This window comes from Streptomyces sp. NPDC020681 (assembly GCF_044334895.1).
Classification (GTDB): Bacteria; Actinomycetota; Actinomycetes; order Streptomycetales; family Streptomycetaceae; genus Streptomyces.
The window spans coordinates 1-55,161 of record NZ_JBIRTX010000019.1 but is presented as its reverse complement, the minus strand read 5'-3'; the positions used below and the strand labels follow the sequence as shown (position 1 = coordinate 55,161).

Genomic DNA, 55,161 nt, shown 5'->3' with positions numbered 1-55,161 from the left:
GGCCCCACCGCCGAGGTCGCGGCCCCGCACGCTGTGCCCACCTGGCCGGTGAACATCACCGTCCGCGCGTCGGCGTAGCGGCCCTGCCGCCGCGGGAACTCGGCCCTCCAGTAGCCCTGCACGCTGTTGACCACCCCGACGATCCGGCAGTCCTCCCTGGTGTTGGCGTCCGAACCGCGCCTGCACGCCGCTTCGACCTGCGCCTGGGGCGAGACGGTCGCGACCGGGTCCGAGTCGCCCGACGACAGCCCGAGCTGATCGGGCCCGACTCCGAAGAGCAGTCCGAGGATCAGCGCGATGAGTCCGGCGATGCCGCCGCCGACGGTGGCCCGGCCGCCGGGGATGCGGCTGCCGCGCACATCCGGGACCTCGGAAGTGTCCAGATCGGCGTCGTCGTCGAACTGCATGGCCACCACCTTCGGCTTCCACTCCGGCTCACGCGGCAGCGGCAGCCCGCGGCCCTGCGCCGAGTATTGATCACCACAGCCTGTATCGCCCCTTTTCTTCCGATATGGAGGCAGTGCTCTGCGTCCGCACTGTCCCGGGGATGGCTCGGGCGCCCGCCGCCGACGTCATCAGGCCACTCGGTCCGGCGGTGCCGGTACCCGCCGCCGGCTCCTGCTGCGCCTGCCATCCCGCCCAGTCGGCCCGTACGGCGGACACCCCGCCGGCCGCACGGTCCGGCGGCAGGCGATCGGTAATCCGCGCGCCGAGGCCGCGAAAGCTGACGCAAAACCACTTGCACGGCCCCGGTAGACTGGCCCGTATGGCCATTCTCCTTGCGCATTAGACGGCGTCGAAGCTCCCACGCCCGTCCCTTCCGCCGTCCACACCGCCCTGGAGTCTGTCCGTGATCACCGCTTCCGGCATCGAGCTGCGCGCCGGCGCGCGCGTACTCATCGAGTCCGCTTCCTTCCGTATCGCCAAAGGCGACCGCATCGGCCTCGTCGGCCGTAACGGCGCAGGCAAGACCACCCTCACCAAGTGCCTCGCCGGCGAAGGCGTCCCCGCCGGCGGCACCATCGCCCGCTCCGGTGAGGTCGGCTATCTGCCGCAGGACCCGCGCACCGGAGACCTCGACGTCCTCGCGACCGACCGCATCCTGTCCGCCCGCGGCCTCGATGTCCTGATCAGCAAGATGCGCCTGAACGAAGAGCGCATCGCGAACGGCCAGGGCGCGACCCGCGACAAGGCGATGCGGCAGTACGAGCGCCAGGAGACCGAGTTCCTCACCAAGGGCGGCTACTCCGCCGAGGCCGAGGCCGCCACCATCGCCGCCGCGCTCGGCCTGCCCGATCGCGTGCTCGGCCAGCCGCTGCATACGCTCTCCGGCGGTCAGCGCCGCCGCGTCGAGCTCGCGCGCATCCTCTTCTCGGACGCCGACACCCTGCTCCTCGACGAGCCGACGAACCACCTGGACGCCGACTCCGTCGTCTGGCTGCGCGACTACCTGAAGACCTACCGCGGCGGCTTCATCGTCATCTCCCACGATGTCGACCTGGTCGAGACGGTCGTCAACAAGGTCTTCTACCTGGACGCCAACCGCGCCCAGATCGACGTCTACAACATGGGCTGGAAGCTCTACCAGCAGCAGCGCGAGGCCGACGAGAAGCGCCGCAAGCGCGAGCGCCAGAACGCCGAGAAGAAGGCCGCGGCCCTCAACTCGCAGGCCGACAAGATGCGCGCCAAGGCCACCAAGACCGTCGCCGCGCAGAACATGGCCAAGCGCGCCGAGCGGCTGCTCGCCGGTCTCGACGAGGTACGGGTCTCCGACAAGGTCGCTAAGCTGCGCTTCCCGGAGCCCGCGCCGTGCGGCAAGACCCCGCTCACCGCGGAGTCCCTGTCCAAGTCGTACGGCTCGCTCGAAATTTTCACGGATGTGGACCTCGCGATCGACAAGGGCTCGCGTGTCGTCATCCTCGGCCTGAACGGCGCGGGCAAGACGACGCTGCTGCGGCTGCTCGCAGGCGTGGAGCAGCCCGACACCGGAGAGGTCACTCCGGGCCACGGCCTCAAGCTCGGCTACTACGCCCAGGAGCACGAGACCCTCGACCCGGACCGCACGGTCCTGGAGAACATGCGCTCGTCCGCGCCTGACCTCGATCTCGTCGAGGTGCGCAAGACGCTCGGCTCCTTCCTCTTCTCCGGTGACGACGTCGACAAGCCGGCCGGAGTCCTCTCCGGCGGTGAGAAGACCCGTCTGGCGCTGGCCACCCTGGTCGTCTCGTCCGCGAACGTGCTGCTCCTCGACGAGCCCACCAACAACCTCGACCCGGCCAGCCGTGCGGAGATTCTCGGAGCGCTGCGCACCTACAAGGGCGCGGTCATCCTCGTCACGCACGACGAAGGAGCGGTCGAGGCGCTGGAGCCGGAGCGGATCATCCTGCTGCCCGACGGCGTCGAGGACCTGTGGGGCGCGGACTATGCGGACCTGGTGGCGCTCGCCTGACCGGTGTCCGATCCGCCTCTTCAGGCCCGGTCCGGCCCTGATCCACTCCGTATGGATCATTCGGCTCACCGGTGATCCATCATCTGCGTGAGTACCTCTCGTACCGCGGCGTGGCGCCGAGCGGAGTCGCTCCGTCCGTGCACACGCCGAGGCCGGGTCCGCGGCGCCTCGGTGACCTGGGCGTTCTTTCGGGAGATTGTTCCGGCGTGCGAATCCGGGCGTACGGAATCAAAGATTCCGGTCATGGCGGCCGGCCGGCGCAGGGCAAAGCTTGTCGTACGGACCTTGCCGAATGGGTGGCCATCAAGCCCCCGAGGGGTGATCATGAGAGTCCAGAGCGCACTTCCCATGAGGAGGCACGGGTGGCCGAGACTCTGAAGAAGGGCAGCCGGGTTACCGGCGCCGCGCGCGACAAGCTCGCGGCAGACCTGAAGAAGAAGTACGACTCCGGTGCGAGTATCCGGGCGTTGGCCGAAGAGACCGGCCGCTCCTACGGATTCGTCCACCGGATGCTCAGCGAGTCCGGAGTAACGCTGCGGGGACGCGGCGGAGCTACGCGAGGAAAGAAGGCCGCTTCGGCCTGACAGCCGAGGCTCCTTCGGTTCCAAGGGCTCCTTCGGTCCACCGGTTTCTGCGGTGGCCACCCGGGCGGTCGCACGGCCGACCGGGTGGTTACTGTGCAGTCGCTTAGCTAGTCTGCACTGACTGCACCTGAAACCGGAGGCGCCTTATGACTTCGCTCGACTCTGTCTCTGTGCTCGACAAGGACGGCGTACGGCTCACCGTCGAGAACGACGTTGCCACGGTGACCTTGACCAACCCGGACAAGCGCAACGCCCAGACCCCCGCTCTGTGGCGGGCGTTGGCGCAGGCGGGTCGGTCGCTGCCGGGCAATGTGCGGGTCGTCGTGCTGCGCGGCGAGGGCAAGTCCTTCTCCGCGGGACTCGACCGGCAGGCGTTCACGCCCGAGGGCTTCGACGGCGAGCCGTCCTTCCTTGATCTGGCACGGGGTTCCGACGCGGAGCTCGACGCCGTCATCGCGGAGTACCAGGAAGGTTTCACCTGGTGGCGCCGGAGCGACATCGTCACGATCGCGGCGGTCCAGGGTCATGCGATCGGCGCGGGCTTCCAGCTTGCGCTCGCCTGTGACCTGCGGGTCGTCGCACAGGACGTGCAGTTCGCCATGCGCGAGACCAGCCTCGGACTCGTCCCGGACCTCACCGGCACGCATCCGCTGGTGTCGCTCGTCGGCTACGCCCGCGCGCTGGAGATCTGCGCGACGGGCCGCTTTGTGCATGCCGAGGAGGCCGAGCGCACGGGCCTCGCGAACCTGGTCGTGCCGGGCGACGAGCTCGACGGCGCGGTACGGGACCTGACGTCGGCGCTGCTCGCGGCCCCACGGGACGCGGTGATCGAGACAAAGGCGCTGCTGCAGGGTGTGGGCGGCCGCACGCTCGAGGACCAGCGCACGGCCGAGCGCGCCGCCCAGGCCCGCCGCCTGCGCGCGCTCGCAGGCATCGGCGACTGACCCGCGCGGATCCGCGCGGGCCGCAGTGCTGGGCCCGCGCGGTTACTCCGCGACCGCTGTGATCAGCACCGACACCGGGCGGCCGTCCGCGAGCGCCTTGCTCACCGCCTCGCGGACCGCAAGGGCCACGTCCAGCGGGCGGTGGCCCGCTGCCGTCGCCACCTCCACCCGGACGTGGTCCGCGGCCGAATGCACCGGCGTGCCCAGCGTGGCCGTCAGGCACGCAACGCCCCGCGCCACGGCCGCGGCCGTGCCCGCAGGGTCCGTCGCCGGAACGGCCCGTACCTCGGGCGGACCAGTGGCCGTCGCGGATTCCGGGGCGTCGTCGAGCAGCGCCGTCACCCGTAGATCCACCTCGGTGACCGCCAGGTCCAGCACGTCCACGGCCGCCGTGAAAAGCGCCTCCCGCAGCGCCGACGCCAGCGCCGGCAGCGGCTGAAGCGCCGCCGCCGCGAACTCCGCGTCGACCCGCAGCGGCCCCGGGAACAGCGCACTCGGTGGCGGTGGAACCGCGGGGGCGTCCGCCGTCTCCGGATCCACCAGGCCCAGCCTCAGCCGGCCCAGCTCCACGCCCGGCACCTCGGCCGACGCGTGCCGCAGCACCGCGTCGGCCGCCTGTTCGGCCAGCCAGGCCCCGTCCGCCGCTCCGCCCAGCGGAAGCAGCCTGCCGAGGCCGAGCCGTCGCCGTACCGCATCAGCAGTGGTCATTGCTCCAGCCTGCCGCATCCCCGGCGCGAGACGGGGCAAGCGCACTTAATGTGGTCAGCGGAGTCCACCACCGCCCGGAAAGGACGCAAGGCGATGACCGACACCGCACCGCGCAGGCGGCCCGACAACCCCGGCAATGAGCCGTCCGGGTCGGGCGAGGAACTCAGGAAGACTTCAGTGACCAGGCGTGGCGGCGGAGATCCCGGGTCCCGCGGCCGTACCACCATCGCCGACGGAGTAGTCGAGAAGATCGCCGGGCTCGCCGCGCGCGATGTGCTCGGCGTCCACGCAATGGGCAGCGGACTGTCCCGTACCTTCGGCGCGGTCCGCGACCGGGTGCCGGGCAGCGCCAAGTCCAATGTGACCCGAGGCGTGAAGGCCGAGGTCGGCGAGGTGCAGACCGCCCTCGACCTGGAGATCGTCGTCGACTACGGCGTCTCGATCGCCGATGTCGCCCGCGCCGTCCGGGAGAACGTCATCTCCGCGGTGGAACGGATGACGGGTCTCGAGGTCGTCGAGGTCAATATCGCGGTCAGCGATGTGAAACTGCCCGAAGAGGAAGACGAAGAGCCCGAGCCGCGTCTCCAGTAGGCGTTTCAGTAGAGGAGCTCACGATGAGCATGGCTGTGGTCGGCCTGATCGCCGGCATGGCGCTCGGCTTCGCCGGATACTTCGGCGGCTTCGGCGCGTTTCTGCTGGTCGCGGCGTTGGGAGCGGTCGGCTTTGTGGCCGGCCGGTTCCTCGACGGCGACCTCGAACCGGGTGACTTCTTCCGCAGTCGCGACCGCGGCGACCGGCGGCGGTGACACGGCGTGACTGCTGGGGGTCCCTCCATTGAAGGCAGGGGGCGCGTGGCAGCGCGCGAGCGCGGGTCCACGACGATCGCCGACCGGGTCGTCGCGAAGATCGCCGCGCAGGCGGCACGCGAGGCGATTCACGTCGTTCCCGCGGGCGGCACCGCGCCCCAGGCCTCCGTCACGGTCCACCACGAGGTCGCCCACGTCCACGTCAGCCTCGAACTCGACTATCCGTCCGACATCGGCGAGCAGTGCGGCGCCGTGCGTCACCGGGTCGTCGAGCGGGTAAAGGCGTTGGCGGGGATGGACGTGCCCGAAGTGGCGGTGCTCGTCGAGCGGCTGCACTCCGCGCACTCCCGCAGAGCGGCGCAGGGGAGGATCAGATGAGTGAGCCCGTACCGCCGCCGGCGTCGCCGGTGCTCGATCTGGACCAGTCCGCCTCGGCGGCTGCGTACCAGCCGGTTCCGGGTGTCGACGAGGGCGAGGGCGGCAAGGCCGGCCGCTTCTGGTCGGTGCGCCGCGTGCCCGCCGGGCTGCTCGCGCTGGTGGTGCTCGGCGGCGCGGGAATCCTGCTGTACGACGTCGCGGCGGTACGGGCCGACCGCCCGGCCATGCAGTGGCGCCGGGACACCGCCGAACACCTCGCGAAATGGCGGCTCGACGAGCTGTGGGTGCTGACCGCCGCGGCGGCCGCGATGCTGCTCGGCGTCTGTCTGATCGTCATCGCCGTTACACCGGGGCTGCGCGCGCTGCTGCCGATGCGCCGTGACGTGTCGTCCGTACGAGCCGGTCTCGACCGGGAGGCCGCGGCGCTGGTGCTGCGGGACCGGGCGATGGAGGTCTCCGGGGTGCAGTCGGTGCGGGTGCGGATGGGACGCAAGAACGTGTCGGTACGGGCCAGATCGCACTTCCGTGAGCTCGACGACGTACGCGCGGACCTGGACACGGCGCTGGGTGTCGGCATCCGCGAACTCGGCCTGGCGCGGCCGCCGGCGCTGTCCGTCCATGTCGACCGGCCGCCGGCCAAGAAGGCGTGAAAGGGGTGAAGGGGATGGGCGGAAAGCTCCGGGTGATCAATCGCGTGCTGGTCGGCCTCGCCGGTCTGGCGCTGTTCTGCGTGGGCGGGGCGGTGCTCGCGGCGGGTACGGGTCTTTCCGTGCCGTCCTGGTGGCCCTGGTACGGGCCGGGCGATGTGCTGCTGAGCGACGCCGACCGGTACCGCTGGCGCGACGAGGGCTGGTGGTGGCCGGTGGTCATCGCGGTCCTCGCGGTACTGGTGCTGCTGGCCCTGTGGCTGTTCGTCGCCCAACTCCGCCGCGCCCGGCTCGCGGAGGTGCTCGTCGACAGCGGCGACGGCGAGGGCGCGCTGCTGCGCGGCCGGGCGCTGGAGGGCGTCCTGGAGGGCGAGGCGGAGTCCCTGGAGGGAGTCTCCCGCGCCCACATCACTCTGACGGGCCGCCGCAGTACGCCGCAGGCACGGGTGGCGCTGCTCCTGGAGCCCCATGCGTCGCCGGCGGAGTCCCTGACCCGCCTCACGACGGAGGCGGTGGCCCACGCCCGCGACTCGGCGGGCCTGGAGGTGCTCCCGGCGGAAGTCCACCTGCGCGCGGCCTCGCACGGCGCCCGCCGTGTGACGTAGACGGCCCGGCGGCCCGGCCCCGGTCTAGAAGCCGTGCCTCGCGCCGCCGTCCACCGGGAGCATGATGCCCGTCAAGTACGACGCCGCCGGCGACAGCAGGAACGCCGCCGCGCGGCCGAACTCCTCCGGGGCGCCGTAGCGGCGCAGCGGGATGCGGGACTCGTTGGCCGCGCGAGCCGCGTCCGCGTCGCCGGAGAGCGCGTCCAGTTCGCGGACCCGGTCCGTGTCGATGCGGGCCGGCAGCAGGCCCACCACCCGGATGCCCTGCGGGCCCAGCTCGTCCGAGAGCGACTTGGCGAAACCGGCGAGACCCGGGCGCAGCCCGTTGGAGATCGTCAGGCCCGGGATCGGCTCATGGACCGAGCCGGACAGCACAAAGCCGATCACGCCTCCTTCGCCCAGCGCCGCCGCCGACGTACGGGCCAGCCGGACCGCGCCCAGAAACACCGACTCGAACGCCGCCTGCCACTGCTCGTCCGTGTTGTCCGCGGCGAAGCCCGGCGCCGGTCCGCCCACGCTGATCAGTACGCCGTCGAAGCGGCCGAACTGCGTCCGCGCCGCCGCGACCAGGCGCTCCGCCCCCGACGGGTCGGCGTTGTCCACCGCGATCCCGTAGGCGTTCGGCCCGAGTTCGGCGGTGGCGTCCGCGACGGCCTTCTCGTCGCGCCCGCTGATGACGACCTTCGCGCCGTCGGCCACCAGCGCACGCGCGGACGCGTTGCCCAGCCCTCGCGAGGCACCCGTGACGACATAGACGCGGTCCTTCAGTCCAAGATCCATGGACCTATCCTGCATTCTCCGCACGGCTCAGCGCGAGGGCCGTGGTGACCAGAGCGATATGGCTGAACGCCTGCGGATAGTTCCCGAGCTGCCGCCCGTTCACCGGGTCGTACTCCTCCGCGAGCAGTCCGACGTCGTTGCGCAGCGCGATCAGCTGCTCGAACAGCTCCTTCGCCTCCTTCGCCCGCCCCGTCATCAGCAGTGCGTCCGCCAGCCAGAACGAGCAGGCCAGGAACGCCCCTTCGTCCCCGGGCAGCCCGTCGACGTTCGCCGCTGCCGTGCTGTAGCGCCGTACGAGCCCGCCGCCCGCACCGAGCTCGTCCCGTACCGCGTCCACCGTCCCGATCACCCGTGGATCGTCCGGCGGCAGAAAGCCGACCCGGGGGATCAGCAGCGTCGCCGCGTCCAGTTCGGCAGAGCCGTAGTACTGAGTGAAGGTGTTCCGCGCCGGGTCGTAGCCCTTGTCGCACACCTCCCGGTGCACCTCGTCCCGCATCGCCCGCCACCGCGAGCTGTCGCCGCGCAGTTCCGGATGCGTCTCCAGCGTGCGCACGGCACGGTCGGCCGCCACCCATGCCATCACCTTGGAGTGCACGAAGTGGCGGCGCGGGCCCCGCACTTCCCACAGCCCCTCGTCCGGCTCGCGCCACTTGGACTCGAGGAAGCCGAGCAGGCTGAGCTGGAGGTTCCAGGCGTGTATCTCCGCGGGCAGGCCCTTCTGCCGCGCCAGATAGAGGGCGTCGAGCACCTCTCCGTACACATCGAGCTGGAGCTGCTGCACGGCGGCGTTTCCGATACGCACCGGTGCGGAGCCCGCATAGCCCTTCAGCCACGGCAGTTCCGTCTCGGGCAGTCTGCGCTCTCCGGCCAGCCCGTACATGATCTGCAGATCGGCCGGGTCGCCGGCCACCGCCCGCAGCAGCCAGTCGCGCCACGCCCAGGCCTCTTCCTGGTACCCGCCGTCCAGCAGCGCGCCCAGGGTGAGCGTCGCGTCGCGCAGCCAGCAGAAGCGGTAGTCCCAGTTCCGTACGCCTCCGAGCTCCTCCGGCAGCGAGGTCGTGGGCGCGGCGACGATCCCGCCCGTCGGGTGGTAGGTCAGCGCCTTGAGCGTGATGAGCGAGCGGACGACCGGCTCGCGGTACCGGCCCTGGGTCTCGCATCGGGCGGACCATTCGAACCAGTCCTGGAGGCTGGTCTCCAAGGCCTCGTACGGATCGACGAGCTCGGGCCGCGGCTTGTTCGAGGGATGCCAGGTGAGGGCGAACGCCACTTTCTCGCCCGGCCCGACGGTGAACGACGAGACGGTGCTGAGCTGCTGACCCCATGTCTTGACCGGCGGGTCGCTGCGCAGCCACACCGAGTCCGGGCCCGCTATGGCCACCCGCTGGTCGTCCACGCGCCGCACCCACGGCACCACCGAGCCGTAGTCGAAGCGCAGCCGCAGCGTGGCGGTCATCTCGACCGTGCCGCTGACGCCCTCCACGATGCGCATGACATCGGGGGTCGTGTCGCGCTGCGGCATGAAGTCGATGACCTTCACCGTGCCGGTGCGCGTCTCCCACACCGACTCCAGGACGAGTGAGTCGCCGATGTAGCCGCGGCGGGCGCAGGTGCTCGCGCCCTTCGGCGCGAGCCGCCAGTGGCCGTTGTCCTTGTCGCCGAGGATCGCGGCAAAACACGCACCCGAGTCGAAGCGCGGCAGGCACAGCCAGTCGATGGAGCCGTCGTTGCCGACCAGCGCGGCGGTCTGCAGATCGCCGATGAGTGCGTAGTCCTCGATGCGTGGGGTCACGCTTTGCCGTGTTCCCGCGGGAGCCGGAGGCTAAGCAGCCGCACGGCAGGCGGCGGCTAAGCAGTCGCGGGCGCGGGCTCCGGCGTCCGCTGTGCCGCCGCGGCCTGGCGGTCGCGCTTCTCCCGGCGTACGAGAATCACCCAGCCGACCGGCACGCCGGCGGCGAACATCCACCACTGGACCGCGTACGCCATGTGCGTGCCGATGGAGTCGTGGTCGGGTTCCGGGATCTGTTCCGGGCTGCTGCCGGCCGGGGCCGGAGCGGTCTGCTCCAGATAGCCGCCGAGTACCGTCCGCCCCAGCGCCTTCGACTGCTGAGCGCTGCTGATCAGCATGATCTGGCGCGGCGGCAGACCGGCCAGGTCCTTGATGCCGCTGTCCTTGGTCGTCTCGTCGGCCTTGAGGCGGCCGGTGACGGTGATCTTTCCCTTGGGCGCCGGCGGCACGGACGGGAAGGCCTTCTGGTCGGCGGCGGTGGGGATCCAGCCGCGGTTGACCAGGATGGCGCGGCCGTCGGCCAGGATCAGCGGGGTCAGCACATGGAAGCCGACCCGGTCATCGGCGTTGGTGCGGCGGCGTACGACGACTTCGTGTGCGGTGTCGAACGTGCCGGTGGCGGTGACCCGGCGCCAGTACTCGGCGCGCGGGACGACATGCCCGGGGGAGGTGAGCTCGGTCACCGGGACCGGCTCGGCCCGCAGGTTCTCGGCGATCAGCGCGTTCTGCTCGACCCTGCGCTCGTGCCGGTGCAGCTGCCAGAAGCCCAGCTCGATCATCGTCGGGATGAGCACGAGCGCGATGAGGGCGAGGATCACCCACTGCCGGGACAACAGGAAGCGGTACACGGATTCGACCGTACCTGCTGCGGCAGAAGGCCCGGACGGTGGGTCCTGTCCGGGCCTGTCCTCGGTGGCTTGCCGGTCTCATACCTTGTCGACGATGCCCGCCCTCCCCTCCGCGCGGGCGCAGTGTCCGCCGCAGTACCAGTGGCCCTCGACTTCGACGCCCTGGCCGATGATCTGGACCCGGCAGTGTTCACAGATGGGCGCCATGCGGTGAATGGCGCAGGAGAAGCAGTCGAAGACATGCACCGCGCCCTGCGCGTGCACCTCGAAGGACATGCCGTAGTCGTTTCCGCAAACCTCGCAACGTGCCATGCGCCACAGGGTGCGGCGCGCGGTCGTCGAAGAGTGGGCGGCACGCCATGCCGTCACCCGTCTGCCGGGGCCACGTCCCGCAGCAGCTGGGTGAAGGCCGCCTCGTCGACGACCGGTGTGCCGTACGCCTTCGCCTTGACGGTCTTCGACGTCGCGGAGTCCGGGTCGTTGGTCACCAGCAGACTGGTCAGCCGGGAGACGCTGGTGGCGACATGCAGGCCCGCCTCGATCGCCCGGTCCTCCAGCAGCTCCCGCTCGATCGAGGTGTCGCCGGAGAACGCCACCCGCATCCCTTGAGTCAGCGGCTGTCCCGTCCTGTACCGCCCGGGGTTGGGGTAGGGGCAGGCGGGCCGTCTGCGCGAGGGCCGCCAGCTGTTGCGCCCGTACGGGGATCCGTACCCGCCGCCGTAGGAAGACCCGTGCCCGGACTGGCCGTACGACGCCTGGTAGCCGATCCGTGGTGTCGCGGGGGAGTCGGACCACTCGGTCAGCGGACGGCACTCGAGCAGCGGCAGCCGCACTCCGTCGCGGGCCGCGGTGTGCAGCGAGGGCCGGAACGCCTCGGCCAGCACGCGCGCGTCGTCCAGCGCGTGGTGCGCCCGCTGCTGCACGACGCCGAAGTGCGCGGCGAGCGACGCCAGCTTGTGGTTGGGCAGCGGCAGCCTCAGCTCCTTGGCGAGCGCGATGGTGCACAGCCGCTGCCGCACGGGCGCGGTGCGCTCCGCCCGCGCGTACTCCCTGGCGATCATCGACCAGTCGAAGATGGCGTTGTGCGCGACGAGGACCCGGCCGTCGAGCCGGTCGGAGAGCTCACCTGCGACATCTCCGAACAGCGGTGCGCCTTCGAGCACATCGCTCGTCAGACCGTGGATCCACACCGGACCCGGATCCCGCTCGGGATTGACCAGGGTGTACCAGTGGTCCTCGACATTGCCCCGGGCGTCGAGGCGGTACACGGCAGCGGAGACTATCCGGTCGTCGCGGGCGAGTCCGGTGGTCTCTACGTCGACGACCGCGTACCCCTGGGGATACGCGGCCGGCCACGCCGTAGCTGCGGTTGTACGGTCGTCGAGCATGGTCACAGAGAATACGGGCCCGCACTGACAACTCCCGGTCCGGCCGCACCGAGGCGGTGACTTGGGCGCTCCTTCACGCCCTCAGCAGTGCGCTCACCAACGCCCGTACGGACGCGGCGAACAGCTTCTCCGGATCCGCCGGCCGGGCCAGCGCCCGGGCCAGCGCCGGGTCGTGTTCCGCCGTCACCGTGTCCCACAGCTCGCTCTCGCCCGGCGACTGGACCGGCGAGCGCTCGCGGTTGCGTTCGACGAGTACGAAGCCGACGACCTGGAACTGGACGGCGCGCATCGCCTCGGCGGCGCGCGCCCCGCGCAGCCCGGCGGCGTGCACCTCATGGACGAGCGCCTGCTGGGCGGGCAGGAACATCCGTTCCGTGAGCCCCCGTTCATGGACCATCGCGATCAGATGCGGGCGCTCGCGCAGCTCGCGGCGGAGCTTCCGGGCGACCGAGACGATGCGCGCCTCCGGGGTGCGGCCCACTGCCCGGATCGCGCCCATCTCCTCGACCGTCCGCGCGACCAGCGCGTCCAGCAGCGACTCGCGGTTGCCGACGTGCCAGTAGATCGAGGTGACCGCGGTGCCGAGCTCGGCGGCGAGCTTGCGCATCGTCAGTGCCACCGGGCCGTGCTGCCGTACGAGCGCGGCGGCCGCGTCGAGCACCTCGTCGCGAGTGAGGGCGTTGCGCGTCATGGTCCCCCCAATTCCGGTACGTGCACGGCTCTTTACCCTTCATCGCCACCGGTGTAACTGTGTTACAGGCTTCCCGATGAAGGGCGGTACGACATGGCACGCGTACGGTACGGCGCGCGCACCGAGGCGGAGATCGCCGCGGCCCGCGCAGCCGGCTCCAAGCTCCCGGACATCTGGTCGACGGGCGTCGTCGCAGTGTGGGAGAGCGACCCCGACGCGGTGGCGGCCGTGCTGCCGCCGCCGCTCAAGCCCACCGAACGGCCGCTGGTACGGGCGAACATCAGCAAGGTCGAACTGCCCGGCTATCCGCTCGGCGCGGGCTCGGTCGCGGTCGCCGCGCTGCACGACGGGCGCGAGGGCTGGTACCCGCTCGTGATGCCGATGACCCATGAGCGTGCGCTGATCGGCGGCCGCGAGGTGTTCGGCGAGCCGAAGAAGCTCGGCGAGGTGACCGTCGAGCGGGACGGACTGGTCGTACGGGCCGCGCTCGCCCGGCACGGCATCGCGTTCGTCGAGGTGCGCGGCGCGGTCGACGGCCCGCTGCCGCTGCCCGAACCGGCCGAGAAGCTCGACTTCTACTTCAAGTTCCTGCCCGCAGTGGACGGCCAGGGCTTCGACGCTGACCCGGTCCTCGTGCACTGCGTGCGCAACGAGAGGTTCCGCAGGCTGGAAAAGCTGGCCGGCGACGTGGTGCTGCGCGAGTCGGTCTACGACCCGGTCGCCGACCTTCCCGTACGCCGCGTCGTCGAGCTCACCATCGGCGAGAAGACCACCGACCAGAAGGGCCGGGTCGCGGAGCGGGTGAGCGCGCAGGCGCTGCTTCCGTACATCCACCAGCGCTACGACGACCCGCAGCAGATCCTCGACGGACCGCCGGAAGGAAGCGTCTGATGGAGCTGCGCGAAGGACAGGTGGCCGTCGTCACCGGGGCCGCGAGCGGCATCGGGCTCGCGATGGCCCGGCGCTTCGCGGCACAGGGGCTGAAGGTCGTCCTCGCCGACGTGGAGGAGGGCGCGCTGCACAAGGCGGCGGACGAACTGGTCGCGGAGGGCGCCACGTTGCTCGCCCGCACCGTCGACGTGTCGGACCGCGACAGTGTTCTCGCACTCGCGGACGCGGCGTACGACGCGTTCGGCGCCGTCCATGTGCTGTGCAACAACGCGGGCGTCGGCTCCGGCGCCGAGGGCCGGATGTGGGAGCACGAGCCGAACGACTGGGCCTGGGCCTTCGCCGTCAACGTCTGGGGCGTCTTCCACGGCATCCAGGCCTTCGTACCGCGCATGATCGCGAGCGGCGAGCCGGGCCATGTCGTCAACACCTCCTCCGGCGACGGCGGGATCGCGCCACTGCCCACGGCGTCCGTGTACGCCGTCACCAAGGCGGCGGTCGTGACGATGACCGAGTCGCTGTACGCGCATCTGAAGGCGGAGAACGCGCCGGTCGGCGCCTCCGTGCTGTTTCCCGGGCCGCACATGCTGCGCACCGGACTGTGGGAGTCGCACCGCAACAGGCCCGAGCGGTACGCCAAGGAGCGGCCGCGCCGCACTCCGTACCGCAGCCTCGGGCAGTGGGAGACGGCGATGCGGGAGGCCGGACGCGAGGTGGAGTTCACGCCGGTCGAGGAGGTGGCCGCGTTCGTCGTGGACGGGATACGCGCCGGCCGCTTCTGGCTGCTGCCCGCGAGCGACCACAGCGACCGCCAGATCCTGGCGCGTTCGCGGTCCATGCTGGACCGCTCCGCGCCGGACTACCTGGAGAACTTCATCCTCGACTGACCGCCGAGCCGAGCCGAGTCGAGCCGGACCGAGTCGAGCCGCAGCCATCCCGACCCGAGGGGGCATGCCATGACCGACGCGAACGACCCGTACCTGATCATCTCCTCCGACTGCCACGCCGGACTGCCGACCGAGCGGTACCGGCCCTATCTCGACCCGCGCTTCCACCGCGACTTCGACGAATTCCTCGCCGGCCGTGACCGCCGCCGCGCGGAGATGACGCGGCTCGGCGTACGCAACGAGGCCTTCGCGACCAAGTGGTTCAGCGACAACGAGGAAGGTCTGAAGGGCGGTTGGGACGCCGCCCAGCGGCTGAAGGAACTCGACGGCGACGGCGTGGCCGCCGAGGTCGTCTTCCCGGACGCGGACGCCGTCGACAGCCAGACGGCCGCGCCCTTCGGCGTCGGTCTCGGACTCTCCGGCGACCAGGACCCCGACCTCGGCATGGCGGGCGCGCAGGCCCACAACCGCTGGCTCGCCGAGTTCGTCGGACAGAACCCCGACCGGCACTGCGGCGTCGCGCTGCTGCCCGTCACCGGCGAGACGGACCGAGTCGTCGCGGAGATCCACCGGGCCAAGGAGTCCGGCCTCGGCGCGCTGATGATCCCCTCGATGTGGGTGGACAAGGAGCCGTACCACGACCGGCGTTACGACCCGGTGTGGGCGGCCGCGGCCGAGACCGGCATGCCCGTCGTCACCCACTCCGGCGCGGCGCCGCGCCATGAATACGGCGACCATCTGGGCATCTATGTCTCCGAGGTCACCTTCTGGCCGGCCCGGCCGCTGTGGTTCCTGCTCTGGTCCGGAGTCTTCGAGCGGCACCCCGGCCTGAAGTTCGGCGTGGCCGAGTCGGGCTGCTGGTGGCTGCCGAATCTGCTCTGGTTCATGGACCGGCTCTACCTCGGCGCGCACGGCGGCAAGAAGCTGTCGCCGTTCGCCGAGCTGAACCGCCCGCCGAGCGAGTATCTCGACCGCCAGGTATTCATCTGCGCCACCAACACCAAGCGGCGCGAGCTCGCGCAGCGGTACGAGATCGGCGTCGACAACATCCTGTGGGGCAGCGACTTCCCGCACCCCGAAGGCACCTGGCCGCGCACCAGGGAGTGGCTGAAGAACACCTTCCACGACATCCCGGTGGCGGAGACCCGCCGGATGCTGGGCCTCGCCGCCGCGGACGTCTTCGGCTTCGACACCGGCAAGCTCGCGCCGATTGCCCGCCGGATCGGGCCGACGCCGGACGAGCTGGGCCAGTCGGCGGACCAGCCGGCCGTGGAGGCGTCCTGGGCGAGGTCGCGCGAGGTCGGCAGGCACTGGCTGACCGACCACGACTTCCCGGTACTGGGGGCTTCGTCATGACGGACCGCTACACGGTGATCTCCGCCGACTGCCACGCCGGCGCCGACCTCCTGGACTACAGGCCGTACTTGGAGAAGCGGTACCACGACGACTTCGACGCCTGGGCCGCGACGTACGTCAATCCGTACGAGGACCTGCTGGCGGACACCGCCGACCGCAACTGGAACTCGGACCGCAGGATCAGCGAGCTGGAGGCCGACGGGATCGTCGCCGAGGTCGTCTTCCCGAACACCATCCCGCCGTTCTTCCCCTCGGCCTCGCTGATGGCCCCCGCGCCCTCGCGGGAGGAGTACGAACAGCGCTGGGCCGGGCTGCGCGCCCACAACCGCTGGCTCGCCGACTTCTGCTCGCTCGCGCCCGGGCGGCGGGCCGGTGTCGCGCAGATCCTGCTCAACGACGTCGACGAGGCCGTCCGGGAGATCCGCCGCGCCAGGGACGACGGCCTCACCGGCGGGATCCTGCTGCCCGGCACACCGCCCGGATCGGGCCTCGCCGAGCTGTACTCGGCGACGTACGACCCGCTCTGGGCGGTCTGCGACGAACTCGGCGTGCCGGTCAACCACCACGGCGGATCGGCGTCGCCGCCGCTCGGTGAGGAACCGGCCGCCAGAGCGGTGTTCATGGTGGAGACGACCTGGTTCTCGCACCGGGCCCTGTGGCATCTGATCTTCGGCGGGGCCTTCCGCCGCCATCCGGGCCTCAAGCTCGTGCTGACCGAGCAGGGCTCCGGCTGGATCCCGGGCGTGCTGGAGATGCTGGACTACTACCACGGGCGGCTCGTCGCGGCCGCGACCCGCGCGGCCACCGCCGAGTCCAAGTTCGGCGCCGGTCTTGCCGCTTCGATGGGCAAGGGGCCGAGCGAGGTGTGGCGCGACAACTGCTTCGTCGGCGCCAGCTTCATGCGCCCGCACGAGGTGCCGCTGCGCGACCGGATCGGCCTCGACAAGATCATGTGGGGCTGCGACTACCCGCACGACGAAGGCACCACTCCGTACTCCCGCGAAGGCCTCCGCATCGCCTACGCGGGTCTTGCGCGGGACGAGGTCGCGGCGATGGCCGGCGGCAACGCCGCCCGCGTCTACGGCTTCGACCTGGGTCTCCTCGATCCGATCGCGGCGAAGGCCGGCCCGGCTGTCGAGGAGATAGCCGAGCCGCTGACCGAGATCCCGCCGGACGCGACCAGTCCCGCGTTCGCGCGAGGCGGGTCGGTGCGAGTCTGGTGAGGCGGCCTCTGAGACCCTCCCGGGGTGAGTGAACCGACCCATGAAGAGGCCCACGGCGGGGCACTCGGCACACGCCTCAACTGGCTGCGGGCCGCGGTACTCGGCGCCAACGACGGCATCGTCTCCACGGCGGGCATCGTCGTCGGCGTGGCGGGCGTCACGAGCGACCGCGCGGCCCTGCTGACCGCCGGCCTCGCCGGACTGCTCGCCGGCTCCATGTCCATGGCGGCCGGCGAGTACGTCTCGGTCTCCACTCAGCGCGACTCGGAGAACGCCGCGCTGGCGCAGGAGCGACGCGAACTGCGCGAGCAGCCGGAGGCCGAACTCGACGAGCTGACCGACCTGCTGGCGGACCGCGGCATGTCACGCGAGGTGGCCCGCGAAGCCGCCGTCCAGCTCAGCGAACGCGACGCGCTGCGCGCCCACGCCCGCGTGGAGCTCGGCATCGACCCGGACGAGCTGGCCAACCCGTGGCACGCGGCGGGAGCGAGCTTTCTCGCCTTCACCGCCGGTGCGCTGCTGCCGCTCCTGGCGATCGTGCTGCCGCCGTCGGACTGGCGTCTTCCGGTCACCGTCCTCTCGGTGCTCACTGCCCTGTGCCTGACGGGCTGGGGGAGCGCCCGCCTCGGCGCTGCACCGGCCGGCCCGGCGATGCTGCGGAACGTCGCCGGGGGAGCGGTGGCGATGGCGGTGACCTACGGAGCGGGCTCGCTGCTCGGCGCGCTGGGCGTCTGAGGCTCCTGTCCGCGGGCGGTATTGGCAGAAGCCACCAAAGGCAGCTGACAAACTGTCTCGCATACTTGTGGGTAACAACGTCTAGCCGTGCCCGACCGCCGCCTCTACGGTGCTCGCATGCCGAACCTGCCCGATGTCGTGCTGTGGTCGATACCCGCCTTCGTTCTGCTCACCGTCCTCGAAATCGTGATGGTCCGACTCCATCCCGACGACGACGCGGCGGGATACGAGACGAAGGACGCCGCCACCAGTGTCGGCATGGGCCTGGGCAGTCTCGCCTTCGACTTCCTCTGGAAGATCCCGATCGTCGCGATCTACACAGCGGTGTACGAACTCACCCCGGCGCGGGTGCCCGTCCTGTGGTGGACCGTGCCGCTGATGCTGCTCGCCCAGGACTTCTTCTACTACTGGTCCCACCGCGGCCATCACGTCATCCGCATCCTGTGGGCCTGCCACGTGGTCCACCACTCCAGCCGGAAGTTCAACCTCACCACCGCGCTGCGGCAGCCCTGGACCTCGCTCACCGTGTGGCCGTTCTACCTCCCGCTGATCGCGTGCGGCGTGCATCCGGCGGCGCTCGCCTTCTGCTCGTCCGCAAACCTCGTGTACCAGTTCTGGGTGCACACGGAGCGCATCGACAAGCTGCCGAGGCCCTTCGAGTACGTCCTGAACACGCCCTCGCACCACCGGGTGCACCACGCCTCCCAGGGCGGCTATCTGGACCGGAACTTCGGCGGGATCCTGATCGTGTGGGACCGGATGTTCGGGTCGTTCGCGGCGGAGATCGAGCGGCCGGTCTTCGGCCTCACCAAGAACATCGAGACATACAACCCGCTGCGGGTCGCGACGCACGAGTACGCGGCGATCGTGCGGGACGTACGGGCGGCGACGAGCTGGCGGGAACGGGCGGGCCGGATCTTCCGCGGCCCGGGCTGGCAGCCCCGCCAGGCTGCGCCTCAGGTCCCGGAGGCGGCGGCCGCGGAACGTGTCGCGTGACCGCGCCGGAACGACCGGCCGCGGCCGGTCCGGAGACGGCTGCGGGTCCCGGCCCCGCGCCCGGCGAGGTTGCGCCGAACAGGCTCTCCCGGGCCCTCCTCGTCGCCTTCGCACTCGCCGTCGCCGTCGACCTCGGGTCCCTCCTCGCCGACGCCGACGCCGGACACACCGTCGCCAAGCCGCTCCTCATGCCGCTGCTCGCCGCGTACGTCCTGACCCGGCGCGGGCCGGGGCTCCTCGTCGGCGCGCTGCTGTTCGGGTGGGGCGGCGATGTCGCGCTGCTCTTCGACGCCGACATCGCCTTCCTGCTCGGCATGGGCTCGTTCGCCGCCGGGCACGTCTGCTACCTCGTGCTGTTCGGCAAAGGACGTACGCATCCCGTGCTGGGCATCGCGTACGGCATCGCCCTGGTCGGGGCCGTCGTCGCGCTCTGGCCGGATCTTCCCGCCGAACTGCGCATCCCGGTCGCCGGATACAGCCTGCTGCTCACCGCCATGGCCTACCGCTCGTCCCGGCTCGGGCCCCTGGTCGGTCTCGGCGGGGCGCTGTTCCTGGTCTCCGACATGCTGATCGCCACCGGTGTCGCCGATTGGCCGCAGCTGCCGCGCCCCGACTTCTGGATCATGCTGACCTACGTCGGCGCACAGGCCCTGCTCGCACAGGCGCACCGTGAGGGGCTTCGTACCACCGACTGACCAGCAAGGATCCTGCCTCATGCGCGCCACCGTCATCCACGCCCCGCACGACATCCGCGTGGAGGAGGTGCCGGATCCGAGGATCAAGGAACCCACCGGGGCCCCTCCCAGGCCGAAGGCTCTGGGGGAGCATCGGGCACGAGTTCCTCGGCGTCGCGTCCGACGGCGGCCAGGGCGAGGCCGTCCGCGTACCGTTCGCCGGCGGCACGCTCGTCACCCTGCCCGCCGACGCCGCGTCCGACGACCGGCTGCTGACCGCGCTGCTCGCGCTCTCCGATGTCATGGCACCGGGCACCACGCGGCGCTCGGCGCGGGCGTCACCAAGGGCGACCGCAACATCTCACTGCGTGGCGGCGTCGCTCCCGTCCGCGCGTACGTACCCGAGCTGCTGCCGGACATCCTGGACGGCACGATCGACCCGTCGCCCGTCTTCGATCTGACGGTCGGCATCGACGGCGTCCCGGACGGCTACCGGGCGATGGACCAGCGCACCGCGCTCAAGGTCCTCATCAAGCCCTGAAACACGTGCAGAGGGGCCGGACGCGACATCCGCGTCCGGCCCCTCGCGCACTCAACTACCGAGTGACCTACCTACTGAACTACCGGCGAACCGCGTCCAGGGCGTCCACGACGCCCGTTCCGTAGAAGCCGTTCTCCTGCTTGCCGCCCTCGCACACCGCGTCGACCGTGCCGTCGCCGTTGATGTCGTACGGGTTGGTGCAGGCGGCGTCGTCTGCCTGCTTGTACAGGATCGCCTTCACCCCGGCCGCCGAGGCGTACGGGTACGTCGACTTGATGAGCGCGACGACGCCGGCGACATGCGGCGAGGCCATCGACGTACCGGCCTTGTAGCCGTAGCCACCGCCCGGCAGCGTGGACAGGATCCGGCCGTCGACGGCCGGCGCGTCCGGCTTCTGGAAGGCGGTCGAGTCGCCGCCCGGGGCGGAGACGTCGATCACGCCGAGGCCGTAGTTGGAGTACGAGGACTTGAGGTTCTTCGCGCCCAGGGCGGAGACGGTGACAACACCGGGGATCTGGGTCGGAATGTCCAGGCACTCGCTCGGGTTGATGACCCGCTCGACCGGAGTGGTGTCGTTCGGGCTCGTCGTGTCCGTGATCTCGTCGGCGGCGAGGTCGAACCGGGAGTTGCCGGCCGCGGCGACGTTCACCACGCCCTTGCGCTCGGCGTACCCGATGGCGCGCTTGTGCGCCTCGACGAGGGCCTTCTGGTCGTCGTCGTTCTTGCAGTTGAACAGCCACGGGTCGGTGTAGTAGCTGTTGTTGGTCACGTCGACGCCGTGCTCCGCGGCCCAGACGAAGCCGCAGACGACCGCTTCGGTGTAGAAGAAGCCGGGCTGGGTCGAGACCTTGATGCCGGAGACCTTGACGCCCGGCGCGACACCCGTGATGCCGATGTCGTTCTTGGCCGCGGCTATGGTGCCCGCGACATGCGTGCCGTGGTCGCTCTCGTCGGCGGCCGGCCGCCAGGAGCCCGGCGTGGTGTCCGGCTTGCCGGTCACGCAGTTGGCCGACGCATTGACGTCGAAGTTGGGCGCCAGGTCGGGGTGGGTGTCATCGACACCCGTGTCGATGACCGCGACGGTGACCTTCTTGCTGCCCAGCGTCTTCTCATGGGCCTTGTCCGCCTTGATGGCGGGCAGGTCCCACTGCAGCGGCTCGAGCGGGTCCTGGCCGGCCTCCGCCTGCGCCGCAGCGGTCTTCGCCTCCGCGGCCGTAAGCGGGCGCTCGGACTCGATCGCCGTGTCGGTCGCGGCGGCCAGCGGCGCGGTGCGCGTCGCGCCGGCCGAAGTGACGCCCTTGACCGTGCGGATGGTCTTGGCGAACTCCGGGTTCTGCGAGTGAACGACGATGACGCCTATCTGGTCATACGCCATCACTATGGTGCCGCCGGCCTTGGCTATCGCCTTCTTGACCAGCTTGGCGGTGCTGTGACCGCTCTTGACGTTCACCACGTACGACAGCTTCGGACCGTCGGTCGACACCGCGGCGGACGGGAGGTCCGCCGGGGCGGCCGAGGCGGCTCCCGTGGGAAGGAAGCCGAGCGAGGCCGTGAGCGCCAGACCTGCGGGCAGCGCGAGTACGCGCCGTCGTCTGGATCCCAGATGAGCCATGGGTTCTCCACATCATCCGTGACAACCGCCCAGACACCGGGTGCGCATGGGCGGGTACATGACCAGCGAAGCTATCGCCGATCTTGGGCCTCATCAATGTGTTCGAGAAGAAATCGGTAAGAAAAAGGCCGATGTTGAACCGCCTCGGCGTGCTCTCCGTGCCGTTGTCAGGGGGTGGAGCAACATCAATCCACCCCCGACTGTGAGGTCCCCCCATGTCATCACCCATGTCCCAGCCCACCGCACCCGCGTCGCGAGGAGACTCCGTGGCCACCGATGCACCGCCGCCCCCGGGCGGTACGGACACCAGCCCCGCTCAGCCCACGACAGAGCAGTTCGTCGAGGTGCAGGAGAGCGCGGAATTCGGCGAACTGCGCCGCACATACCGCTCCTTCGCCTTCCCGCTGACTGTCGCCTTCATCGCCTGGTACCTGCTCTACGTACTGCTGTCGAGCTACGCCGGCGGCTTCATGGGCACCAAGGTCATCGGCAATATCAATGTCGCCTTTGTCTTCGGTCTCGCCCAGTTCGCCACCACTTTCCTCATCGCCTGGTTCTACTCGCGTCATGCAGCCGCGAAGCTCGACCCCAAGGCTGATGCGATCAAGTCCCGTATGGAGGCAGACCTGTGAGCAACACCCTCCAGTTGGCGGCGGAGAGCGCCACGACCGAGCACCGGCCGTTGATCATCACGCTGTTCGGCCTCTTCGTCGTCGCGACGCTGATCATCACGGTCTGGGCGGGCCGACAGACCAAGAGCGCCGCCGACTTCTATGCGGGCGGCCGCCAGTTCACCGGCTTCCAGAACGGTCTGGCGATCTCCGGCGACTACATGTCGGCCGCCTCGTTCCTCGGCATCGCCGGCGCCATCGCGCTCTTCGGCTACGACGGTTTCCTCTATTCGATCGGCTTCCTCGTCGCCTGGCTGGTCGCGCTGCTGCTGGTCGCCGAACCGCTGCGCAATTCCGGCCGCTTCACCATGGGCGACGTGCTCGCGTACCGCATGCGCCAGCGCCCGGTCCGCACCGCCGCCGGCACCTCGACCATCGTCGTCTCGATCTTCTATCTGCTCGCGCAGATGGCCGGCGCCGGTGTTCTGGTGTCCCTGCTGCTCGGCATCACCAGCGACGCCGGCAAGGTCGCCATCGTCGCCCTGGTCGGCGTGCTGATGATCGTGTACGTCACCATCGGCGGCATGAAGGGCACCACATGGGTGCAGATGGTCAAGGCCGTCCTGCTCATCGCGGGCACGCTGCTGATCACGTTCCTGGTGCTGCTGAAGTACGGCTTCAACATCTCCGACCTGCTCGGAAAGGCAGCCGAGAACAGCGGCAAGGGAGCGGCGTTCCTGGAGCCCGGCCTCAAGTACGGGGCCACCAGCACCTCGAAGCTGGACTTCATCTCGCTCGGCATCGCGCTCGTCCTCGGCACCGCCGGCCTGCCGCACATTCTCATCCGCTTCTACACGGTGCCCACCGCGAAGGCCGCCCGTAAGTCCGTCATCTGGGCCATCGGCATCATCGGCGGGTTCTACCTGATGACCATCGCCCTCGGCTTCGGCGCGGCGGCGCTCGTCGGACCCGAGGAGATCGTCGCCTCCAACAAGGCGGGCAATACGGCCGCGCCACTGCTCGCGCTCCATATCGGCGGCGTCGATTCGGCGGGCGGTGCGATCCTGCTCGCCGTGATCTCCGCGGTAGCCTTCGCCACCATCCTCGCCGTGGTCGCGGGCCTCACGCTCGCCTCGTCCTCGTCCTTCGCGCACGACATCTACGCCAATGTCATCCGCAAGGGACAGGCCACCGAGAAGGAGGAGGTACGCGCGGCCCGCTGGGCGACGGTCGCCATCGGCGTCGTCTCCATCGCGCTCGGCGCGCTCGCACGCGATCTGAACGTCGCGGGCCTCGTCGCGCTCGCCTTCGCGGTGGCCGCCTCGGCGAATCTGCCGACGATCCTCTACAGCCTGTTCTGGAAGCGGTTCACCACCCAGGGCGCGCTGTGGTCGATCTACGGCGGTCTGATCTCGTCCGTGGTGCTGGTGCTCTTCTCGCCGGTCGTCTCCGGCAAGCCCACCTCGATGTTCAAGAACGCGGACTTCTACTGGTTCCCGCTGGAGAACCCGGGCCTCGTCTCCATCCCGCTGGGCTTCCTGCTCGGCTGGCTCGGCTCGCTGTTGTCCAAGGAGGAGCCGGACAAGGGCAAGTACGCGGAGCTCGAGGTCAAGTCGCTCACGGGCACCGGAGCCCACTGATCCGGGCGGCGATCGGACAGTTTTTCGGGTACGGAACGCGGCCGCGTCGTAGAGTCCTACGACGCGGCCGTGCCGCGCTTCGTGACAATCGGGCCGGGGGTGTTGTCACAGGGCTGGCGTAGGCTCGACAACATAGATCCTCAAACAGCTGGGAGGGGGCCCACAGTGCTCATTGACACCTATGGCCGTGTGGCCACTGACCTGCGTGTTTCGCTGACCGACCGGTGCAATTTGCGGTGTTCGTACTGCATGCCGGAAGAAGGGCTGCAGTGGCTCGCCAAGCCGGATCTGCTCAGTGACGACGAGATCGTCCGGCTGATCCGCATCGCCGTCACCGACCTCGGCATCACCGAGGTCCGCTTCACCGGGGGAGAGCCGCTGCTGCGGCCCGGCATCGTGGGCATCGTGGAGCGCTGCGCCGCTCTCGAGCCGCGGCCCGAGATGTCGCTGACCACCAATGGCATAGGACTCAAGCGCACGGCAGCCGCGCTGAAGGCGGCCGGCCTGAACCGGGTCAATGTCTCGCTCGACACCCTGCGGCCCGACGTCTTCAAGACCCTCACCCGCCGCGACCGGCACCATGACGTCCTGGACGGTCTGGAGGCGGCCCGTGCCGCCGGTCTCACCCCGGTCAAGGTCAACACCGTGCTGATGCCGGGGCTCAATGACGACGAGGCCCCCGACCTCCTCGCCTGGGCCGTGGCGAACGACTACGAGCTGCGTTTCATCGAGCAGATGCCGCTCGACGCCCAGCACGGCTGGAAGCGCGACGGCATGATCACCGCGGGCGACATCCTGACCTCGCTGCGCACCCGCTTCACGCTCACCGCCGAGGACGACGCGGCGCGCGGTTCCGCGCCCGCCGAGCGCTGGCTCGTGGACGGCGGCCCGCACCGGGTCGGCGTCATCGCGTCCGTCACCCGCCCCTTCTGCTCCGCCTGCGACCGCACCAGGCTCACCGCGGACGGCCAGGTGCGCACCTGCCTGTTCGCGCGCGAGGAGACGGACCTGCGGGCGGCACTGCGCTCGGAAGCGCCGGACGAGGAGATAGCCCGCATCTGGCGACTCGCGATGTGGGGCAAGAAGGCCGGCTCGGGCCTCGACGACCCGTCGTTCCTGCAGCCCGACCGCCCGATGTCGGCGATCGGCGGCTGAGCCGCAGACTCCGGGCGTACAGTTCGGATGCAGAAGAGTGGGGCCGCGCCCTGCCAGGCACGACCCCACCAGGCCCGTCCGTGAGGACGAGCCGGCTGACCGCGCGAACGGTCAGTTATGTGTCACCCACGGGTCCAGTCACAGGTCGTGGCGCTTCCACCACCCGCTGATCACGTCGGCCAGGAGCCGGCCTGCCAGCGCTGAGAGGAAGCTCCATAAGACCTGGGCTGGGCCCTTTTCCTTGCGATGCCTTCCCTCGTTCATGCACATCCTCCGGAGCATCCGTGTGCGCAGCACAATGCTGCGAACTGTGATGCCGATGCCCTGAGTTGTACGGCGATCGGTGGTCGACGTCGGTGCAAACAATGTCACGGGGTATGGAGTGCGGTGCACTGGAACTTCATGATTGATCTGAGCTTTTCTTGAGCTTTGGGCCTTCGACTCGACCGAAGGCTGCCTAGGGCCTGTCGTCTGGATCAGGCCCTAGGGGCTCTCCCGCTCCCACTCGTCGAGCGGCACGACATCCTTCAGAAAGCCGCGCAGGCTGAGGAAGTTGGAGAGGTGCTCGCGGTGCTCGTCACAGGCGAGCCAGGTCTTGCGGCGCTCCGGAGTGTGGAGTTTCGGGTTGTTCCACGCGACCACCCAGACGGCGTCGGCGCGGCAGCCCTTCGCGGAGCAGATCGGGGTCTCGTCACTCACTTTTGCGTCTTACGTCGTACGGAAAAAGGTGACCACATGGCGACGCCGAGCAGCCACGGGGGGAGCTGCCCGGCGTCGGTCCGTCGCTCCGACGGGGGATGCGGAGCGCACACGAAGTATGTCACGGGGAATGGGGTCAGGTGCACTGGAACTTCATGATTGATCTGAGCTTTTCCTGAGCTTTGAGCGCCCATGGATCAGCTCTGCTCCCGCTCCGGGACGTCCTTCGCAAAGGCGTCGGTCTCGGGCCGGGATTCCGCGGCGGATTCCGTCGAGGAGTCGGCCGGCGAGTCCGGCGCGGGCTGGTCGGCGGGCTGGTCGGCACGCTGCTCGGGACCCGGAGCGATCATCGGGCGGGACGGCGCGGGCACAAACGTCGGCGGCAGCGAGGGAGCGTTCTCCCGGCCCGCGTTGGCGATCACCACGGCGACGTACGGCAGCACCAGACCGAGCACCAGAGCCACGATGGCCACATGGCGTTCCACGTTCCACAGGGTGGCGGCGAGGATCACCGACACGGTCCGTACCGACATCGAGATCACATAGCGGCGCTGCCGGGCGCGCACATCGTCGGCGAGTCCCTGCCGCGCACCGGTGATCCGGAAGACCTCCGCGTGTCCATGCTTCCGCATCGCGCTCCACCACCCGATTTCCGTGCCGGACGCACCCCGGTCCCGACGTGTTCCACCGTACGCCGCCACTGCGACGCCTACGAGAGCGGGTCCCCGCCGTACCGCGTATGGCGCTGCCCGGCATGCGTCGTACGGACGACGGGCCGAGACTGGCGGCGTAACTGCTCACGTGGAGCCGTAGAGAGCCGTACGAGGAGGCAGCCATGGGCTGGTTGTGGGCGATCATCGTGGGTTTTGTGCTGGGCCTGATCGCCAAGGCGATCCTGCCCGGGAAGCAGCACATTCCCCTCTGGCTGACCACCATTCTCGGCATCGGCGGCGCGGCGCTGGGCAACTGGATCGCGATGGGCCTCGGCATCGACGAGACCAGCGGCATCGACTGGGGCCGCCATGCGCTTCAGCTCGGCGCGGCCGTCCTCCTGGTGTTCCTGGGAGAGATGGCGTACATGGCGGCGAAGGGCAAGAAACAGCAGGCGTAGGCCGTGGCCTGTGCTCCGCCCCGGAACTCCGGGGCGGAGCACACGTATGAACGGTCAGCCGCCGGTGACCTCGACCGCGGCCAGGTTCTTCTTGCCGCGGCGCAGCACCAGCCAGCGGCCGTGCAGCAGATCCTCCGGCGCGGGCACCGCGTCGTCGGCCGTGACCTTGACGTTGTTCACGTAGGCCCCGCCCTCCTTCACGGTCCGCCGGGCCGCCGACTTGCTCGCCACCAGGCCGACCTCGGCGAACAGGTCCACGACCGGAGCCAGCTCGGCGACCCGGGCGTGCGGCAGCTCGGCGAGCGCCGCCCGCAGCGTCGCCTCGTCCAGCGCATCCAGCTCGCCCTGACCGAACAGCGCCTTCGACGCGCCGACGGCCGCCGCGCACTGGTCGGCGCCGTGCACCAGCGTCGTCAGCTCCTCCGCCAGCGCACGCTGGGCCGCGCGCGCCTGCGGCCGCTCCTCGGTCAGCCGCTCCAGCTCCTCGATCTCCGCACGGGACTTGAAGCTGAAGATCCGCAGGAACTTGGAGACATCGCGGTCGTCGGCGTTCAGCCAGAACTGGTAGAACGCGTACGGCGTGGTCTTCTCCGCGTCCAGCCACACCGTGCCGGACTCCGTCTTGCCGAACTTCGTGCCGTCCGCCTTGGTGATCAGCGGAGTTGCCAGTGCGTGCACCGCGGCATGCGGTTCGACCCGGTGGATCAGATCGGTGCCCGCGGTGAGATTGCCCCACTGGTCGCTGCCGCCGGTCTGCAGCACGCAGCCGTACCGCCGGAACAGCTCCAGGAAGTCCATGCCCTGAAGGATCTGGTAGCTGAACTCGGTGTAGCTGATGCCCGCGTCGGAGTTCAGCCGCCGGGCGACCGCCTCCTTCGCGATCATCTTGTTGACCCGGAAGTACTTGCCGACGTCGCGCAGGAAGTCGATCGCCGACAGGCCCGCCGTCCAGTCCAGGTTGTTGACCATGGTCGCGGCGTACGGACCCTCGAAGTCGAGGAACCGCTCGATCTGTCCGCGCAGCCGCCCCACCCACTCCGCGACGACGTCCGGCGCGTTGAGCGTGCGCTCGGAGTTCGGCTTGGGGTCGCCGATGAGACCGGTCGCGCCGCCGACCAGGCCCAGCGGGCGGTTACCCGCCAGCTGGATCCGGCGCATGGTGAGGATCTGGACCAGATTGCCCAGGTGCAGGCTGGGCGCGGTCGGGTCGAAGCCGCAATAGAACGTGACGGGACCGTCCGCGAACGCCTTGCGCAATGCGTCCTCGTCAGTGGACAGGGCGATCAGCCCACGCCACTGCAGTTCGTCGACGATGTCCGTCACGGCTCTCGCGTCTCCTTCGATGTTCGTACGGGTCTGTGCCCGAGGTTATACGCCCTGGCTGACCGAACTCATATTGAAATCCGGGACCCGGAGCGCGGGCATCGCGGCCCTGGTGAACCAGTCGCCCCACTCGCGCGGCAGCGTCTTCTCGGTGCGCCCGGCCTCCGTCGCCCGCGACAGCAGATCGACCGGCGACTCGTTGAACCGGAAGTTGTTCACCTCGCCGACCACCTCGCCGTTCTCCACGAGATAGACGCCGTCCCTGGTGAGCCCGGTCAGCAGCAGCGTCGCCGGGTCGACCTCGCGGATGTACCAGAGGCAGGTCAGCAGCAGTCCGCGGGCGGTCGCCCGGACCATCTCGTCCAGCGAACGCTCACCGCCGCCGTCCAGGATCAGATTCCCGGCCGCGGGCGCGACCGGCAGCCCCGTCAGGGCGGCGCTGTGCCGGGTGGTCACCAGGTGCTCCAGCTTTCCGTCCCGCACCCACGGCGTCGCCGACAGCGGCAGGCCGTTGTCGAAGACCGAGGCGTCGTCGCCGGAGGCGTGCGCGATCACAAACGGCGCGGACTCCAGACCCGGCTCGTTCGGGTCGCTGCGCAGCGTCAGCGGCAGCCTCGAGAGCGTCTCGCCGACGCGGGTGCCGCCGCCCGGCTTGGAGAAGACCGTACGGCCCTCGGCCGCGTCCCGGGCCGCCGACGACCAGAGCTGGTAGATCAGCAGATCGGCCACGGCGGTGGGCGGCAGCAGGGTCTCGTACCGGCCGGCGGGCAGCTCGATCTTGCGCTCGGCCCAGCCGAGGCGCTGCGCCAGCTCCGCGTCCAGCGCCGCCGGGTCCACGTCCTTGAAGTCCCGCGTGGCCCGCCCGGCCCAGGCGGACCGGGACCGGTCGGGCGACTTGGCGTTGAGCTCGAGCGTGCCGTTGGGCTGGTCGTGCCGGAGCAGCAGCCCGGTCGACGTACCGAGATAGGTGGAGGTCAGCTCGTGGTTGGCGAAGCCGTACAGCTCCCGACCGCCGGCCTTCGCGCGGGCGAAGGCCTCGCCCAGCGCGGGCGCGAAGTCCGCGAAGACGGCGGACGTCGTCTCGGCGGGCGCGTCGACGAAGTCGGGCGACGCCTGGACGCCGGTGACGAGCGGCTGCGCGTCCTCGGCGGGTTCGGCTCCACGGGCGGCGTCCTCGGCGGCGCGTACGAGCGGTTCGAGGTCCTCGTTGGTGACGGCGGACCGGGACACCACTCCGGACGCGGTGCCCTCCTTGCCGTCGACGGTCGCGATGACGGTGAGAGTGCGGCCGCGGGTGACGCCGTTGGTGGTGAGCGCGTTTCCGGCCCAGCGGAGGTTGGCGGAGGAGTGCTCGTCGGCGATGACAACACAGCCGTCGGCGGTGGACAGCTCCAGAGCCCGCTCGACGATCTCGTGCGGCTTGCTGTTACGGCTCATCGACCGGCCTCCTGCGTCGTGTTGAGACTGTGCTTGCCCGGGGGGCGACCCCCGGACCCCCGGCAGATCTGGTGGCGCGCGCTCATCGACCGGCCTCCTGCGTCGTGTTGAGGATGTTCACGCCCCGGAACAGGGCCGACGGGCAGCCGTGGGAGACCGCCGCCACCTGGCCCGGCTGGGCCTTGCCGCAGTTGAACGCGCCGCCGAGCACATACGTCTGCGGGCCGCCCACCTGCTCCATCGAGCCCCAGAAGTCCGTCGTCGTCGCCTGGTACGCGACATCCCGCAGCTGACCGGCCAGCTGTCCGTTCTCGATGCGGAAGAACCGCTGCCCGGTGAACTGGAAGTTGTACCGCTGCATGTCGATCGACCACGACCGGTCGCCGACCACATAGATCCCGCGCTCCACGCCGCCGATCAGATCGTCCGTGGAAAGACCGCCCGCAGCCGGCTGCAACGACACGTTCGCCATCCGCTGCACCGGAACATGGCCCGGCGAGTCGGCGAACGCGCAGCCGTTGGAGCGGCCGAGTCCCGTGAGCTTCGCGATCCGGCGGTCCAGCTGGTAGCCCACCAGCGTGCCGTCCTTGACCAGGTCCCAGGACTGCGCCTGGACGCCTTCGTCGTCGTAGCCGATGGTGGCAAGACCGTGTTCGGCCGTGCGGTCGCCGGTCACATTCATCACCGACGAGCCGTACGCCAGCTTCCCCAGCTGGTCGAAGGTCGCGAACGACGTCCCCGCGTACGCCGCCTCGTACCCCAGCGCCCGGTCCAGCTCCGTGGCGTGGCCGATCGACTCATGGATGGTCAGCCAGAGATTCGACGGGTCCACCACCAGGTCGTACCGCCCGGCCTCGACGCTCGGCGCGCGCATCTTCTCCGCGAGCAGCTCCGGGATCCGCTCCAGCTCGGAGTCCCAGTCCCAGCCCGTGCCGGTCAGATACTCCCAGCCGCGGCCCACCGGCGGCGCGATCGTCCGCATCGAGTCGAACTCGCCGGTGGTCTCGTCCACGGCGACCGCGGTGAGCTGCGGATGCAGCCGCACGCGCTGCTGCGTCGTGACGGTGCCCGCCGTGTCCGCGTAGAACTTGTTCTCCTGGACGGTGAGCAGCGAGGCGTCCACATGCGCCACTCCCTCCGCACCGAGCAGCCGTCCGCTCCACTCCGCGAGCAGCGAGGTCTTCTGCTCGTCCGGCACCTCGAACGGATTGATCTCGTACGCGGAGATCCAGGTCTTCTCCGCGTGCACCGGCTCCGCGGCCAGCTCCACACGCTCGTCGGAGCCCGCCGCCGCGATCACCTGCGCGGACAGCTTGGCCATCGCCACCGCCTGCGAGGCCACCTTCGCCGCCGCGTCCATGGTCATGTCGACCCCGGAGGCGAAGCCCCAGGCCCCGCCGTGCACCACCCGCACCGCGTATCCGAGGTCCGTGGTGTCCGAGGAACCGGCGGGCTTGGCGTCGCGCAGCCGCCAAGCCGCACTGCGTACGCGCTCGAAGCGGAAGTCGGCGTGGTCGGCGCCGAGCGCACGCGCCCGGGCGAGCGCCGCGTCGGCGAGCGCCCTCAGCGGCAGCGCCGTGAAGGCTTCGTCGATGGAATGAGGCACGGATGTCTCCTGTCGTCGAGACGGGTCGTCCCCGATCATGTCGCGCCGGAGTGGTGGTTGCCCAGCGTCTTTCTGTAGGGACCCGACAGTGACGAGCCAAAGGCCCTGTCAGGGACCGATTCTCCGCGGGGCGGACGGGACCGATAGTTTGCGTAGGTACCAGCCCGCTATCGAAAGGGTGATCCGTTGAGCCGCTCGGTTCTCGTCACCGGAGGAAACCGGGGCATCGGCCTCGCCATCGCCCACGCGTTCGCCGATGCAGGCGACAAGGTCGCTATCACGTACCGCTCCGGCGAGCCGCCGGCCGCCCTGACCGAGCTCGGCTGCCTGGCCGTCAGGTGCGACATCACCGACTCCGAGCAGGTGGAGCAGGCTTACAAGGAGATCGAGGAGAAGCACGGTCCGGTGGAGGTGCTGGTGGCCAACGCCGGTGTCACCAAGGACCAGCTGCTGATGCGGATGTCCGAGGAGGACTTCACCAGCGTCCTCGACACCAACCTCACCGGCACCTTCCGGGTCGTCAAGCGCGCCAACCGCGGCATGCTGCGCGCCAAGAAGGGCCGCGTCGTGCTGATCTCCTCCGTGGTCGGCCTGCAGGGCTCTCCCGGGCAGGCGAACTACGCCGCGTCCAAGGCGGGTCTCGTCGGCTTCGCCCGCTCGCTCGCCCGTGAGCTGGGCTCGCGGAACATCACCTTCAACGTCGTCGCTCCCGGTTTTGTCGACACCGACATGACCCGGGTGCTGAGCGATGAGCAGCGCGCGGGCATCGTCGCCCAGGTGCCGCTCGGCCGCTACGCGCAGCCCGAGGAGGTCGCCGCCGCGGTGCGCTTCCTCGCCTCCGACGACGCCTCGTACATCACTGGAGCCGTCATCCCTGTTGACGGCGGATTGGGCATGGGTCACTGATCACCATGAGTGGAATCCTGGCCGGCAAGCGCATTCTCGTCACGGGCGTCCTCACCGAGGGGTCCATCGCCTTCCACGCCGCCAAGGTGGCGCAGGAGGAGGGCGCCGAGGTCATCCTCACCGGCTTCGGCCGGCTCACCCTCGTCGAGCGCATCGCGAAGCGGCTGCCCAAGCCCGTCCCCGTCATCGAGCTGGATGTCACCAACCAGGAGCACCTGGACGGCCTGGCGGACAAGATCCGTGAGCACTCCAGCGACGACTCCGGACTCGACGGCATCGTGCACTCGATCGCCTTCGGCCCGCAGGGCGCGTTCAACTTCCTGGAGGCCGGCTGGGACGACGTGTCGACCGCCGTGCAGGTCTCCGCGTACTCCTACAAGTCGCTGACCATGGCCTGCCTGCCGCTGATGGAGCGAGGCGGCTCGGTCGTCGGTCTCACCTTCGACGCGACGATCGCCTGGCCGAAGTACGACTGGATGGGCGTGGCCAAGGCGGCGCTGGAGTCCACCAACCGCTATCTCGCGCGCGACCTGGGCCCCAGGAACGTCCGCTGCAACCTGGTGTCGGCCGGTCCGCTCAAGTCGATGGCCGCCAAGTCGATCCCGGGCTTCGAGGAGCTCGCGGACGTCTGGAACCACCGCGCCCCGATCGGCTGGGACCTGGCCGACCCGGAGCCGGCCGGTCGCGGTGTGGTCGCTCTGCTGTCGGACTTCTTCCCGCGCACGACGGGCGAGATCGTGCATGTGGACGGTGGCGTCCACATGATGGGCGCGTAGGACGCTTTCGGCGCTGGTCACCCGCGGGACGGCCGTCCCGCAGGTGGACCGCCGGGCCCCGGCCCCCGGGCCCCCACGCCCCGCTCCCCGCAGCTTGCGGGGAGCGGGGCGTCGCCCGTTCGGGTGCGAGCGCGCGCGGCGAACGGCTCCAGCGGCGAGGCTGGACGTAGCAATCCCCCTTGTGGTGCAGCCGCGGCTATCGCGCCGCAGTACGGCCGAGGAGGTCCTGCTTGTGCATAAGACCTGGCGCTCCGCGCTCGTACTGGCCGCCGTGACCGTCCTGTTCTGGCCCACTCAGAACGCCGTCTCCCAACAGCACCGCCAGCACCGTCAAGAGCCGAAGCCGCCGGTCTACGAGGCCGACTGCCGCACCGAGATCGACGGCTCGCGGGCCGTCGCGTACTGCCACAACCCCTATCCCGCCATCGACCGGATACGGCTGCACGTCGAGTGCGCCCGCTGGTGGGACATCGACGTCGACGGCGCTCCCGTCGAGATCGGCCCGGCCGGGTATCTGGAGCTCACCGAGCGCTGCTGGAAGGAGATCAGTGCGGTCTGGGTCAGCCACCAGCCGCTTCGGGACTCCGCAGGCACATGAACGGATAGCCCGCCGCCTCCGACGCCGCCGTGTCGCCGTCGCCCGCGCGGATCGCCTCGACCAGCCGCGCATGGTCCATGTGGTTCTCCGGGCGCAGTTCGCGGCCCACGTCGTCACGCAGCCAGTCCCGCAGCAGATCGACGAGGTCGGCGTAGAGCTCGATGAGTACGTCGTTGTGCGAGGCGGCCACCACGGCCAGATGGAAGGTCGCGTCCGCGGCGACGAACGTCTCCGCGTCGCCGCCGTCCCACGCCTCCTCGCGGCGTGCGAGGAGCGCGTCCAGCTGCTTGAGGTCGCGGGCCGTACGCCGCTGCGCCGCCAGCCGCGCGGCCGACGACTCGAGTGTCGAGCGGACCTCGGCGATGTGCCGCGGGTCGGCCTCGGAGAAGCGGCGGTGCATCACACCCGCCAGCTCGCTCGTCGCCACGACATAGGTGCCGGAGCCCTGCCGGATGTCCAGGAGCCCGTTGTGCGCGAGCGCCCGGACCGCCTCGCGGACGGTGTTACGGGCCACGCCGAGCTGCTCGACCAGTTCCGGCTCGGTGGGGATCCGTGAGCCGACCGGCCACGCGCCCGAGGTGATCTGGGTCCGCAGCTGCGCGATCACCTGGTCGGAGAGCCCCGAACGCCGGGGAGAGGTCAGCGACATCGTGCTCCTTGGTTCAAGGCCTGACTGACGTCTTGGTTCAAGACTGGACAACCAATCATCCCATGATTCTATGATGGGGCCATGCCTTCGCACCCCGCTGTTTCGGACCGTACCTCTGTGGGCTCCTCCGTGGAGTCCACAGACGCCACCCGCTGCACGGTCTGGCTCACGCGGCTCGTCATGGTCGGCATCGTCCTCGCGGCGCTCAATCTCCGTCCCGCCATCACCAGCCTTGGCGCGCTCCTCGAAGAGGCACGGACCGGGCTGCACATGAGCGGCAGCGTGGCCGGCGTCCTCACCTCCGTGCCGCCGCTGTGTTTCGCGGTCTTCGGCATCGCGGCCCCCCGGCTCGCCCGCCGCTTCGGCTCCGGCGCCGTCGTCTGCGCGGGCCTGGCCGCCATTGCCGCCGGACTGCTGATCAGGCCCTTCGCGGGCGGTACGGCCGGGTTCCTCGCCGCCAGCGCGCTCGCCCTGATGGGCATCGCCGTCAGCAACGTCCTGATGCCGGTGATCGTCAAGCGGTACTTCCCCGACCGCGTCGGCTCGATGACAGGGCTCTACTCCATGGCCCTGGCCCTCGGCACCGCCGTCGCCGCCGCGGCGACCGTCCCCATGACCGAGGCCCTCGGCGGCAGTTGGCGGACCGGGCTCGCGGTCTGGGCGCTGCTCGCCGCGCTCGCCGTACTGCCGTGGATCTTCCTGGTCCGGGACCGCAGCGCAGCCGTCCGGACCGGGACGCCCGGCGCGGCCGCGCGGGAGGGTCGGGGCCCGCGGGTCACGCGCAGCCCCACGGCCTGGGCGCTCGCCTGCTTCTTCGGGCTCCAGGCCACCGGCGCGTACATCACGATGGGCTGGATGCCGCAGATCTTCCGCGACGCGGGCGTCCCGGCCGGAACGGCCGGCGTACTGCTCGCCGTGACCATGGTGATGGGCGTGCCGCTCGCCTTCGTCATCCCGCGGCTTGCCACCCGGCTGAAGAACCAGGGCCCGATCGTGGTCGCACTCGGCCTGTGCGGACTGACCGGCTACGCGGGCCTGTTCTTCGCGCCGGCGGCGGGAGCCTGGGCCTGGGCGGTGCTGCTCGGGATCTCCAACTGCGCGTTCCCGCTGGCCCTCACCATGATCGGGATGCGCTCGCGGACGGGCGCGGGTGTCGTGCGGCTCTCGGCCTTCGCGCAGTCCACCGGCTATCTGATCTCCATCCCCGGACCGCTGCTGGTGGGCGTGCTCTACCAGCACAGCGGCGGCTGGGGACTGCCGATCGCGCTGATGGCGGGGTTGATCGTGCCGCAGATCGTGGTCGGGATTCTGGCCGGCCGGGACCGGACGATCGAGGACGAATGCTGAGATGCGAGACTGACTCCATGCCTGTGCTCGACCCGAACCCCCCGAACGGCCAGAAGAAGCTCCTGCTCGTCTTCGGCACGATGATCGCCGTCACGATCGTGATCGCCGTCATCGCGTCCATCGCCTCGCCGTGACGCCCATCGCCCGGCTCCGACCTGTGCGTTGATGCTGTCCACCCGCACGATGACGCGAGTGAGCCGAAGGGGCGCGCGGGTGTCGAAAGGGAGGCCGGCATCGATGTGCGGCTACCGCCGCGCGGGCGGAGGTCCCGAGGAACGAGGGATCGAGCACGATCGACCGTCGGCACACGCTTGAAGCGCCCCGGAGGCGAACCGAGCGCCAGAAAGGGGGGCTAGCACCACCAACCCTTAGGGGGTCAGGGTCAGGGTGAAGTAGGTGGGTCACCGGATGGGGAAGCGTGCTCATGATCCGTAGGTTTGAAGCAGTACACCGCAGACCCACGGAGCCACGGAGGCGGCCATGCCGGCCCACACGCACACCCGGTCCCACGCCCAGGGCAGTGCCGACAGCCGGCTGCCGTGGTGGGCCCTGGCCCTGCCCGTGCTCGCCTTCGCCGTACTGCTTGTGCTGATCGCCGATCCGGCGCAGGCGCGGGCCGCCGGTGGCGACCCGGCCGTCGGCCAGATCATCGAGCACCTCCAGCACACGCTGTCCCGCTAATGGCCGTTCATGACCCGGTGACGGGTCGGCCGACGGATTCACCCGTCGTGGGGGAGCCCGTCAACACCCTGCGCCCGTTGGCTCATTTCATGCGAAGCTGGGGTGCATGAGCGTCGCCGTGTCTTCCGGAGGGACACCCCCCGGACCTCCCGAATCCCGCAGGATCGTTCTCCTCAGGCATGCGAAGGCCGACTGGCCGCAGGTGCCCGACCATGAGCGCCCGCTCGCCGAGCGCGGCCGGAAGGAAGCCCCGGAAGCGGGCCGCAGGCTCGCCGAAACCGGGATCGCCTTCGATCTGGCGGTGTGCTCGACCGCGACCAGAACCCGCGAGACGTGGAAGCTGGCCGTGCACGAGCTGCCGCACCGCCCGAAGACGGTGTACGAGGAGCGGCTGTACGAAGCCTCGCTCGGAGACCTGATCGCGCTGCTGAACGAGACCCCGGACGAGGTCAACGACCTGCTCGTGATCGGCCACAATCCCGGAGTGCACGCGCTCGCGGACGCGCTTGCGGGCAAGACGGAGGGTGACGCCCTGGCGCGGATGACCCAGAGCGGGTTCCCGACGGCGGCCGTCGCGGTCGTGGGCTTCACCGGCTCCTGGAAGTCCCTCGAGCACGGCGTGGGCACACTGCTCGAGTACTGGGCGCCCCACTCGTAAACAGCCGTCACACCTGTCCGGCCATGAATCCAGCACATGAATCGGCCCCGGCGCGAACCGCGCGCCGGGGCCCTCGTACGTCCGCCGCCGACGCGGTCAGTGCTCGGCGCCTTCGCCGTCCGCGGCCTCGACCTCTTCGCGGGTGATCCCCAGCAGATACAGAACGGTGTCCAGGAACGGCACATTGACCGCCGTGTGCGCGGCCTTGCGCACCACCGGCTTGGCATTGAACGCGACACCGAGCCCGGCCGCGTTGAGCATGTCCAGATCGTTGGCGCCGTCGCCGATCGCCACCGTCTGCGCGAGCGGCACCCCGGCCTCCGCGGCGAACCTGCGCAGCAGCCGCGCCTTGCCCGCCCGGTCCACGATCTCGCCGACGACCCGGCCGGTGAGCTTTCCGTCCACTATCTCCAGCGTGTTCGCCGAGGCGAAGTCCAGCCCGAGCCGTTCCTTGAGATCGTCGGTGACCTGCGTGAACCCGCCGGACACCACGCCCACTTGATAGCCGAGACGCTTGAGCGTACGGATCAGGGTCCGGGCGCCGGGAGTCATCCGGACCTCCGTGCGGACCTTGTCCACCACGGAGGCGTCCAGCCCTTCGAGCAGCGCCACACGGGCGTGCAGGGACTGCTCGAAGTCCAGCTCTCCGCGCATCGCGGCGGCCGTGACCTCGGCGACCTTGTCCTCGCACCCCGCGTGAGCGGCGAACAGCTCGATGACCTCGTCCTGGATCAGCGTCGAGTCGACGTCCATCACGACCAGGCGCTGGGCCCGGCGGTGCAGTCCGGCCGACACCACGGCCACGTCGATGCCCATTCCGGCCGCCTCGGTGGCGAGCACGGTGCGCAGCACTTCGGTCTCCGTACCGGACACCGCGAACTCCACGGCGGTGACGGGATACTTGGCGAGCCGGAAGATACGGTCGATGTTGCCGCCGGTGGCGGCGATCCTGGTGGCGACGGCCGCGGTGGACTCGGCGGTCAGCGGATGCCCGAGCACGGTGACATGCGAACGTCCGCTGCCGCGCGGCCGGTTGTCGCCCGTGCCGGAGATGATCTCGGCCTGCAGTTTCAGCGACTCGGCCCAGCCGTGGACGGTGGCCCGCAGCTCACCCTCGGTGGTGGCGCCGCCGACGGGCGCGGTGACGAGGACACAGAGGACGAGTCGGCCCCGGGACACGACCTGCTCGATGTCGACGACGTCGACGGAGTAGGCGGCGAGTGTGTCGAAGAGCCCGGCGGTGATCCCGGGACGGTCCTTCCCGAAGATCTTGACGAGAAGGGTGCGTACGTCGGAGTTCTGCGTTGCGCTCATGGTTCCTCCACCGTATCCGGCGAAGGTTACGTCGAGACGGCGCGTCCCGAGTGCCGGACAACCCGCCGGACAACCCGCCGGACAACCCGCCGGGCTGCACCCGGGCCGCCCGCACCCGGGCCGCCCGGCCTGGCCAGGCCGCTAGCGGCCCGTCCGTGGCCTGCCCGGCGGCCGCGGTGGCGGTGGGCCGTCTTCCGGTTCCGGCGGGGGCTTGGGGCGCGGCGGCTGGGTGGGCATCGGGCCCGCCATCGTCGGGGCGCCGTGGAGGCCGGGCGGCGGGCGCAGATACGGGTTGGTGTCGGCGTTCGCCGGCCGGTACGGCTCCGCCGGGTGGTACGGGCCGGGCCCTTCCACCGGAGCCACCGGCTCCGGGCGGCGGCCCCGAGTCGCGTACACCAGCAGCGCGCCGAGACCACCGGCCACCGCTCCCCACCCGGCGCCCAGCAGCAGTGCCATGCCCAGTTGGCCGTGCAGCTCGATGCCCGCGCCGAAGGCGTCGAAGCCGAGCACCGACAGCGACGCATCGGCCGACACATCCGTCAGCCACACCAGCAGCGGCAGCGTCAGCGCCGTCACCGCGCCGAGACGGACCGCGCACCGGCCCGCGAAACCCGCCGCTCCCAGGCCGCCGACCGGTGTACGGGAGGCCGCCAGCACACCGGCGTAGAGCATCATCACCGCCGTGGCAACGGCCAGCAGCCAGACCCGTTGGTCCAGCTCGGCCAGCCCGCCCACCGTCACCGGCTCGTCCGCCGAGACCGCCAGCAGCTCGTCGAGCGGATCCGGCAGCAGCTTCGCCAGCTCGCCCGTCGCCTCTCCGTCCCACGGCACAAAGAGACCGAGCGGGATCCCGAGCCATACGCCGTTGGGGGCGCCCAGCAGCGCCGCTCCGGCGATCCTCTTCGGATGGTCGTCGCCGATCGCCGCATACGCCGCTGCCGCGTACCCGGCGAGCACCGCGACCAGCAGGACCGCCACCATCGCGGAGGCCGCGGGCCGCACGGCCTTCGCCACCGCCTGCCACACGGCCGCGCGCGGCAGCGGCGAACGCCGCGAGGCGAGCAGCGAGATCACCAGCACGCCCAGCACCCAGAACAGCGCGCCCGCCAGCGAGTCCGCGGTGTTCACGCTGAAGCCGACCGCCGCCTCCGCGTCCGCCAGATCGCCCAGCCGGTCCGGCAGCAGCCCGCCGATGTCACCGATGTCGCCGAGTCCGGGAATCTCGACGCCGTCCGCGCCGCCGCCGAGTCCCGGCACCTGGCCGGCATCGAGCCCCAGCTGCTTCCCGTCGATGGTGATGACGTCATGGCCCGCCCACGCAAGACCGCCGACGGTCGCCACGAACAGCACCACCACGCCGCCCGCCCGCGCGGCGAGTTCGGTCACCGAGATGTACGGCCCCGACCGCCGCAGCGAACGTAGAAAGAAGTACGCCAGGAGCAGTGCGCCGACCAGTCCCACTCCGAGTGGCGTGATCTCGACGGCGGTCGTCGCCTGTGCACCCTCCAGGCCGAACGCCGACACGTCGCCGCTCGGTTTTACCGACCCGTTCACCGCGAGTACCACCACGGCCGCGGTCATCGGCGCGAGATCGCCCGCCGAATCCGCGCCCAGCAGATGCAGTCCGAGTGCCGCGGCACCGGCCATGCCCACCAGTGACCAGCTCACCGCGGCGATCGACGCCAGCACCACATCGACCCAGGGCACCTTGTCGCCGCTGCCGCTCGCATCCATCCGGACCCCCCGATCCCTGCTGGGTTTGCCCCAGTTGTCCCCAGTCGCGCATGATCCGTACGGACTGATGGGTGCTTACTACTCTCCGGGCGTGTTTCTCCTCCGTCAACGGGCAGCCGGAACGCGGTCTTCACAAGGCCCGACTTTCGGATACGGGACCGCGCCTGAAATAGTTCCCCACGATGTTCGCCATCCCTAGACTCCCTGTGATGGGAGCAACCCGGGGGACAACTAGTGGGGCATGGAGTGCCGGAACTCGTACTGGAATTGAGCGGAAGGACCTGGACCCTCGATCCGTCCAGGTCATACACCCTGGGGCGTGATCCGCAGGGCGACCTGGTGATCGACGACGCCAGGGTCTCGTGGCGCCATGCCAGCATCAGCTGGGGCGGGCGCAGTTGGGTGATCGAAGACCACGGCAGCACCAACGGCACTTACGTACAGGGCCAGCGAATCCATCAGATGGAGATCGGCCCCGGCTCGGCCGTGCACTTGGGCAACGCCACCGACGGACCGCGGCTGAATCTCACCGGTGCCGCGGCCGGGGCGTACAGCGCCCAGGGCGCGGCCCCGCAGCAGCAGGCGGCCAAGCAGCAGGCCCCGGCCCACCAGGCCCCGGCCCAGCAACCGCAGCAACAGGGCTGGCAGCAGCCACCCGCACAGGCTCAGGGACAGCAGGGCTGGCAGCAGCCGCAGGCACATGTGCCGCAGCAGCAGGGACCCGGCTCCGGCGGACTCGCGGGGGCTCCGCCGGTGTACGGGGACCGCAGCCCGACCACCTTCCACCAGCTCGCGCTCGGCCGGGTCATGGGCATCGGCCGTGCGCTCGAGAACGACCTGGTCGTCTCCGACCTCCAGGTCTCGCGCCACCACGCCGAGTTCACGGCCACACCCGACGGCCGTTTCCAGATCCGTGACCTCGGATCCCACAACGGCACCTACGTCAACGGCCAGCCGATCGCCAAGTCCGGCACCGTGCTGCTCGGTCCGAACGACATCGTCGGCGTCGGTCACTCGACCTTCCGTCTCGTCGGCGACCGGCTCGAGGAGTTCGTCGACACCGGCGAGGTCTCCTTCTCCGCCCGCCATCTGACGGTGACGGTCGACGGCGGCAAGCAGATCCTGCGCGACGTCTCCTTCGGCGTCCCGGAGAAGTCGCTGATCGGCGTCATCGGCCCCTCGGGCTCCGGCAAGTCCACCCTGCTCAAGGCGCTCACCGGCTACCGGCCCGCCAACCAGGGCGACGTCCTCTACGACAACCGCAGCCTCTACAAGCAGTTCGCCGAACTGCGTCAGCGCATCGGTCTGGTCCCGCAGGACGACATCCTGCACAAGGAGCTCACCGTCCGGAGGGCGCTCAAGTACGCGGCCAAGCTCCGCTTCCCCGGCGACACCGCGGACGCCGAGCGCGAGGCCCGTATCGACGAGGTGCTGCGCGAGCTCAAGCTCGACATCCACAAGGAAAAGAAGATCACCTCGCTCTCCGGCGGTCAGCGCAAGCGCGTCTCCGTCGCGCTGGAGCTGCTGACCAAGCCGTCGCTGATCTTCCTGGACGAGCCGACCTCGGGTCTCGACCCGGGCATGGACCGCGATGTCATGCAGCTGCTGCGCGGCCTCGCGGACGACGGCCGGACCGTCCTGGTGGTCACGCACTCCGTGGCCGAGCTGGCGCTCTGCGACAAGCTCCTCGTCATGGCGCCCGGCGGCTCGGTGGCGTACTTCGGCCCGCCGGAGGAAGCGCTCAACTTCTTCGGCTACAGCACCTGGGCCGATGTCTTCTCGGCATTCGAGAACTACCGCGACTACGACTGGGCGGGCCGCTGGAAGGGCTCGCAGCACTACCAGATGTACGCCGCGGACATCGACGCCGTCGCCGCGCAGTCGGTGAGCATGCCACCGCCGCAGCAGATGCGCCCGCCGAAGCCGCAGAGCTGGGGCTCCCAGCTGTGGACGCTGATCCGCCGGTACTCCTCGGTCATCGCGTCCGACAAGGGCTTCATGGGCCTGATGGTGATCCTGCCCGCGGTGCTCGGCCTGGTCAGCGTGGTCATCCCGGCGAAGTTCGGCCTCGCGCCGCCCACCCCGCCGAACAAGTTCAACGGCGACGCCGGCACGATCATGCTGATCCTCGCGGTCGGCATGTGCTTCTCGGGCGCGGCCAACTCCGTACGAGAACTGATCAAGGAACGGGTCATCTACGAACGGGAACGGGCCACCGGCCTGGCCCGCTCGGCGTATCTGATGTCCAAGGTGATCGTCCTCGGCGTGATCACGGCCATCCAGGGCGTCATCATCTGCGGCATCGGCTTCGCGACCCGCGAGCTGCCCGCGGAGGGCCTGATCATGCCGCCGGCCGTCGAGATCTGCCTCGTGGTGATCGCGCTCGGCTTCACGTCCATGATGTTCGGCCTGGTGATCTCCTCGCTGGTGAAGACCGCCGAGAAGACCATGCCGCTGCTGGTTATGTTCGCCATCGTCCAGGTCGTCTTCACGGGCATCCTCTTCCAGGTCTACGGTTCGCCCGGCCTGGAGCAGTTCGCCTGGCTGATGCCGTCCCGCTGGGCCATCGCCGGTGCTGCCGCGACGCTCGACCTGTCGCACCTGATGCCGCCGTGGGACCCGAACAAGCCGGACGACCTGGACCCGCTCTGGGAGCACACGGCAGGCCAGTGGGGCATGAACATCACGATCCTGCTGGTGATCGGCGTGCTCTGCGGCATCGCGGTGGCCCGGCTGCTGCGCCGCCACGAGCCCGAGGTCATGCGCAAGTAGGAGCGTTCAGGACACGCCGAAGGGCGGCACCCCGTGCGGGGTGCCGCCCTTCGGCTACTGCCGAGCCTCCGTCAGGTGGGCTCAGTAGGCGCTGTCGACGTTGTCGATCGAGCCGTAGCGGTCGGCGGCGTAGTTGGCCGCGGCGACGATGTTGGCGACCGGGTCGTACTGGCTGTTCTTGGTGCCGGCGACGTGGTAAGCGTCGAAGGTCGGCTTGATGACCTGCAGCAGGCCGATGGACGGGACGCCGTTGATGGCGTTGATGTCCCAGTCGTTGATGGCGTTCGGGTCGCCACCGGACTCACGGATGATGTTGCGGTGCAGGCCGTCGTACGTGCCCGGGATGCCGTGCTTCTTCATGATGGACAGCCCTTCCTTGATCCAGCCGTCCAGGTTGTTGGCGAAGATCGGCGTGCGGGCTGCGGCACGGCTGGCGGCCTGGTCGCCGGAGCGCTTCTTGGCAGCGGCCTTGGCGGCCGCCGTCTTCTTCGCGGCGGCGTTGGCCTTGGCCGCGACGTGCGCCTTGTGCTTGGCGTGGGCGTTGGACTTGGCGACGACGTGCGCCTTGTGCTTGGCGTGGGCGTTGGACGTCGCCACGACGTGCGCCATGTGCCTGGCGTGCGCGTTGGACTTGGCAACGACGTGAGCCTTGTGCAGGGCGTGCGCCTTGGCGGCGTCGGCGGCCGAAACCTGCTCGGCGGCGTTCGACGCAGCCAGGTTCTCGGCCTCGGCGGAGTTGCCCGGCACGAGAGAGAAGGTGAGGGCTGCGACGGCGGCGGCGGCGATACCGGCGATCGAGACCTTGTGGGTCTTGGTCAGGCGGGTGCTGGACGCGGACATACAGTCATACCTCGTTCGAATAGCGGGAGTCGCTCAGGCCGGGTGGCGCTGCGCCTGCTCGGCGGGCGACGGCTGCAATTCTTAGCGCCAGCAAAATGCCCTGGCAAAGGTGTGACGTACGATCCGCGATAGTGGATCAGGGTGTCCGAATGACCCCGTTTCTCCAGCTCAGTCCCCGCTCATCCGCCCTTTTTGTCTCCACTAGGGAGCCTCGTAAGTGATCTGCGTCCTATGCGCGGCCTCACATCGGGCGAGTAGCGGTCTCACCATGCGTTGCGTCAGCAATTCAAAGAGTGAGGGATATTGCCCGGAAGTATGAGGTGGCTGTCGCCGAACTCGTGCCAGAGATAGAGCCGACGGAGCGCCTCCTTGTACGCAAGGCCGAGCGCCTCCCGTCCCGCGATGGCCTCCAGCATCAGAAGGTGTGAGGCCTCGGGCTCGTGCAGGCCGGTCAGCAGTCCGTCCACGGCCCGTACGCCGCGCTCGGGAGTGATGACCAGATCGGTCCAACCGGCGGCCGCCCGGACCACCCCGTCAAGCCCGGACGCCGACTCCAGGGCACGCACGGCCGTCGTCCCGACCGCCACAATCCGCCCGCCGCCCGCCCGCGCGGCATTCACCAGCCATGCCGTCGTCGCCGGGACCTCGAAGCGCTCCGGATACGGCGGCTCGTGCGCCTCCGCCGACGCCACACCGGTGTGCAGGGTCACCGGAGCGAACTGCACGCCCCGGCTCACCAGCTCCGCCACCAGGCCCGGAGTGAAGGGCCGGGCGGCACTCGGCATCTCCGCAGACCCGCTGCCGTCCGCGGACGGCAGCGCGAAAACCGTCTGATAGGCGGACAGCGGCTGGTCCTGCGCCGTGTACCGGTAGCGGATCGGCCGCCCGTAGCGGCGCAGCAGCCCCGGCACCGCAGTGGACACCGACGCCCACCACAGCCGGTCCCCGCCCGCCGCCAGCGGCTCCTCCAGTACGAGCCGCTCGCCTCCAGGAAGCCGTACGGCCGCTCCCGCGGGGCCGCCTGCGCGCCGCACAGTGCTGCCGTGGCCGTCCGGGCAGCGCAGCTCCACGGCCCACCGGCCGTCGTCGCCGCGGGTCGAGAAGTGCACGACGACCGCTTCGCCGCCGACCCTCCCGTTGACGGCGGCGGGCAGCGTGGGGGAGGTGTTGACGACCAGGACGTCACCGGCACGCAGCTGCCCGGGAAGGTCGCGGAAGGCGTGATGGGAGACCCGGGTGCCGCGTGAGACAAGGAGCCGCACGTCGTCCCGGCCCGAACCGCGCACTTCGGCCGGCACCCGGGCTGACAGTTCCTCGGGCACCCACAGCGCCTCCAGTGAGCCTCCTGACCCGGACCTCACAGCTCGGCCCCCAACGCCGGAGCCGCATACCGCCCGCTGACCGGCCGCTCGTCCAGCAGCCGCAGGAAACCGGGCACCACGGACTGCGGCGACGGGCGCGGATCGTCGTCGTCCGGTACGGCCGCCGCGTACAGATCCGTCTGCATGTCGCCCGGATCCACCGCCCACACGCGCAGCCGAGGCTCCTCGACCCCGAGAACCGCGACCAGGTGGTCAAGGGCCGCCTTGGAGGCCCCGTAGCCGCCCCAGGTCTCGTACGCCTCCGCGGCCGCGTCCGAGCTGACCGCGATCACCGTGCCCGCGTCCGCCGCCCGCAGCAGCGGCAGTGCCTCCTGTACGAGCCCCAGCGCCGCGACCACATTGGTCTCCAGCGCCGCCCGCAGCCCCTCCAGCGGCAGCGCGTCCAGCCGCAACAGCGGCTCGGCGCCCAGCGCGCTCGCATTGCTCACCAGCAGATCGAGGCCGCCGAGCCGGTGGGCCGCGGCCAGCAGCTCCGCCCGGTGCCCGGCATCGGTGACGTCCCCGGCCACCGCCACCACCCGCGTCCCGTGCGCCTCCACCTTGTGTGCGCTCTCCCGCAGTACGTCCGCGGTCCTGGCACCCAGCACCAGATCCCAGCCCCGCTCGGCGAGCGCCGTCGCGAGAGCGTGCCCAAGACCCTTCGAAGCCCCTGTGATCACCGCAACCGGCATGACGTCCATCCCCTTGTCCGAGTCTTGTCCGCGTCGATGACCCCAACGTAGAAACGCCACCGCCCTCGCCGCCTCGTGCCCGGGACCCCATCCGGCAAGGCACTTCGACCTAGGTCCTTGGCCCTGAGCGGCTGCGTCCCCGGCCCGATACGGACTGTCACACCCCGCAGGTACGGTGAGGTCATGAGCCACCGACCGAGCTCCGGCCTCGCCGCCGTGAGCACCGCGCTCCTCGCGATGAGCAGGCATCTCGAGGTGCGCGACGTGCTGAAGACGATCGTGGCCTCGGCGCGCGAGCTCCTGGACGCCGAGTACGCGGCGCTGGGCGTCCCGGACGACCACGGCGGCTTCGCGCAGTTCGTGGTCGACGGCGTCAGCGACGCCCAGTGGAAGGCGATCGGCCCGCTGCCACGGCAGCACGGCATCCTCGCCGCGATGCTGAGGGACGCCCGGACGGAGCGGCTGGCGGACGTACGTAAGGACCCGCGCTTCGAGGGCTGGCCGTCCGCCCACCCGGACATGTCCGACTTCCTGGGCCTGCCGATCAGAGACGGCGACGAGGTCATCGGCGCGCTCTTCCTCGCGAACAAGAGGTGTCCGAAGCCCGACGGGAGCTGTGGCTTCACCGCCGAGGACGAGGAACTGCTCTCGATCCTCGCGCAGCACGCCGCGATAGCCCTCACCAACGCCCGGCTTTACGAGCGCAGCCGCGAGCTCACGATCGCCGAGGAGCGCTCCCGCCTCGCGCACGAACTGCACGACGCGGTGAGCCAGAAGCTCTTCTCGCTCCGGCTCACCGCGCAGGCCGCCGCCGCTCTCGTGGACCGCGACCCGTCCCGCGCCAAGGGCGAGCTGCAGCAGGTCGCCGTGCTTGCCGCCGAGGCGGCCGACGAACTGCGCGCCGCCGTCGTCGAGTTGCGTCCTGCGGCTCTCGACGAGGACGGCCTGGTCAACACGCTCCGTACGCACGTCCAGGTCCTCGACCGCGCGCACAGCGCCAAGGTCACCTTCGACACCTGCGGCACCCGCGCCCTGCCCGCGGCCCAGGAGGAGGCTCTGCTCCGCGTCGCCCAGGAGGCCCTGCACAACGCGCTGCGGCACTCCGGCGCGGACCAGGTCGATGTGGTCCTGGCACGCCGCGGCCCGGGTGCCGTCCTCAGCGTCACCGACAACGGCAAGGGTTTCGAACCGCGCTCGGTCCGCCGGGCCGGCCGCCATCTGGGACTCGTCTCGATGCGCGACCGGGCCGGTGGCGTCGGCGGAAAGCTCACCGTGCAGTCCGCGCCGGGCAAAGGCACGACCATCGAGATGGAGGTCCCCGGTGGCTGACAAGATTCGGGTCCTGCTGGTCGACGACCACCAGGTGGTCCGGCGAGGACTGCGTACCTTCCTGGAGATCCAGGACGACATCGAGGTGGTCGGCGAGGCCGCGGACGGAACCGAAGGCATCGCCCGCGCCGAGGAGTTGCGGCCCGACGTCGTGCTGATGGACGTCAAGATGCCCGGCATGGACGGCATCGAGGCGCTCCGCAAGCTCCGCGAACTCGACAACCCGGCCAAGGTGTTGATCGTCACCAGCTTCACCGAACAGCGCACCGTGGTCCCGGCGCTGCGCGCCGGAGCGTCCGGGTACGTCTACAAGGACGTCGACCCGGAGGCGCTGGCCGGCGCCATCCGTTCCGTGCACGCGGGCCATGTGCTGCTCCAGCCGGAGGTCGCCGGGGCGCTGCTGTCCCAGGACGACCCGAGCAGCGGCACGGGTCGCGGCGGCACGCTCACCGAGCGGGAGCGCGAGGTCCTCGGTCTGATCGCCGACGGCCGGTCCAACCGCGAGATCGCCCGGGCGCTCGTGCTGTCCGAGAAGACGGTCAAGACACACGTCTCGAACATCCTGATGAAGCTGGACCTGGCGGACCGCACCCAGGCGGCACTGTGGGCCGTACGGCACGGTCTTGCGGGCTGACGGCCGGGTCAACCGGACCGTCTCCCTCCGATCTGAGATTCATACTGTCGGGTGGATGTCACCCGTCCGGCGCATCCTGATCGACTCGGCGCCGTTCTCCATGGCGTGCTGCGGCGGACTGCCGCAGCGATTGCCCAGGAGGATTTCGAAGTGAAGAACCTGAAGAAGGCCGCTGTTCTCACCATGGTCGCCGGCAGCCTGGTCGCCGCCGGTGCCGGTGTCGCGTCCGCCACCAACGGTGCGCACGCCGAAGGCGCGGCGGTCGGCTCCCCGGGTGTTGCCTCCGGCAACCTGATCCAGGCCCCGGTCCACGTCCCGGTGAACGTCGTGGGCAACAGCGTCAATGTGATCGGCCTGCTGAACCCCGCGTTCGGCAACCTCGGCATCAACGGCTGACGTTCCGCGGAGCCGGTGAACGGCCCCCGGGGCCCGGGCAATCACCTGGGCCCCGGGGGCCGACCCTTCCTGACGCGCCCCGCTGGGCTGGGCTTCGCGTCAGCGCGCCCCGCGCTCCCGCTCCTCCACATACGCGTTGTACGCGGCCACCTGCGCCCGTCTCGCCACCCGTTCCACCGGCCGCAGCAACTCACCGCGCGCCGCCATCTCGGACGCGCTCACCGCACCGCCGTGCCCGTTCTCGTACGCCACCGAGACCAGCAGCGCGACCCGCTGAGCCAGCTCCAACACCCGTACCGCACGCGGCGGATACCCGGGAGCCAGCGCCTCGCGGCCGCGCTCCGCACGAGCCCGGTAGGCGTCGATCGCCGCCTCCGCCACCGGACCCGACGCCGCCACATCGAGCTGCGACAGCGCGTCCGTCGCCTCCCGCAGCGCCTCCGCCAGCTCCCGCTCCGCCTCCCCGAGCGACGGCACGTCCGCCGGCGGGGCCTCGCGCACCGGCAGACAGTGCCAGGCCACCTCCACATGAACGTCTCCGGCGGGCCCGGCTTCGTAGACCTCGGGCACAAGGCCGTAGGCCGCGCCCGTGGCGACGACGGCCTCCTCCGAGTCGAGCGCCCGCGCGTTGAACTCCGGCGGGCCGCTGAGCCCCAGTGGATGCCCGGGCGCGGGGAGCGCGACCCGGTACCCGGTCACCCCGAGCGTTCGCAGCCGCCCCAGCGCGAGCGTGAGCCCGACCGGGGCCGCTTCGCCGGGGAGCCCCTCCACCCGGTGCACCGCGTCGTCCGCGACGATCGCGAGCGCCGCGTCGTCCGGCGATACAAGTCCGGCCAACAGGGCATTTCCCCATGCGGCCAGTCGTCCTGAGCGTGGTTCGGAAAGCATGGACCCAGCCTAGGGACCGGGCCGGGGGGCGGGTCCACCCGGCCGGTGGCGTAGGTTTTCCCTGGAAGCTGTGCCCACAGGTGCATAAAGCACCCAAATGCCTCAAGACGATTGCATGGGGAGACAACGCGCTCATGAGCGATGTACTGGAGCTGGTGGACGTATCCGTGGTCCGCGACGGACGCGCTCTGGTGGACGATGTCTCCTGGTCGGTCAAGGAGGGCGAGCGCTGGGTCATCCTCGGCCCCAACGGCGCGGGCAAGACCACCCTCCTCAACATCGCGTCCAGCTACCTCTTCCCGACCACCGGCACGGCGAGAATCCTGGACGAGCGCCTCGGCGCCGTGGACGTCTTCGAGCTCCGCCCCCGCATCGGCATGGCCGGCATCGCCATGGCCGAGAAGCTGCCCAAGCGCCAGACCGTGCTGCAGACCGTCCTCACCGCCGCGTACGGAATGACCGCCACCTGGCACGAGGACTACGACGCCGTCGACGAGGAGCGGGCCCGCGCCTTCCTCGACCGGCTCGGCATGACGGACTACCTGGAGCGCAAGTTCGGCACGCTCTCCGAGGGCGAGCGCAAGCGCACCATGATCGCCCGCGCCATGATGACCGACCCCGAGCTGCTGCTCCTCGACGAGCCGGCCGCGGGCCTCGACCTCGGCGGCCGCGAGGACCTGGTCCGCCGTCTCGGCCGGCTGGCCCGCGACCCATACGCACCGTCCATGGTCATGGTCACGCACCATGTCGAGGAGATCGCGCCGGGCTTCACCCATGTCCTGATGATCCGTCAGGGCAAGGTGCTGGCCGCCGGACCCATGGAGACCGAGCTCACCTCCCGCAATCTCTCGCTCTGTTTCGGCCTCCCGCTGCTCGTCGAGCGCAACGGCGAACGCTGGACCGCCCAGGGCCTCCCGCTCGGCTGACACTCCACTCACTGCCCGGTACGGCCAACAGGCCCCGCGGGCACGGCTGTCCGGATCCCAACGGCGCCGTCGCCCCCTGTCCCCACGACGACCGGCGGACCTACCATGACCATGTGGAAATCGACGCGTGGGTGTGGTGGCTGATCGGTGCTGTCGGACTGGGCATTCCGCTCGTCCTGACCGCCATGCCCGAATTCGGAATGCTGTCCGCCGGAGCGGTCGCCGCGGCCGTCGTTGCGGCACTGGGCGGCGGCACAGTCGCCCAGGTACTCGTCTTCGCCGTGGTCTCCGTCGCCCTCATCGCCGTCGTACGGCCGATCGCGACCCGTCACAGAGCCCAACGCCCGCAGTTCGCCAGCGGAGTCGACGCGCTCAAGGGCCGCCAGGCGGTCGTGCTGGAAAGGGTCGACGGCAGCGGCGGCCGTATCAAGCTCGCCGGTGAGGTCTGGTCCGCGCGCGCACTCGACGCCACGATGACCTTCGAGGCCGGACAGCAGGTCGACGTCGTCGAGATCGATGGAGCCACCGCCGTAGTCATGTAAGACAACCAGCCCGAACGCCCCCCAGACCAGGCCATGTTCTGGGAAACTCGATCATCACACTCATCCGGCAGCGAAGGGCACAGGGAACGCGATGCAACCGATCATCATCGTCCTGATCATTCTGGTGGTGCTGGTCTTCATCGCACTGATCAAGACGATCCAGGTCATCCCGCAGGCCAGCGCCGCCATCGTCGAACGGTTCGGTCGATACACCCGCACCCTGAACGCGGGCCTGAACATCGTGGTCCCGTTCATCGACTCCATCCGCAACCGCATCGACCTGCGGGAACAGGTCGTTCCGTTCCCGCCGCAGCCGGTGATCACGCAGGACAACCTCGTGGTCAACATCGACACCGTCATCTATTACCAGGTGACCGACGCCCGGGCCGCCACGTACGAGGTCGCCAGCTATATCCAGGCGATCGAGCAACTCACCGTCACCACCCTGCGGAACATCATCGGCGGCATGGACCTGGAGCGGACCCTGACCTCCCGCGAGGAGATCAACGCGGCCCTGCGCGGCGTCCTCGACGAAGCCACCGGCAAGTGGGGCATCCGCGTCAACCGCGTCGAGCTCAAGGCGATCGAGCCGCCGACCTCCATCCAGGACTCGATGGAGAAGCAGATGCGCGCCGACCGGGACAAGCGCGCCGCGATCCTCACCGCCGAGGGCATCAGGCAGTCACAGATCCTCACCGCCGAAGGTGAGAAGCAGTCCGCGATCCTGCGCGCCGAAGGTGAGGCCAAGGCCGCGGCCCTGCGTGCCGAGGGCGAGGCCCAGGCCGTGCGTACGGTCTTCGAAGCCATCCACGCCGGCGACCCGGACCAGAAGCTGCTCTCCTACCAGTACCTCCAGATGCTCCCGAAGATCGCCGAGGGCGACGCCAACAAGCTCTGGATCGTGCCCAGCGAGATCGGCGACGCGCTCAAGGGCCTGTCCGGAGCCTTCGGCAACCTCGGCTCCGGCGGCGGACCCGGGTTCAACACCGGCAAGGAGCGGCGCGAGGAGCCCCCGGTCGACTGACGCGCCTCGGTGATCAGGCATGATCGGTGCAGCAGGCACCGATCATCGAGGGGCACAGCGTGACCATCTGGGAGATGCTCGCCGTCTTCGCCGCGGGCATCAGCGCCGGCACGATCAACACCATCGTCGGCTCCGGAACGCTGATCACCTTCCCGGTGCTCCTCGCCACCGGCCTCCCGCCGGTCACGGCGACCGTCTCCAACGCCCTCGGCCTGATCCCCGGCTCGATCAGCGGAGCCATCGGCTACCGCGCCGAGCTCAAGGGCCAGCGCGACCGCGTTCTGCGCCTGAGCGTCGCGGCCGCGATCGGCGGCATCTGCGGAGCCGTACTGCTGACGACGCTGCCTGCGACGGCCTTCGAGACCATCGTGCCGGTGCTCGTCGCGCTCGCCCTCGTCCTGGTGGTGCTGCAACCCCGCATCGCCCGCGCCGTCCAGCGCCGCCGCGACCGCAACGGCACCGACGCGCATCCGGACGGCGGCCCGCTGCTCTTCACCGGGCTGCTGCTCGCCAGCGTGTACGGCGGCTACTTCACCGCGGCACAGGGGATCATCTACCTCTCGCTGATGGGCATGCTGCTCGACGACACCCTGCAGCGCCTCAATGCCGTCAAGAACGTCCTCGCCGCCGTCGTCAACAGCATCGCCGCGCTCTTCTTCCTCTTCGTCGCCGACTTCGACTGGACGGTGGTCCTGCTGCTCGCGGTCGGTTCGGCGATCGGCGGCCAGTTCGGCGCGAAGATCGGCCGCCGCCTGCCGCCGGCGGCACTGCGCGGCGTGATCGTGGTGGTCGGCACTGTCGCGATCGTCCAACTGCTGCTCCGCTGAGACGCCAGGCGCGCGACGCCACCCGGCACAACGCAAAAGAAGAGCCCGCCCTCGTCGTCCGAGGGCGGGCTCACGACCCGATCAGGCGTTACGCCGCGGGCTGCGCCACCAGCCAGCCCGGCAGCTCCGACCGCTCACCGGCGCGCATTCCCAGCAGCATCGCGTCCGCCGGAGACGGCACGAACGGCTGGTGCAGCAGCGGCATGCCCGCCTGCTCCGGCGTACGGTCCGCCTTGCGGTGGTTGTCCTCGGCGCACGAGGCAACCGTGTTCAGCCAGCTGTCCTGACCACCGTGCGACCGCGGCACCACGTGGTCCACGGTCGTGGCGCGCCTGCCGCAGTACGCGCACCGGTGCTGGTCCCTGACCAGCACACCCCGCCTGGACCACGGCGCCTGTCTTCGGAACGGCACCCGGACATATCTGCAGAGCCTGATCACCCGCGGCACCGGAAGATCGACCGCGGCCGCACGCACACGAAGTCCGGGGTGGGCCTGCTCGACGACAGCCTTGTCCTGGAGCACCAGCACCACCGCACGGTTGAGTGTCACCGTCGACAGCGGCTCGAAGCTCGCATTCAGCACCAGCGTGTCCCGCATCTCGCCCACCTCCCGTTCGCCTGCCCAGCCCCTGTTGCGGGCCTTGGGCTCGGATCAACTCTGGCCGGGCGCGCCGAGATGGACAACGCAATAAAAGATGCCCTGCCCTGATCTCTCCAAGACCAGGGCAGGGCAAACAACAAACGAACGGTCAGTACGAACGGTCAGTACGAAGACTCAGTGCTTCGAGGGACCTTGGTACTCAGCGATCAACTGCGCGCGGGCAATCGTGTGGAACCGCAGATTGAAGCCCACGACAGCGGGTGACACATCCGCGTCCGGCCCGAGCTTCTCGCTGTCCACCGCGTACACGGTGAAGACGTAACGGTGGTTCTCACCCGCCGGCGGAGCGGCGCCGCCGAAATCCTTCGACCCGTAGTCGTTACGGACCTGAACGGCGCCGTCGGGCAGCCCCTCGAACTTCCCGGAGCCCGCGCCGGCCGGCAGCTCAGTCACCGACGCCGGAAGGTCGAAGAGCACCCAGTGCCAGAACCCGCTGCCCGTGGGCGCGTCCGGATCGAAGCACGTCACGGCGAAGCTCTTGGTCTCCGCCGGGAAGCCCTCCCAGCGCAGATGCGGCGAGGTGTTGCCCGCCGCGTAGACCTGAGCGTCCTTCAACACCGACCCGGGCGCGATGTCGTCGCTCACCACCGTGAACGACGGCACCGCCGGAAGAAAGTCATGCGGAAGAGGCGCCCTGTTGAGCTCGGTCACGTCTGAACCTCCGATTCGGCTGTTCTGCCTGCCTGCCGGAACCGAGCCTAGGCCCTGGCCTAGAGCCAGTTGCGACGCCCGCCGACATCCGCGAGCCACTGGTTGAGGAAGGCCGCCCAGTCGGTCGACTGGAAGTCGTGGTGGCCGACCTTGAAGGCCTTGTACGAGTCACTGCTCTCGCTGAACAGACCCGGCTTCTTGTCCATCTCCACGATGACGTCCATCTCGCGGTCGTCCGCGACGAACGTCAGCTCGACCTGGTTCAGCCCTCGGTACTGCTGCGGCGGGAAGAACTCGATCTCCTGGTAGAACGGCAGCCGCTGCCGCGTCCCACGGATGTGCCCGCGCTCCATGTCCGCGTTCTTGAAGCGGAAGCCCAGCTGGATGAAGGCATCCAGAATCGCCTGCTGCGACGGCAGCGGGTGCACATTGATCGGGTCCAGATCGCCCGAGTCCACGGCCCGCGCGATCTCCAGCTCCGTCGTCACACCGATGTTCATCCCGCGCAGCTGCTGACCGGCGATGCTCGTCACCGGCGTCTCCCACGGAATCTCCAGCCCGAACGGCACCACATGCACCGCACCGGCCCGCACCTCGAACGCGCCGCCGAGCCGCTGCTTGGTGAACTCGATGTCCTGCTTGACCTCCTGCTCACCGCCCTCGACCTCGACCCGCGCCTGAAGACCGACGGAGAGTCCCTCGATCCCCTGATCAACCGAGCCGCCCTGGATGCGTACCTCACCCTGGACGACACCGCCCGGCACGACGTTCTGCTCGGTGAGCACCGTCTCGACGGAGGCGCCCCCGGCGCCCAGGCTGGCGAGCATCTTCTTGAAGCCCATGACTCTCCTTCTACGTCCCTCTAGGTCCTGACCCCTACATACGCCCGACGACCGTAGTCGGTTCCCCGGTACCCTCGGACGCCATGATCGAGAGCCCCGACCGTACGCCGTTGCCCCGGGAGTTCTTCGACCGCCCTGTACTGGAGGTCGCCCCCGAGCTTCTTGGCTGCACCCTTGCACGCCTGACCGAAGACGGACCCATCGAGTTGCGCCTCACCGAAGTGGAGGCGTACGCGGGTGAACTCGACCCCGGCTCCCACGCTTTCCGCGGTCGCACCGCACGCAACGACGTGATGTTCGGTCCGCCCGGTCATGCGTACGTCTACTTCACCTACGGGATGTGGCACTGCCTGAACGTGGTGTGCGGCCCCGAGGGCACGGCGAGCGGCATCCTGCTGCGCGCCGGCGAGATCCGGGTAGGCAGCGAACTGGCTCGCAAACGTCGATTCTCGGCCCGTCATGACAAGGAACTGGCCAAAGGCCCGGCCCGCCTGGCCACAGCCCTCGACGTCGACCGCACCTTGAACGGCACCGACCTCTGCACCGGCCCACCGGCTCCCTTGTCCCTGCTCACCGGCACCCCGCCGCGGCTTGACCAGGTACGCAACGGCCCACGCACGGGCGTCGGCGGCGACGGCGCCCACCACCCATGGCGCTACTGGATCGACACGGACCCGACGGTGAGCCCATACCGGGCCCACGCGCCTCGCCGCAGGGCAACTTGACTCGTCCTCCCGGGACGCCTAACGTAGCCCGAGCCGCTTGAAACGGGCCCTGCTGTTCAGCAACCCGAAGCGGCCATCCACTACTCACGATCGACCCAAATCGGGTGCGATTTCGGCATGCCGAAATTCGCCCGTTGAACTCAATTATGAGTTGCTACGGGATTCGGCTAAAGTAGTGAACGCGCCGAAAGGCAAATGGCTTCTCCAACGGCCATTGGATTGAATTCCGAACCGGAAACGGTAGGGAAAACGGTCTGGTAAGGTTGGAAACGCAAGA

General features: G+C 70.0%; 59 protein-coding genes and 1 pseudogene (1 of these 60 only partly in view). 36 read left to right on the top strand and 24 right to left on the bottom strand.

All coding sequences use genetic code 11. The features are described 5' to 3' along the window. A protein-coding gene (locus tag ACH4YL_RS32660; RefSeq protein WP_398511111.1) for a neutral zinc metallopeptidase crosses the window boundary here: on the bottom strand, positions 1-407 show its start. 484 nt of this gene lie to the left of the window's left edge; 407 of the gene's 891 nt are visible here — the first part of the coding sequence; it begins with the start codon at positions 405-407; its stop codon lies beyond the left edge, outside the window. 443 nt (positions 408-850) lie between these two features. Here ACH4YL_RS32660 and ACH4YL_RS32655 point away from each other — a divergent pair, with 443 nt between their 5' ends. The 3 genes from ACH4YL_RS32655 (at position 851) to ACH4YL_RS32645 (ending at position 3,977) form a co-directional block, all read left to right on the top strand. Then, a complete protein-coding gene (locus ACH4YL_RS32655; RefSeq protein ID WP_398511110.1) occupies positions 851-2,449 on the top strand; it encodes an ABC-F family ATP-binding cassette domain-containing protein in 1,599 nt (532 codons plus the stop codon). Between the two features lie 362 nt (positions 2,450-2,811). Next, complete coding sequence (locus tag ACH4YL_RS32650) at positions 2,812-3,033, top strand: helix-turn-helix domain-containing protein (protein ID WP_006123601.1); 222 nt, start codon at positions 2,812-2,814, stop codon at positions 3,031-3,033. Positions 3,034-3,179: 146 nt separating this feature from the next. Continuing rightward, positions 3,180-3,977 (top strand): enoyl-CoA hydratase/isomerase family protein, encoded by a 798-nt coding sequence (locus ACH4YL_RS32645; RefSeq protein ID WP_398511109.1) that lies wholly within the window; start codon positions 3,180-3,182, stop codon positions 3,975-3,977. 42 nt (positions 3,978-4,019) lie between these two features. Here ACH4YL_RS32645 and ACH4YL_RS32640 read toward each other — a convergent pair whose 3' ends face one another. Further along, a complete protein-coding gene (locus ACH4YL_RS32640) occupies positions 4,020-4,685 on the bottom strand; it encodes a hypothetical protein (protein ID WP_398511108.1) in 666 nt (221 codons plus the stop codon). Between the two features lie 93 nt (positions 4,686-4,778). Between ACH4YL_RS32640 and ACH4YL_RS32635 the strand changes: the two genes are divergently transcribed. Genes ACH4YL_RS32635 through amaP form a run of 5 tightly spaced genes read left to right on the top strand, consistent with a single transcriptional unit; the run spans position 4,779 to position 7,121 of the window. Further along, the gene (locus ACH4YL_RS32635; protein WP_398511107.1) at positions 4,779-5,276 is read left to right on the top strand and encodes an Asp23/Gls24 family envelope stress response protein; all 498 of its coding nucleotides are present in this window, start codon (positions 4,779-4,781) and stop codon (positions 5,274-5,276) included. A 23-nt stretch (positions 5,277-5,299) separates the two neighbouring features. Then, positions 5,300-5,491, top strand: coding sequence for a hypothetical protein (locus tag ACH4YL_RS32630; protein WP_398511106.1), 192 nt, complete (start codon positions 5,300-5,302; stop codon positions 5,489-5,491). 45 nt (positions 5,492-5,536) lie between these two features. Next, positions 5,537-5,869, top strand: a complete 333-nt coding sequence (locus ACH4YL_RS32625; RefSeq protein WP_398511105.1) for a hypothetical protein — start codon at positions 5,537-5,539, stop codon at positions 5,867-5,869. After that, complete coding sequence (locus ACH4YL_RS32620) at positions 5,866-6,519, top strand: DUF6286 domain-containing protein (protein ID WP_398511104.1); 654 nt, start codon at positions 5,866-5,868, stop codon at positions 6,517-6,519. Before ACH4YL_RS32625 ends, ACH4YL_RS32620 begins: the two co-directional genes overlap by 4 nt. 14 nt (positions 6,520-6,533) lie before the next feature. Next, a complete protein-coding gene (gene amaP, locus ACH4YL_RS32615; RefSeq protein WP_398511103.1) occupies positions 6,534-7,121 on the top strand; it encodes an alkaline shock response membrane anchor protein AmaP in 588 nt (195 codons plus the stop codon). Between the two features lie 24 nt (positions 7,122-7,145). Here the strand turns inward: amaP and ACH4YL_RS32610 are convergent, their stop codons facing one another. The 6 genes from ACH4YL_RS32610 to ACH4YL_RS32585 form a co-directional block, all read right to left on the bottom strand. Further along, complete coding sequence (locus ACH4YL_RS32610; protein WP_398511102.1) at positions 7,146-7,901, bottom strand: SDR family oxidoreductase; 756 nt, start codon at positions 7,899-7,901, stop codon at positions 7,146-7,148. 4 nt (positions 7,902-7,905) lie between these two features. Continuing rightward, positions 7,906-9,693, bottom strand: coding sequence for a glycoside hydrolase family 15 protein (locus tag ACH4YL_RS32605; RefSeq protein WP_398511101.1), 1,788 nt, complete (start codon positions 9,691-9,693; stop codon positions 7,906-7,908). 56 nt (positions 9,694-9,749) lie between these two features. Continuing rightward, positions 9,750-10,538, bottom strand: a complete 789-nt coding sequence (locus ACH4YL_RS32600) for an SURF1 family protein (RefSeq protein WP_398511100.1) — start codon at positions 10,536-10,538, stop codon at positions 9,750-9,752. Between the two features lie 78 nt (positions 10,539-10,616). After that, the gene (locus tag ACH4YL_RS32595) at positions 10,617-10,850 is read right to left on the bottom strand and encodes a hypothetical protein (RefSeq protein ID WP_124002417.1); all 234 of its coding nucleotides are present in this window, start codon (positions 10,848-10,850) and stop codon (positions 10,617-10,619) included. A 53-nt stretch (positions 10,851-10,903) separates the two neighbouring features. Beyond that, positions 10,904-11,932 (bottom strand): DEDDh family exonuclease, encoded by a 1,029-nt coding sequence (locus ACH4YL_RS32590; protein ID WP_398511099.1) that lies wholly within the window; start codon positions 11,930-11,932, stop codon positions 10,904-10,906. Positions 11,933-11,999: 67 nt separating this feature from the next. Next, positions 12,000-12,617, bottom strand: coding sequence for a TetR/AcrR family transcriptional regulator (locus tag ACH4YL_RS32585; protein ID WP_398511098.1), 618 nt, complete (start codon positions 12,615-12,617; stop codon positions 12,000-12,002). Positions 12,618-12,710: 93 nt separating this feature from the next. Here ACH4YL_RS32585 and ACH4YL_RS32580 point away from each other — a divergent pair, with 93 nt between their 5' ends. From ACH4YL_RS32580 to ACH4YL_RS32545, 8 genes and pseudogenes are all read left to right on the top strand, one after another. Next, positions 12,711-13,508: an acetoacetate decarboxylase family protein gene (locus ACH4YL_RS32580; protein ID WP_398511097.1), complete on the top strand. Its 798-nt coding sequence runs from the start codon at positions 12,711-12,713 to the stop codon at positions 13,506-13,508. Continuing rightward, positions 13,508-14,392 carry an SDR family NAD(P)-dependent oxidoreductase gene (locus ACH4YL_RS32575; protein WP_398511096.1) on the top strand — a complete coding sequence of 295 codons (885 nt, stop codon included), beginning with the start codon at positions 13,508-13,510 and terminating at the stop codon, positions 14,390-14,392. The genes ACH4YL_RS32580 and ACH4YL_RS32575 overlap by 1 nt, the downstream gene beginning before the upstream one ends. Positions 14,393-14,461: 69 nt before the next feature. Beyond that, complete coding sequence (locus ACH4YL_RS32570; protein WP_398511095.1) at positions 14,462-15,748, top strand: amidohydrolase family protein; 1,287 nt, start codon at positions 14,462-14,464, stop codon at positions 15,746-15,748. Continuing rightward, complete coding sequence (locus tag ACH4YL_RS32565; RefSeq protein ID WP_398511094.1) at positions 15,745-16,971, top strand: amidohydrolase family protein; 1,227 nt, start codon at positions 15,745-15,747, stop codon at positions 16,969-16,971. Before ACH4YL_RS32570 ends, ACH4YL_RS32565 begins: the two co-directional genes overlap by 4 nt. Positions 16,972-16,995: 24 nt before the next feature. Continuing rightward, positions 16,996-17,706: a VIT family protein gene (locus tag ACH4YL_RS32560; RefSeq protein WP_398511093.1), complete on the top strand. Its 711-nt coding sequence runs from the start codon at positions 16,996-16,998 to the stop codon at positions 17,704-17,706. Positions 17,707-17,823: 117 nt separating this feature from the next. After that, complete coding sequence (locus ACH4YL_RS32555; RefSeq protein ID WP_398511092.1) at positions 17,824-18,702, top strand: sterol desaturase family protein; 879 nt, start codon at positions 17,824-17,826, stop codon at positions 18,700-18,702. Continuing rightward, on the top strand, positions 18,699-19,397 hold the full coding sequence (locus ACH4YL_RS32550; RefSeq protein ID WP_398511091.1) for a lysoplasmalogenase: 699 nt from the start codon (positions 18,699-18,701) through the stop codon (positions 19,395-19,397). Before ACH4YL_RS32555 ends, ACH4YL_RS32550 begins: the two co-directional genes overlap by 4 nt. Positions 19,398-19,416: 19 nt before the next feature. Then, positions 19,417-19,917: pseudogene (locus ACH4YL_RS32545) on the top strand (hypothetical protein). A gap of 79 nt (positions 19,918-19,996) precedes the next feature. Here the strand turns inward: ACH4YL_RS32545 and ACH4YL_RS32540 are convergent. Then, entirely contained in the window at positions 19,997-21,529 is a 1,533-nt protein-coding gene (locus ACH4YL_RS32540) for a S8 family peptidase (RefSeq protein ID WP_398511090.1), read from the bottom strand. A gap of 266 nt (positions 21,530-21,795) precedes the next feature. Here ACH4YL_RS32540 and ACH4YL_RS32535 point away from each other — a divergent pair, with 266 nt between their 5' ends. The 3 genes from ACH4YL_RS32535 (at position 21,796) to moaA (ending at position 24,935) form a co-directional block, all read left to right on the top strand. Beyond that, entirely contained in the window at positions 21,796-22,161 is a 366-nt protein-coding gene (locus tag ACH4YL_RS32535; protein WP_398511089.1) for a DUF485 domain-containing protein, read from the top strand. Then, a complete protein-coding gene (locus ACH4YL_RS32530) occupies positions 22,158-23,780 on the top strand; it encodes a cation acetate symporter (protein ID WP_398511088.1) in 1,623 nt (540 codons plus the stop codon). The genes ACH4YL_RS32535 and ACH4YL_RS32530 overlap by 4 nt, the downstream gene beginning before the upstream one ends. A 165-nt stretch (positions 23,781-23,945) precedes the next feature. After that, positions 23,946-24,935 (top strand): GTP 3',8-cyclase MoaA, encoded by a 990-nt coding sequence (gene moaA / locus ACH4YL_RS32525; RefSeq protein ID WP_398511087.1) that lies wholly within the window; start codon positions 23,946-23,948, stop codon positions 24,933-24,935. Between the two features lie 483 nt (positions 24,936-25,418). On the opposite strand, the gene ACH4YL_RS32520 is transcribed toward moaA, so the two are convergent. Beyond that, positions 25,419-25,634, bottom strand: coding sequence for a hypothetical protein (locus ACH4YL_RS32520; protein WP_398511086.1), 216 nt, complete (start codon positions 25,632-25,634; stop codon positions 25,419-25,421). Positions 25,635-25,831: 197 nt separating this feature from the next. Further along, positions 25,832-26,266 (bottom strand): DUF3099 domain-containing protein, encoded by a 435-nt coding sequence (locus ACH4YL_RS32515; RefSeq protein WP_398511085.1) that lies wholly within the window; start codon positions 26,264-26,266, stop codon positions 25,832-25,834. Positions 26,267-26,469: 203 nt separating this feature from the next. Here ACH4YL_RS32515 and ACH4YL_RS32510 point away from each other — a divergent pair, with 203 nt between their 5' ends. After that, positions 26,470-26,745 carry a GlsB/YeaQ/YmgE family stress response membrane protein gene (locus ACH4YL_RS32510; RefSeq protein ID WP_398511084.1) on the top strand — a complete coding sequence of 92 codons (276 nt, stop codon included), beginning with the start codon at positions 26,470-26,472 and terminating at the stop codon, positions 26,743-26,745. Positions 26,746-26,799: 54 nt separating this feature from the next. Here the strand turns inward: ACH4YL_RS32510 and tyrS are convergent, their stop codons facing one another. The 3 genes from tyrS to ACH4YL_RS32495 all read right to left on the bottom strand — a co-directional run bounded on the left by tyrS (position 26,800) and on the right by ACH4YL_RS32495 (position 31,150). Further along, a complete protein-coding gene (gene tyrS, locus ACH4YL_RS32505; protein WP_398511083.1) occupies positions 26,800-28,068 on the bottom strand; it encodes a tyrosine--tRNA ligase in 1,269 nt (422 codons plus the stop codon). A gap of 45 nt (positions 28,069-28,113) precedes the next feature. Then, a complete protein-coding gene (locus ACH4YL_RS32500; protein WP_398511082.1) occupies positions 28,114-29,505 on the bottom strand; it encodes a metallopeptidase TldD-related protein in 1,392 nt (463 codons plus the stop codon). An 82-nt stretch (positions 29,506-29,587) separates the two neighbouring features. Continuing rightward, positions 29,588-31,150, bottom strand: a complete 1,563-nt coding sequence (locus ACH4YL_RS32495; protein ID WP_398511081.1) for a TldD/PmbA family protein — start codon at positions 31,148-31,150, stop codon at positions 29,588-29,590. Between the two features lie 147 nt (positions 31,151-31,297). Between ACH4YL_RS32495 and fabG the strand changes: the two genes are divergently transcribed. From fabG to ACH4YL_RS32480, 3 genes are all read left to right on the top strand, one after another. Then, positions 31,298-32,017 carry a 3-oxoacyl-[acyl-carrier-protein] reductase gene (gene fabG, locus ACH4YL_RS32490; RefSeq protein WP_398511080.1) on the top strand — a complete coding sequence of 240 codons (720 nt, stop codon included), beginning with the start codon at positions 31,298-31,300 and terminating at the stop codon, positions 32,015-32,017. Positions 32,018-32,022: 5 nt separating this feature from the next. Next, entirely contained in the window at positions 32,023-32,793 is a 771-nt protein-coding gene (gene fabI / locus ACH4YL_RS32485; RefSeq protein WP_398511079.1) for an enoyl-ACP reductase FabI, read from the top strand. 232 nt (positions 32,794-33,025) lie between these two features. Continuing rightward, positions 33,026-33,391: a hypothetical protein gene (locus ACH4YL_RS32480; RefSeq protein WP_398511078.1), complete on the top strand. Its 366-nt coding sequence runs from the start codon at positions 33,026-33,028 to the stop codon at positions 33,389-33,391. Here ACH4YL_RS32480 and ACH4YL_RS32475 read toward each other — a convergent pair. Then, on the bottom strand, positions 33,354-34,040 hold the full coding sequence (locus ACH4YL_RS32475) for a FadR/GntR family transcriptional regulator (RefSeq protein ID WP_398511077.1): 687 nt from the start codon (positions 34,038-34,040) through the stop codon (positions 33,354-33,356). The genes ACH4YL_RS32480 and ACH4YL_RS32475 overlap by 38 nt on opposite strands. 81 nt (positions 34,041-34,121) lie before the next feature. Here ACH4YL_RS32475 and ACH4YL_RS32470 point away from each other — a divergent pair, with 81 nt between their 5' ends. The 4 genes from ACH4YL_RS32470 (at position 34,122) to ACH4YL_RS32455 (ending at position 36,726) form a co-directional block, all read left to right on the top strand. Further along, positions 34,122-35,387 carry a CynX/NimT family MFS transporter gene (locus ACH4YL_RS32470; RefSeq protein WP_398511076.1) on the top strand — a complete coding sequence of 422 codons (1,266 nt, stop codon included), beginning with the start codon at positions 34,122-34,124 and terminating at the stop codon, positions 35,385-35,387. 17 nt (positions 35,388-35,404) lie between these two features. Beyond that, a complete protein-coding gene (locus tag ACH4YL_RS32465) occupies positions 35,405-35,521 on the top strand; it encodes an SGM_5486 family transporter-associated protein (protein ID WP_398511075.1) in 117 nt (38 codons plus the stop codon). 346 nt (positions 35,522-35,867) lie between these two features. Beyond that, complete coding sequence (locus tag ACH4YL_RS32460; RefSeq protein ID WP_398511074.1) at positions 35,868-36,068, top strand: hypothetical protein; 201 nt, start codon at positions 35,868-35,870, stop codon at positions 36,066-36,068. Between the two features lie 106 nt (positions 36,069-36,174). Further along, entirely contained in the window at positions 36,175-36,726 is a 552-nt protein-coding gene (locus ACH4YL_RS32455) for a SixA phosphatase family protein (RefSeq protein WP_398511073.1), read from the top strand. 96 nt (positions 36,727-36,822) lie between these two features. Here ACH4YL_RS32455 and serB read toward each other — a convergent pair whose 3' ends face one another. Both serB and ACH4YL_RS32445 read right to left on the bottom strand, forming a co-directional pair. Further along, a complete protein-coding gene (serB, locus tag ACH4YL_RS32450) occupies positions 36,823-38,040 on the bottom strand; it encodes a phosphoserine phosphatase SerB (RefSeq protein WP_398511072.1) in 1,218 nt (405 codons plus the stop codon). A 141-nt stretch (positions 38,041-38,181) separates the two neighbouring features. Further along, the gene (locus ACH4YL_RS32445) at positions 38,182-39,774 is read right to left on the bottom strand and encodes a streptophobe family protein (RefSeq protein WP_398511071.1); all 1,593 of its coding nucleotides are present in this window, start codon (positions 39,772-39,774) and stop codon (positions 38,182-38,184) included. Positions 39,775-40,020: 246 nt separating this feature from the next. Here ACH4YL_RS32445 and ACH4YL_RS32440 point away from each other — a divergent pair, with 246 nt between their 5' ends. Beyond that, positions 40,021-42,546, top strand: a complete 2,526-nt coding sequence (locus ACH4YL_RS32440; protein WP_398511070.1) for an FHA domain-containing protein — start codon at positions 40,021-40,023, stop codon at positions 42,544-42,546. 81 nt (positions 42,547-42,627) lie between these two features. On the opposite strand, the gene ACH4YL_RS32435 is transcribed toward ACH4YL_RS32440, so the two are convergent. The 3 genes from ACH4YL_RS32435 to ACH4YL_RS32425 form a co-directional block, all read right to left on the bottom strand. After that, positions 42,628-43,386 carry a transglycosylase SLT domain-containing protein gene (locus ACH4YL_RS32435; protein WP_398511069.1) on the bottom strand — a complete coding sequence of 253 codons (759 nt, stop codon included), beginning with the start codon at positions 43,384-43,386 and terminating at the stop codon, positions 42,628-42,630. Positions 43,387-43,664: 278 nt separating this feature from the next. Further along, positions 43,665-44,747, bottom strand: a complete 1,083-nt coding sequence (locus tag ACH4YL_RS32430) for an S-adenosylmethionine:tRNA ribosyltransferase-isomerase (RefSeq protein WP_398511068.1) — start codon at positions 44,745-44,747, stop codon at positions 43,665-43,667. Beyond that, entirely contained in the window at positions 44,744-45,439 is a 696-nt protein-coding gene (locus ACH4YL_RS32425) for an SDR family NAD(P)-dependent oxidoreductase (RefSeq protein ID WP_398511067.1), read from the bottom strand. Before ACH4YL_RS32425 ends, ACH4YL_RS32430 begins: the two co-directional genes overlap by 4 nt. A gap of 183 nt (positions 45,440-45,622) precedes the next feature. Between ACH4YL_RS32425 and ACH4YL_RS32420 the strand changes: the two genes are divergently transcribed. From ACH4YL_RS32420 to ACH4YL_RS32410, 3 genes are all read left to right on the top strand, one after another. Then, positions 45,623-46,768: a GAF domain-containing sensor histidine kinase gene (locus tag ACH4YL_RS32420; protein WP_398511066.1), complete on the top strand. Its 1,146-nt coding sequence runs from the start codon at positions 45,623-45,625 to the stop codon at positions 46,766-46,768. Beyond that, a complete protein-coding gene (locus ACH4YL_RS32415; protein ID WP_398511065.1) occupies positions 46,761-47,402 on the top strand; it encodes a response regulator in 642 nt (213 codons plus the stop codon). Before ACH4YL_RS32420 ends, ACH4YL_RS32415 begins: the two co-directional genes overlap by 8 nt. Before the next feature lie 150 nt (positions 47,403-47,552). Then, positions 47,553-47,798 carry a chaplin gene (locus tag ACH4YL_RS32410; RefSeq protein WP_398511064.1) on the top strand — a complete coding sequence of 82 codons (246 nt, stop codon included), beginning with the start codon at positions 47,553-47,555 and terminating at the stop codon, positions 47,796-47,798. A 99-nt stretch (positions 47,799-47,897) separates the two neighbouring features. Here ACH4YL_RS32410 and ACH4YL_RS32405 read toward each other — a convergent pair whose 3' ends face one another. Then, positions 47,898-48,686, bottom strand: a complete 789-nt coding sequence (locus tag ACH4YL_RS32405; protein WP_398511063.1) for a hypothetical protein — start codon at positions 48,684-48,686, stop codon at positions 47,898-47,900. Between the two features lie 134 nt (positions 48,687-48,820). On the opposite strand from ACH4YL_RS32405, the gene ACH4YL_RS32400 reads away from it, so the two are divergent. The 4 genes from ACH4YL_RS32400 (at position 48,821) to ACH4YL_RS32385 (ending at position 52,005) form a co-directional block, all read left to right on the top strand. Beyond that, positions 48,821-49,612: an ABC transporter ATP-binding protein gene (locus ACH4YL_RS32400; protein WP_398511062.1), complete on the top strand. Its 792-nt coding sequence runs from the start codon at positions 48,821-48,823 to the stop codon at positions 49,610-49,612. Between the two features lie 113 nt (positions 49,613-49,725). Then, positions 49,726-50,154, top strand: coding sequence for an NfeD family protein (locus ACH4YL_RS32395; protein WP_398511061.1), 429 nt, complete (start codon positions 49,726-49,728; stop codon positions 50,152-50,154). A gap of 91 nt (positions 50,155-50,245) precedes the next feature. Next, complete coding sequence (locus ACH4YL_RS32390; RefSeq protein WP_398511060.1) at positions 50,246-51,178, top strand: SPFH domain-containing protein; 933 nt, start codon at positions 50,246-50,248, stop codon at positions 51,176-51,178. 59 nt (positions 51,179-51,237) lie between these two features. Next, the gene (locus tag ACH4YL_RS32385; protein ID WP_398511180.1) at positions 51,238-52,005 is read left to right on the top strand and encodes a sulfite exporter TauE/SafE family protein; all 768 of its coding nucleotides are present in this window, start codon (positions 51,238-51,240) and stop codon (positions 52,003-52,005) included. An 88-nt stretch (positions 52,006-52,093) separates the two neighbouring features. Here the strand turns inward: ACH4YL_RS32385 and ACH4YL_RS32380 are convergent, their stop codons facing one another. The 3 genes from ACH4YL_RS32380 to ACH4YL_RS32370 all read right to left on the bottom strand — a co-directional run bounded on the left by ACH4YL_RS32380 (position 52,094) and on the right by ACH4YL_RS32370 (position 54,159). Further along, positions 52,094-52,603 carry an HNH endonuclease gene (locus ACH4YL_RS32380; RefSeq protein ID WP_398511059.1) on the bottom strand — a complete coding sequence of 170 codons (510 nt, stop codon included), beginning with the start codon at positions 52,601-52,603 and terminating at the stop codon, positions 52,094-52,096. 177 nt (positions 52,604-52,780) lie between these two features. Next, entirely contained in the window at positions 52,781-53,317 is a 537-nt protein-coding gene (locus ACH4YL_RS32375; protein WP_398511058.1) for a YbhB/YbcL family Raf kinase inhibitor-like protein, read from the bottom strand. Positions 53,318-53,376: 59 nt separating this feature from the next. Further along, a complete protein-coding gene (locus ACH4YL_RS32370) occupies positions 53,377-54,159 on the bottom strand; it encodes a sporulation protein (protein ID WP_398511057.1) in 783 nt (260 codons plus the stop codon). A gap of 83 nt (positions 54,160-54,242) precedes the next feature. Here ACH4YL_RS32370 and ACH4YL_RS32365 point away from each other — a divergent pair, with 83 nt between their 5' ends. Further along, a complete protein-coding gene (locus ACH4YL_RS32365; protein WP_398511056.1) occupies positions 54,243-54,884 on the top strand; it encodes a DNA-3-methyladenine glycosylase in 642 nt (213 codons plus the stop codon). Positions 54,885-55,161: the final 277 nt, after the last annotated feature.

Bases quoted from the DNA above. Each gene is read 5' to 3' on its own strand.
- ACH4YL_RS32645 (WP_398511109.1), top strand. From the start codon at position 3,180: ATGACTTCGCTCGACTCTGTCTCTGTGCTCGACAAGGACGGCGTACGG.
- ACH4YL_RS32640 (WP_398511108.1), bottom strand. From the start codon at position 4,685: ATGACCACTGCTGATGCGGTACGGCGACGGCTCGGCCTCGGCAGGCTG.
- ACH4YL_RS32635 (WP_398511107.1), top strand. From the start codon at position 4,779: ATGACCGACACCGCACCGCGCAGGCGGCCCGACAACCCCGGCAATGAG.
- ACH4YL_RS32630 (WP_398511106.1), top strand. From the start codon at position 5,300: ATGAGCATGGCTGTGGTCGGCCTGATCGCCGGCATGGCGCTCGGCTTC.
- ACH4YL_RS32620 (WP_398511104.1), top strand. From the start codon at position 5,866: ATGAGTGAGCCCGTACCGCCGCCGGCGTCGCCGGTGCTCGATCTGGAC.
- amaP (WP_398511103.1), top strand. From the start codon at position 6,534: ATGGGCGGAAAGCTCCGGGTGATCAATCGCGTGCTGGTCGGCCTCGCC.
- ACH4YL_RS32610 (WP_398511102.1), bottom strand. From the start codon at position 7,901: ATGGATCTTGGACTGAAGGACCGCGTCTATGTCGTCACGGGTGCCTCG.
- ACH4YL_RS32595 (WP_124002417.1), bottom strand. From the start codon at position 10,850: ATGGCACGTTGCGAGGTTTGCGGAAACGACTACGGCATGTCCTTCGAG.
- ACH4YL_RS32585 (WP_398511098.1), bottom strand. From the start codon at position 12,617: ATGACGCGCAACGCCCTCACTCGCGACGAGGTGCTCGACGCGGCCGCC.
- ACH4YL_RS32580 (WP_398511097.1), top strand. From the start codon at position 12,711: ATGGCACGCGTACGGTACGGCGCGCGCACCGAGGCGGAGATCGCCGCG.
- ACH4YL_RS32575 (WP_398511096.1), top strand. From the start codon at position 13,508: ATGGAGCTGCGCGAAGGACAGGTGGCCGTCGTCACCGGGGCCGCGAGC.
- ACH4YL_RS32570 (WP_398511095.1), top strand. From the start codon at position 14,462: ATGACCGACGCGAACGACCCGTACCTGATCATCTCCTCCGACTGCCAC.
- ACH4YL_RS32565 (WP_398511094.1), top strand. From the start codon at position 15,745: ATGACGGACCGCTACACGGTGATCTCCGCCGACTGCCACGCCGGCGCC.
- ACH4YL_RS32555 (WP_398511092.1), top strand. From the start codon at position 17,824: ATGCCGAACCTGCCCGATGTCGTGCTGTGGTCGATACCCGCCTTCGTT.
- ACH4YL_RS32540 (WP_398511090.1), bottom strand. From the start codon at position 21,529: ATGGCTCATCTGGGATCCAGACGACGGCGCGTACTCGCGCTGCCCGCA.
- ACH4YL_RS32515 (WP_398511085.1), bottom strand. From the start codon at position 26,266: ATGCGGAAGCATGGACACGCGGAGGTCTTCCGGATCACCGGTGCGCGG.
- ACH4YL_RS32510 (WP_398511084.1), top strand. From the start codon at position 26,470: ATGGGCTGGTTGTGGGCGATCATCGTGGGTTTTGTGCTGGGCCTGATC.
- ACH4YL_RS32500 (WP_398511082.1), bottom strand. From the start codon at position 29,505: ATGAGCCGTAACAGCAAGCCGCACGAGATCGTCGAGCGGGCTCTGGAG.
- ACH4YL_RS32495 (WP_398511081.1), bottom strand. From the start codon at position 31,150: ATGATCGGGGACGACCCGTCTCGACGACAGGAGACATCCGTGCCTCAT.
- fabI (WP_398511079.1), top strand. From the start codon at position 32,023: ATGAGTGGAATCCTGGCCGGCAAGCGCATTCTCGTCACGGGCGTCCTC.
- ACH4YL_RS32475 (WP_398511077.1), bottom strand. From the start codon at position 34,040: ATGTCGCTGACCTCTCCCCGGCGTTCGGGGCTCTCCGACCAGGTGATC.
- ACH4YL_RS32470 (WP_398511076.1), top strand. From the start codon at position 34,122: ATGCCTTCGCACCCCGCTGTTTCGGACCGTACCTCTGTGGGCTCCTCC.
- ACH4YL_RS32465 (WP_398511075.1), top strand. From the start codon at position 35,405: ATGCCTGTGCTCGACCCGAACCCCCCGAACGGCCAGAAGAAGCTCCTG.
- ACH4YL_RS32460 (WP_398511074.1), top strand. From the start codon at position 35,868: ATGCCGGCCCACACGCACACCCGGTCCCACGCCCAGGGCAGTGCCGAC.
- ACH4YL_RS32455 (WP_398511073.1), top strand. From the start codon at position 36,175: ATGAGCGTCGCCGTGTCTTCCGGAGGGACACCCCCCGGACCTCCCGAA.
- serB (WP_398511072.1), bottom strand. From the start codon at position 38,040: ATGAGCGCAACGCAGAACTCCGACGTACGCACCCTTCTCGTCAAGATC.
- ACH4YL_RS32445 (WP_398511071.1), bottom strand. From the start codon at position 39,774: ATGGATGCGAGCGGCAGCGGCGACAAGGTGCCCTGGGTCGATGTGGTG.
- ACH4YL_RS32435 (WP_398511069.1), bottom strand. From the start codon at position 43,386: ATGTCCGCGTCCAGCACCCGCCTGACCAAGACCCACAAGGTCTCGATC.
- ACH4YL_RS32425 (WP_398511067.1), bottom strand. From the start codon at position 45,439: ATGCCGGTTGCGGTGATCACAGGGGCTTCGAAGGGTCTTGGGCACGCT.
- ACH4YL_RS32420 (WP_398511066.1), top strand. From the start codon at position 45,623: ATGAGCCACCGACCGAGCTCCGGCCTCGCCGCCGTGAGCACCGCGCTC.
- ACH4YL_RS32405 (WP_398511063.1), bottom strand. From the start codon at position 48,686: ATGCTTTCCGAACCACGCTCAGGACGACTGGCCGCATGGGGAAATGCC.
- ACH4YL_RS32400 (WP_398511062.1), top strand. From the start codon at position 48,821: ATGAGCGATGTACTGGAGCTGGTGGACGTATCCGTGGTCCGCGACGGA.
- ACH4YL_RS32390 (WP_398511060.1), top strand. From the start codon at position 50,246: ATGCAACCGATCATCATCGTCCTGATCATTCTGGTGGTGCTGGTCTTC.
- ACH4YL_RS32380 (WP_398511059.1), bottom strand. From the start codon at position 52,603: ATGCGGGACACGCTGGTGCTGAATGCGAGCTTCGAGCCGCTGTCGACG.
- ACH4YL_RS32370 (WP_398511057.1), bottom strand. From the start codon at position 54,159: ATGGGCTTCAAGAAGATGCTCGCCAGCCTGGGCGCCGGGGGCGCCTCC.
- ACH4YL_RS32365 (WP_398511056.1), top strand. From the start codon at position 54,243: ATGATCGAGAGCCCCGACCGTACGCCGTTGCCCCGGGAGTTCTTCGAC.